Source organism: Acidovorax sp. GW835-FHT14B10 (assembly GCF_058793725.1).
This window is the reverse complement of sequence record NZ_JBXAGC010000001.1, coordinates 285,688-343,358: the sequence shown is the minus strand read 5'-3', so window position 1 is coordinate 343,358 and position 57,671 is coordinate 285,688. Positions and strand designations below refer to the sequence as shown.

The 57,671-nt window shown below is 64.7% G+C and carries 49 protein-coding genes and 2 pseudogenes (1 of these 51 running past the window's edge); 26 read left to right on the top strand and 25 right to left on the bottom strand.

From position 1 onward, the window contains the following. The 13 genes and pseudogenes from traC to AC1Q5S_RS01485 form a co-directional block, all read left to right on the top strand. Nucleotides 1-2,082 carry the 3' portion of a type IV secretion system protein TraC gene (gene traC / locus AC1Q5S_RS01545; protein ID WP_060983789.1) on the top strand. It extends 501 nt beyond the left edge of the window, so the window shows 2,082 of its 2,583 coding nt (coding positions 502-2,583); the start codon falls outside the window, past its left edge; the stop codon is at nt 2,080-2,082. Continuing rightward, the gene (locus AC1Q5S_RS01540; RefSeq protein WP_060983790.1) at nt 2,079-2,435 is read left to right on the top strand and encodes a hypothetical protein; all 357 of its coding nucleotides are present in this window, start codon (nt 2,079-2,081) and stop codon (nt 2,433-2,435) included. The genes traC and AC1Q5S_RS01540 overlap by 4 nt, the downstream gene beginning before the upstream one ends. Next, nucleotides 2,432-3,025, top strand: a complete 594-nt coding sequence (traF, locus tag AC1Q5S_RS01535) for a conjugative transfer signal peptidase TraF (RefSeq protein WP_060983791.1) — start codon at nt 2,432-2,434, stop codon at nt 3,023-3,025. Before AC1Q5S_RS01540 ends, traF (AC1Q5S_RS01535) begins: the two co-directional genes overlap by 4 nt. Before the next feature lie 11 nt (nt 3,026-3,036). Then, nucleotides 3,037-3,420, top strand: coding sequence for a hypothetical protein (locus AC1Q5S_RS01530; protein ID WP_060983792.1), 384 nt, complete (start codon nt 3,037-3,039; stop codon nt 3,418-3,420). Then, nucleotides 3,417-4,052, top strand: a complete 636-nt coding sequence (gene traW / locus AC1Q5S_RS01525) for a type-F conjugative transfer system protein TraW (RefSeq protein ID WP_060983793.1) — start codon at nt 3,417-3,419, stop codon at nt 4,050-4,052. The genes AC1Q5S_RS01530 and traW overlap by 4 nt, the downstream gene beginning before the upstream one ends. Next, nucleotides 4,049-5,074 (top strand): conjugal transfer pilus assembly protein TraU, encoded by a 1,026-nt coding sequence (gene traU, locus AC1Q5S_RS01520; RefSeq protein ID WP_060983794.1) that lies wholly within the window; start codon nt 4,049-4,051, stop codon nt 5,072-5,074. The genes traW and traU overlap by 4 nt, the downstream gene beginning before the upstream one ends. Beyond that, complete coding sequence (trbC, locus tag AC1Q5S_RS01515) at nt 5,061-5,825, top strand: type-F conjugative transfer system pilin assembly protein TrbC (protein WP_060983795.1); 765 nt, start codon at nt 5,061-5,063, stop codon at nt 5,823-5,825. Before traU ends, trbC begins: the two co-directional genes overlap by 14 nt. 9 nt (nt 5,826-5,834) lie before the next feature. Continuing rightward, the gene (traN, locus tag AC1Q5S_RS01510; RefSeq protein ID WP_060983796.1) at nt 5,835-8,252 is read left to right on the top strand and encodes a type-F conjugative transfer system mating-pair stabilization protein TraN; all 2,418 of its coding nucleotides are present in this window, start codon (nt 5,835-5,837) and stop codon (nt 8,250-8,252) included. Then, nucleotides 8,249-8,638: a hypothetical protein gene (locus tag AC1Q5S_RS01505; protein WP_060983797.1), complete on the top strand. Its 390-nt coding sequence runs from the start codon at nt 8,249-8,251 to the stop codon at nt 8,636-8,638. The genes traN and AC1Q5S_RS01505 overlap by 4 nt, the downstream gene beginning before the upstream one ends. Before the next feature lie 10 nt (nt 8,639-8,648). Further along, on the top strand, nt 8,649-9,524 hold the full coding sequence (gene traF / locus AC1Q5S_RS01500) for a conjugal transfer protein TraF (RefSeq protein WP_066787231.1): 876 nt from the start codon (nt 8,649-8,651) through the stop codon (nt 9,522-9,524). Nucleotides 9,525-9,533: 9 nt separating this feature from the next. Beyond that, the gene (locus AC1Q5S_RS01495) at nt 9,534-10,982 is read left to right on the top strand and encodes a conjugal transfer protein TraH (protein ID WP_060983957.1); all 1,449 of its coding nucleotides are present in this window, start codon (nt 9,534-9,536) and stop codon (nt 10,980-10,982) included. A 21-nt stretch (nt 10,983-11,003) separates the two neighbouring features. Then, complete coding sequence (locus AC1Q5S_RS01490; RefSeq protein WP_060983963.1) at nt 11,004-13,775, top strand: conjugal transfer protein TraG N-terminal domain-containing protein; 2,772 nt, start codon at nt 11,004-11,006, stop codon at nt 13,773-13,775. 69 nt (nt 13,776-13,844) lie between these two features. After that, nucleotides 13,845-14,343 (top strand): annotated as a pseudogene (locus tag AC1Q5S_RS01485) (IS4 family transposase); the annotation flags it as partial. Between the two features lie 12 nt (nt 14,344-14,355). Here the strand turns inward: AC1Q5S_RS01485 and AC1Q5S_RS01480 are convergent. From AC1Q5S_RS01480 to AC1Q5S_RS01390, 19 genes and pseudogenes are all read right to left on the bottom strand, one after another. Further along, nucleotides 14,356-14,691 carry a hypothetical protein gene (locus AC1Q5S_RS01480; RefSeq protein WP_060983956.1) on the bottom strand — a complete coding sequence of 112 codons (336 nt, stop codon included), beginning with the start codon at nt 14,689-14,691 and terminating at the stop codon, nt 14,356-14,358. 101 nt (nt 14,692-14,792) lie between these two features. Next, nucleotides 14,793-15,575, bottom strand: coding sequence for a site-specific integrase (locus AC1Q5S_RS01475; RefSeq protein ID WP_243721573.1), 783 nt, complete (start codon nt 15,573-15,575; stop codon nt 14,793-14,795). A gap of 300 nt (nt 15,576-15,875) precedes the next feature. Further along, a pseudogene (locus AC1Q5S_RS01470) lies at nt 15,876-16,514 on the bottom strand (IS3 family transposase); the annotation flags it as partial. A 197-nt stretch (nt 16,515-16,711) separates the two neighbouring features. Further along, nucleotides 16,712-17,098: an aspartate 1-decarboxylase gene (gene panD / locus AC1Q5S_RS01465; protein ID WP_060983955.1), complete on the bottom strand. Its 387-nt coding sequence runs from the start codon at nt 17,096-17,098 to the stop codon at nt 16,712-16,714. A gap of 25 nt (nt 17,099-17,123) precedes the next feature. Beyond that, nucleotides 17,124-18,131, bottom strand: coding sequence for a biotin synthase BioB (bioB, locus tag AC1Q5S_RS01460; protein WP_082753111.1), 1,008 nt, complete (start codon nt 18,129-18,131; stop codon nt 17,124-17,126). Nucleotides 18,132-18,175: 44 nt separating this feature from the next. Next, nucleotides 18,176-18,961 (bottom strand): citryl-CoA lyase, encoded by a 786-nt coding sequence (locus tag AC1Q5S_RS01455; protein ID WP_060983954.1) that lies wholly within the window; start codon nt 18,959-18,961, stop codon nt 18,176-18,178. 27 nt (nt 18,962-18,988) lie between these two features. Then, nucleotides 18,989-19,825 (bottom strand): HpcH/HpaI aldolase/citrate lyase family protein, encoded by an 837-nt coding sequence (locus AC1Q5S_RS01450; RefSeq protein WP_060983960.1) that lies wholly within the window; start codon nt 19,823-19,825, stop codon nt 18,989-18,991. Nucleotides 19,826-19,880: 55 nt separating this feature from the next. Beyond that, nucleotides 19,881-21,245: an MmgE/PrpD family protein gene (locus AC1Q5S_RS01445; RefSeq protein WP_060983953.1), complete on the bottom strand. Its 1,365-nt coding sequence runs from the start codon at nt 21,243-21,245 to the stop codon at nt 19,881-19,883. Between the two features lie 16 nt (nt 21,246-21,261). Beyond that, nucleotides 21,262-22,437 (bottom strand): CaiB/BaiF CoA transferase family protein, encoded by a 1,176-nt coding sequence (locus tag AC1Q5S_RS01440; protein WP_067512337.1) that lies wholly within the window; start codon nt 22,435-22,437, stop codon nt 21,262-21,264. Nucleotides 22,438-22,448: 11 nt separating this feature from the next. Further along, complete coding sequence (locus AC1Q5S_RS01435; protein WP_060983952.1) at nt 22,449-23,606, bottom strand: acyl-CoA dehydrogenase family protein; 1,158 nt, start codon at nt 23,604-23,606, stop codon at nt 22,449-22,451. A 27-nt stretch (nt 23,607-23,633) separates the two neighbouring features. After that, complete coding sequence (locus tag AC1Q5S_RS01430; RefSeq protein ID WP_060983951.1) at nt 23,634-24,416, bottom strand: enoyl-CoA hydratase-related protein; 783 nt, start codon at nt 24,414-24,416, stop codon at nt 23,634-23,636. Between the two features lie 46 nt (nt 24,417-24,462). Next, entirely contained in the window at nt 24,463-25,656 is a 1,194-nt protein-coding gene (locus tag AC1Q5S_RS01425) for a CaiB/BaiF CoA transferase family protein (protein ID WP_060983950.1), read from the bottom strand. A gap of 14 nt (nt 25,657-25,670) precedes the next feature. Further along, a complete protein-coding gene (locus tag AC1Q5S_RS01420; protein WP_060983949.1) occupies nt 25,671-26,462 on the bottom strand; it encodes an enoyl-CoA hydratase/isomerase family protein in 792 nt (263 codons plus the stop codon). 142 nt (nt 26,463-26,604) lie between these two features. After that, the gene (locus tag AC1Q5S_RS01415; RefSeq protein WP_060983948.1) at nt 26,605-27,582 is read right to left on the bottom strand and encodes an acyl-CoA dehydrogenase family protein; all 978 of its coding nucleotides are present in this window, start codon (nt 27,580-27,582) and stop codon (nt 26,605-26,607) included. Nucleotides 27,583-27,596: 14 nt separating this feature from the next. After that, the gene (locus tag AC1Q5S_RS01410; RefSeq protein WP_060983959.1) at nt 27,597-28,754 is read right to left on the bottom strand and encodes an acyl-CoA dehydrogenase family protein; all 1,158 of its coding nucleotides are present in this window, start codon (nt 28,752-28,754) and stop codon (nt 27,597-27,599) included. A gap of 90 nt (nt 28,755-28,844) precedes the next feature. Continuing rightward, the gene (locus AC1Q5S_RS01405; protein ID WP_060983947.1) at nt 28,845-29,783 is read right to left on the bottom strand and encodes an electron transfer flavoprotein subunit alpha/FixB family protein; all 939 of its coding nucleotides are present in this window, start codon (nt 29,781-29,783) and stop codon (nt 28,845-28,847) included. Beyond that, nucleotides 29,783-30,532, bottom strand: a complete 750-nt coding sequence (locus AC1Q5S_RS01400) for an electron transfer flavoprotein subunit beta/FixA family protein (protein WP_060983946.1) — start codon at nt 30,530-30,532, stop codon at nt 29,783-29,785. Before AC1Q5S_RS01400 ends, AC1Q5S_RS01405 begins: the two co-directional genes overlap by 1 nt. A gap of 65 nt (nt 30,533-30,597) precedes the next feature. Continuing rightward, nucleotides 30,598-32,196: a long-chain fatty acid--CoA ligase gene (locus tag AC1Q5S_RS01395; protein WP_492238231.1), complete on the bottom strand. Its 1,599-nt coding sequence runs from the start codon at nt 32,194-32,196 to the stop codon at nt 30,598-30,600. A gap of 83 nt (nt 32,197-32,279) precedes the next feature. After that, nucleotides 32,280-32,906, bottom strand: a complete 627-nt coding sequence (locus AC1Q5S_RS01390; RefSeq protein ID WP_060983944.1) for a TetR/AcrR family transcriptional regulator — start codon at nt 32,904-32,906, stop codon at nt 32,280-32,282. 145 nt (nt 32,907-33,051) lie between these two features. On the opposite strand from AC1Q5S_RS01390, the gene AC1Q5S_RS01385 reads away from it, so the two are divergent. The 13 genes from AC1Q5S_RS01385 (at nt 33,052) to AC1Q5S_RS01325 (ending at nt 50,575) form a co-directional block, all read left to right on the top strand. Then, nucleotides 33,052-34,188 carry an acyl-CoA dehydrogenase family protein gene (locus AC1Q5S_RS01385; protein WP_060983943.1) on the top strand — a complete coding sequence of 379 codons (1,137 nt, stop codon included), beginning with the start codon at nt 33,052-33,054 and terminating at the stop codon, nt 34,186-34,188. A 54-nt stretch (nt 34,189-34,242) separates the two neighbouring features. Further along, nucleotides 34,243-35,451 (top strand): acetyl-CoA C-acetyltransferase, encoded by a 1,209-nt coding sequence (locus AC1Q5S_RS01380; RefSeq protein WP_060983942.1) that lies wholly within the window; start codon nt 34,243-34,245, stop codon nt 35,449-35,451. A 54-nt stretch (nt 35,452-35,505) separates the two neighbouring features. Beyond that, complete coding sequence (locus AC1Q5S_RS01375) at nt 35,506-37,638, top strand: 3-hydroxyacyl-CoA dehydrogenase NAD-binding domain-containing protein (RefSeq protein ID WP_060983941.1); 2,133 nt, start codon at nt 35,506-35,508, stop codon at nt 37,636-37,638. 16 nt (nt 37,639-37,654) lie between these two features. After that, entirely contained in the window at nt 37,655-39,274 is a 1,620-nt protein-coding gene (locus AC1Q5S_RS01370) for an acyl-CoA carboxylase subunit beta (protein ID WP_060983940.1), read from the top strand. 8 nt (nt 39,275-39,282) lie between these two features. Then, nucleotides 39,283-41,244 (top strand): acetyl/propionyl/methylcrotonyl-CoA carboxylase subunit alpha, encoded by a 1,962-nt coding sequence (locus tag AC1Q5S_RS01365; RefSeq protein WP_060983939.1) that lies wholly within the window; start codon nt 39,283-39,285, stop codon nt 41,242-41,244. Between the two features lie 62 nt (nt 41,245-41,306). Further along, on the top strand, nt 41,307-42,467 hold the full coding sequence (locus tag AC1Q5S_RS01360) for an acyl-CoA dehydrogenase family protein (protein ID WP_060983938.1): 1,161 nt from the start codon (nt 41,307-41,309) through the stop codon (nt 42,465-42,467). A 69-nt stretch (nt 42,468-42,536) separates the two neighbouring features. After that, nucleotides 42,537-43,787, top strand: a complete 1,251-nt coding sequence (locus AC1Q5S_RS01355) for an acyl-CoA dehydrogenase family protein (protein WP_060983937.1) — start codon at nt 42,537-42,539, stop codon at nt 43,785-43,787. Further along, nucleotides 43,784-44,752, top strand: a complete 969-nt coding sequence (locus tag AC1Q5S_RS01350) for an AAA family ATPase (protein WP_060983936.1) — start codon at nt 43,784-43,786, stop codon at nt 44,750-44,752. The genes AC1Q5S_RS01355 and AC1Q5S_RS01350 overlap by 4 nt, the downstream gene beginning before the upstream one ends. Beyond that, nucleotides 44,736-46,154 carry a vWA domain-containing protein gene (locus AC1Q5S_RS01345; protein ID WP_066788344.1) on the top strand — a complete coding sequence of 473 codons (1,419 nt, stop codon included), beginning with the start codon at nt 44,736-44,738 and terminating at the stop codon, nt 46,152-46,154. The genes AC1Q5S_RS01350 and AC1Q5S_RS01345 overlap by 17 nt, the downstream gene beginning before the upstream one ends. A 43-nt stretch (nt 46,155-46,197) precedes the next feature. Beyond that, on the top strand, nt 46,198-46,704 hold the full coding sequence (locus AC1Q5S_RS01340) for a PaaI family thioesterase (protein ID WP_060985341.1): 507 nt from the start codon (nt 46,198-46,200) through the stop codon (nt 46,702-46,704). Nucleotides 46,705-46,761: 57 nt separating this feature from the next. Then, nucleotides 46,762-48,543 (top strand): acyclic terpene utilization AtuA family protein, encoded by a 1,782-nt coding sequence (locus AC1Q5S_RS01335; protein ID WP_133156819.1) that lies wholly within the window; start codon nt 46,762-46,764, stop codon nt 48,541-48,543. Between the two features lie 36 nt (nt 48,544-48,579). Further along, entirely contained in the window at nt 48,580-49,770 is a 1,191-nt protein-coding gene (locus AC1Q5S_RS01330) for an acyl-CoA dehydrogenase family protein (RefSeq protein WP_060983765.1), read from the top strand. A gap of 154 nt (nt 49,771-49,924) precedes the next feature. Further along, nucleotides 49,925-50,575, top strand: a complete 651-nt coding sequence (locus AC1Q5S_RS01325; protein WP_060983764.1) for a TetR/AcrR family transcriptional regulator — start codon at nt 49,925-49,927, stop codon at nt 50,573-50,575. 215 nt (nt 50,576-50,790) lie between these two features. Here the strand turns inward: AC1Q5S_RS01325 and AC1Q5S_RS01320 are convergent, their stop codons facing one another. The 6 genes from AC1Q5S_RS01320 to AC1Q5S_RS01295 form a co-directional block, all read right to left on the bottom strand. Further along, nucleotides 50,791-51,963, bottom strand: coding sequence for an ABC transporter substrate-binding protein (locus AC1Q5S_RS01320; RefSeq protein WP_060983763.1), 1,173 nt, complete (start codon nt 51,961-51,963; stop codon nt 50,791-50,793). 26 nt (nt 51,964-51,989) lie between these two features. Then, nucleotides 51,990-53,846, bottom strand: coding sequence for an AMP-dependent synthetase/ligase (locus AC1Q5S_RS01315; RefSeq protein WP_060983762.1), 1,857 nt, complete (start codon nt 53,844-53,846; stop codon nt 51,990-51,992). 114 nt (nt 53,847-53,960) lie between these two features. Further along, nucleotides 53,961-54,758, bottom strand: coding sequence for an ABC transporter ATP-binding protein (locus AC1Q5S_RS01310; protein ID WP_060983761.1), 798 nt, complete (start codon nt 54,756-54,758; stop codon nt 53,961-53,963). Beyond that, nucleotides 54,755-55,603: an ABC transporter ATP-binding protein gene (locus AC1Q5S_RS01305; protein ID WP_060983760.1), complete on the bottom strand. Its 849-nt coding sequence runs from the start codon at nt 55,601-55,603 to the stop codon at nt 54,755-54,757. The genes AC1Q5S_RS01310 and AC1Q5S_RS01305 overlap by 4 nt, the downstream gene beginning before the upstream one ends. Beyond that, nucleotides 55,600-56,676, bottom strand: a complete 1,077-nt coding sequence (locus AC1Q5S_RS01300; RefSeq protein WP_060983759.1) for a branched-chain amino acid ABC transporter permease — start codon at nt 56,674-56,676, stop codon at nt 55,600-55,602. The genes AC1Q5S_RS01305 and AC1Q5S_RS01300 overlap by 4 nt, the downstream gene beginning before the upstream one ends. 52 nt (nt 56,677-56,728) lie before the next feature. Beyond that, nucleotides 56,729-57,625 carry a branched-chain amino acid ABC transporter permease gene (locus AC1Q5S_RS01295; RefSeq protein ID WP_060983758.1) on the bottom strand — a complete coding sequence of 299 codons (897 nt, stop codon included), beginning with the start codon at nt 57,623-57,625 and terminating at the stop codon, nt 56,729-56,731. Nucleotides 57,626-57,671: the final 46 nt, after the last annotated feature.

Sequence of the window (57,671 nt, the reverse complement as noted above, 5' to 3'; positions counted from 1 at the left end):
ACGTTTCCGGGGAGCGCCGAGGATCTGAACCGGCGCGACGCGCTGCTGGCCCTTCGCGACTCGATGGCGGCCACGCTGCGCTCGGCCATGCTGCCAAACCGGGTCTGCGACGCGGCCGACCTGATCAACTGGTGCGCGCTATTCACCAACCCGGACCGCATCGCGCATTCGGATGCCGAGGACCTGAACTACGACGATGACCACCGGCTGCGCTACGACGACGGCCGCGAGATCCGCGACCAGATCGTGGACTTCGACACCATCCAGGATCCGCACCCTTCGGGAATCACGCTTTGGAAGGAAACCAGCGCCGAGGTGCTGGAGGCACGTTTTTATTCGATCAAGAGTTTCCCCGATCGCTTTGCCCTGTGGCAGATGGGCTCGCTGATCGGCGACCTGATGCAGCCAGCGCTGCAGTACAGCGCACCGTTCCTCATCACGCTGGGCGTGCACGTGCTGGACCCGAACGCCACCAAGTCCATCATCACGGCCAACCACGTGCGCGCCACGCAGAACGCCAAGTCCAAGATGGCCGACGTGATGCCGGATGTCCGGAAGAAGCTCGACGACTGGTCTGCCGCGGCCAACGCGATCGACACCGGCGGCAGCCTGGTGAGCCTGTACCACCAGCTAGCCATCTTCACGTCGCCGGGCAAGGCCGCCTCGGCGCACGAGGCTGCAAATGCCATCTGGCGGGCCCGGGGTTTCCAGCTCAACGCCGACGCTTACATGCACCGCCAGGCGCTGCTGGCCAGCCTGCCGATGACGCTGACCCCGAGGTTCCACAAGGACCTGGCCAAGATGCGCCGCGTCACGCGCAAGACCATGGCCAACGCCATCCACATGGCGCCGCTGATCGCCGAGTGGCGCGGCACGCGCAACCCGGCCTTGGTGTTCGGTGGCCGGCGCGGGCAGGTCATGACGCTGGACCTGTTCGACAACGACCTCGGCAACTACAACTTCGCGATCATCGGCGCACCCGGCTCGGGCAAGTCCGTGCTGATGAACGAGCTGGCGTGGTCGTACCGGGCCATCGGCGCCAAGGTCTGGATGTTGGACCTGGGTCGCAGCTTCGAGAAGCTGTGCCGCAAAGCCCAGGGCACCTATATCGAGTTCCGGCCGGACGTTGATATCTGCCTGAACCCGTTCACCATCGTGCACGACATCAACGAGGATATCGACATGCTGGTGCCGGGCATCAGCAAGATGTGCTCGATGCAGCATGCGCTGAATGAGGTCCAGTACAAGGCCATCTCGGCCATGATCCTCAAGCTGTGGCGCCAGTACGGCCAGGATCTCACGGTCACCGGGCTGCGCGATGCCTTCAAGACCGGCACGCTGGAGGAACTCGGTGCCGTCAATGACCAGCGCATCAAGGACTTGGCCATCATGCTCAACCCGTATGCCAGGGGTGGGCAGTACGAGCGCTTCTTCGAGGGCCGGGCCAATGTGGACTTCTCGAACGACTTCATCGTCATCGAGAACGAAGAGCTCAAGCGCCGGCCCGACCTGCACGCGGTGGTCAACATCCTGCTGCTGCACCAGATCACTGGCGAGATGTACCTGACGCGCAACCGGCGCAAGGTACTGTTCATCGACGAGCTCAAGCAGCAGCTCGGCGACATCGGTGCCGACGACCCGGTCAAGGCTGCCGTGGTCGAGGAAGCCGCCCGACGGGCTCGCAAGTACGGCGGCGCCCTGGGCACCGCCACCCAGAGCGCTGACGACTACTACGGCAGTGCGCAGATGGAGGCCGCCTTCAACTGCTCGGACTGGGTGTTCCTGCTGCGCCAGAAACCCGAATCCATCGAGATGCTGGACCGCAAAGGGCGCCTGGCCATGGACGAGCCCAAGAAACGGCTGCTCAATTCGCTACGCACCGAAGCCGGGGCATTCTCTGAGCTGTACATCTCCTCGCCCGTGGGCGAAGGCGTGGCACGCAACATCTTGGACCCGGCCACGCACCTGCTGTTCTCGAACAAGCTGGAGGACAACGCGCCCATCGATGCGCTGCGCGCCCAAGGCTTGTCGATCGACGAGGCGATTGCCGAACTGCTGCGGCAGCGGGGGCATGCGCTATGACCCGGCTGCTGCTGCTCAACGCTGTGGTCTCGGCGTTGCTGGTCGCGCTTGGCATCACGGCCTATGACCGCTGGGTGCTGCGCCCGGCATTGGTGGTCGGCGTGGTCGACCTGTCCGAGGTCTACCGCGCCAAGGAAGCCGAGTTCACCCGCCTGCTGACCCAGCCCGGCAGCGACGCGGACCGCGAGCGGGCGCTCGCGCTGGCGCGCAACTTTTCGCAGCGCCTGCCCGCGGCGCTGGACGAGCTGCCCCAGGAATGCGGGTGCCTGGTCGTCATCAAGAGCGCGATCGCTGGCACGCCCCATGGGCTGGACCTGACCGCGACCCTGCGCCGCAAGGTGGATCTGCCATGACCGCACACCTGGATTCCCTCGATGCACTGGACACCCAACCTCAAAGCTGGTCGCGGCGACGTGCCAATGCCCTGCTGGACTTTCTGCGCCATATGCGCCGACGCTGGTACCTTTACCTGCCGGTGTTCGCGATCTGGGGCTTTGCCTATGTGCGGCTCTTCATCGACCCGACGCCGCGTCTGCCCCTGTTGGTCAACTGGACGCCCAGCCTGCCCTACCGCCTGGCGCTGATGCAGTACCAGCACCCGGCAGTACAGCGCGGCGACCTCATCGTCTTCGCGTTTGCAGGCGAGGCCCAGGCCCATTACCCCGGCCTGCGCGGACAACCCTTCTTCAAGCGGGTGCGGGGAGTGCCTGGCGACGTCGTCACGGTGTCGGAGCGCGCGGTCTTCGTCAACGGCGAGGCCGTGGGCCTGGCCAAGGTCCGGGCTTTCGACGGACATCCGCTGGCACCCATCGCGCCGACGGTGATTCCACCCGGGCATTTTTACGTCCAGGGCATGGGCCCCCACAGCTTCGACTCGCGGTACGCCGAAAGCGGCCTGGTGCGTGCCGAACAGGTGGTGGGCATCGTGGTGCCGATCTTCTGAGGAGCCGGATCATGTTCAGAGTTTCCACCCTCGTCGCGTTCCTGTTGGGCCAGGCGTTAGCCGCTGGCATTTCGCTCGCGCAGACCAGCCCGGCGTTCGGGCCGTTGTCCGCGACGCCCAGCCAGGACGCCTCGGGCGACATGCCCCTCGCGGACTACCTGGGCCTGCTCAAGCAGATCGCGCCAGCCGTGGAAAACGGCGCACGCACCTACCTCGGCGCCCTGCAGCTGCGCTGCGGCCGCACGCTGACCACGGCCGAGCTGCGGCATGCAGTGTCCGAGGGCGAAGGCAATCCCGCCCTGATGGGGCTGATCCGCGCCGCCCACCAGAAGGACACCGCCGCTCGAGACCGGCTCGTCGCCCAGCTTCCCTGTCCACGCGGAGGAACGCAATGAACCCCCAAGCCCGCCTTGCCCTCGCGTTCGTTGTGCTTGCCTGTTCCAGCGCTGCCTCGCACGCCACCGACCTCGGCACCCTCGGCCCCACCTACGAGATCGCCGAGCCGCATCTGCTGCAGATGATCGAGCAGCGCCTGCGCGAGAAGGAACGCAGCGGCGAGTTGGCCCGGATCGAGCAGGATGCACGCGCCCGCGGCACGGAGGCAGTGCGCAGCCCGGTGCCTGTTGCGGGTGTGCAGACCACGGCCAAGCCCCGCACCTTCTACTTCGACCCGACCTACACGCTGGACCGCAACATCCTGGGTGAAAAGGGTGAATTGATGTTCGCCGCCGGGACCAAGGCCAATCCGTTGGACGTGGTGTCACTGTCGCGGCATCTGCTGTTCTTCGACGCCCGCGACAGCCGCCAGGTCCGCCAGGCGCGCGACCTGATGGCGCGTTACCAGGGCAAGGTCAAGCCGATCCTCACGGGCGGCTCTTACCTGGACCTGATGCAGTCCTGGCGCACCCCGGTCTACTACGACCAGCAGGGACTGCTGACGCGCCGGCTCGGCATCGCGCAAGTGCCGGCCCTGGTCTCACAGGAGGGCAAGCGGCTGCGCATCGACGAGATGGAGGTGCCGCGATGACCCGCATCCTCCGCGCGCTGGCGTCAACGTTGCTGGCCGTGCTGCTCCTGGCCACGGCAACGGCGGCAGGCGCTGCGGGCGCGGCCACCTGCACGGGCAAGTTTCCGAATCCGATTACGGACATCTGCTGGAGCTGCATCCTGCCGCTGAGCATCGGCGGCGCGCGCATTGGCAACTTCGGCGACCAGGAGGACATCGACAACCCCTCGAGCCCGCTGTGCACCTGCGGCGTGAATCCCATCATCGGCCTGTCGATCGGATTCTGGGAGCCCGCGCGCCACGTCGAGGCCGTGCGCAAGCCCTTCTGCCTGGCGTCCCTGGGCGGCATCGACCTCGATCCCGGCATCCCGGCGCCCGAGGCGGCGCGCTTCACCCGCCCTGAGGGGGATGGCGATGGCGGGAGCTTCTACCAGGCCCACTTCTACGTGAACCCGGTCCTCTATTACCTGGAGGTGGTGACCGATTTCCCGTGCCTGGAGAGGGGCTCGTTCGACCTGGCCTACCTGACCGAGGTCGATCCGCTGTGGGCCGACGACGAACTCACCCTGATCATCAATCCGGACGCGGCGCTGTTCGCCAATCCGGTGGCGATCGCCGCGTGCGCCGCCGACTGCGTGGCCGCCTCGGTGGGCTTCGGGATCCGGGAGATGTTCTGGTGCGCTGGTTGCCAGGGCGGCCTGTACCCGATGAACGGCCATGTCCCGTACCACATGGGCGGCGTGCGCACCGCGGCCCTGATGGCTCAGCGGCTGACGGCCAAGATGCACCGCGAGCTGATCGCGTGGGCCTGGCACGGCCAGGCCGGCCTGTGCGGGCCCTACTTCGCGCCGGTCATGGACAAGACCGCCTACAAGACCCAGCTCACCCATCCCATCCCGAACACCGCGAAGGAAGCCGGGAAGTGCTGCCAGCCCTTCGGCCGCACGACCGTGACCTGGGGCGCCGGGAAGGAGTACCCGGTGCGCGGCGAGGACTTCGCCTTCATGTTGTTCAGGAAAAGGAACTGCTGTGTCGGCTACTGACCGCTCCCACCTCCCCAGCCTCCTGCGGCGCGCGCTCACCTGCCTGCTGGCCGCGGGCGCGCTGCCAGCGGTCTGGGCCGCCGGCTCAGCGATCACCGAGGCCGATATCGAGCGAGCGCGCCGCGCCCAGCCCACGGTCACCGAGCAGGACATCGAACAGGCGCGGCGCAAGCACAGTTTGCCCCCGATGGACATCCCGGCGAGCGCCCCCGCGACCATTGCCCCTTCCATCGACGCCCTACCGCAGCCCGTGACGCGCACGCCGATCGACCTCGAAGCGCTGGCGCGCGGCTATGCATCGCAGGCGGACGCGATGGAAGCCGCCCAGGGCCTGGCAAAAGGTCCCGGCCTGTTCATCTTCGTCAGCCTCGCGATGCCCCGGTCTACCCTGCAACGCCTGATCGACCAAGCTGCTCGCGCGCGGGCCTCAGTCATCCTGCGCGGCCTGGCCAACGGTTCGCTGCGCCAGACCGTGGCCCAGGTGCAGCCACTGATCGGCCAACGCCAGGTCGCGGTGCAGATCGACCCGCAGGCCTTCGACCGCTTCGCGATCGTGCGGGTGCCCAGCTTCGTGCTGGTGCGCGACGGCACCCGGCCAGTCTCCTGCGCCTCCGGCAGTTGCGCGCCGCCCGAGGCCTTCTTGCGCACGGCCGGAGACGTGAGCCTGGACTACGCCCTCGAGCATATGCAGCGCGCCGCCCCTGCCTTCCGCGCCGATGCGGCCCCGTTCCTCGCACGGTTGCGGAACTAGGAGACCTGCATGCCTACCGCTCTTGCACTGCTGCTGCGCCAGATCGTCGTCGGCTTCACGCTGGCCAGCTTCCTTGCGACACAAACGGCGGCCGTGGCCGGCCCGCACGAGGAAGGTACGGCCGCAGGGCAGGCGGCCAACCCGGTGGCCCGGGAAACGATCACGACGCCCAGCGCTACGTCCGTGGTGCCGGGCTACACGGCGGCACCGCCCGAGCGCCTCTACTACGGCCAGCCCAATCTCTCAGGCCAGACCAGTGCCCAGCTCGCCGCCTGCGCGCTCACGCCCAACGACCCCGTGTGCCAGGCGCTGCTGGGCGCCCGGGCTTCAGCCAACACGCCGCGAGAGCCGGTCTCGCCCTACGACCCAGCCGTGCTGGGCGCCCGGCGCATCGCGGCCAACCCGTCGACGCAGTTGGAGGACATCGCGAGCTACTACAGCGGCTGCCAGGTCGATACCGTGGCCACGCCGGCAACGGAGACCCGCGTGTGCCGTCAGTACAGCGGCGCCACGGCGCAATCCTGCGCGCGCACCCTGTCGGTGTCGATCTCGCGCACGAGCAGCTGCTCGCCTGGCGATTGGTTCGCCCAGGCGGCCTCGGGAAGAATCGCGCTGGCCGTGCAGTGCAAACCGGATCTGCCGGCCTCGGCCCAGCATTTCCGGGTCACGAGCAACGGCGTGCCGCTGGCCTTCTTCGATGTGAACATGAGCGCCGCGTACGTGTTCCCGCAGATGGTCGCTCAAGTGCCAGGTGGCAACTGGTGGGGCGGCGGCGCCAACGGTGTCTGGGTCGCCAACAACCGATGCAACGGCGACGACTGCCGCCTGATCGGCTTCATCACGCAGCAGTACCGGCAGATCTGCACCGGCAGCGGCGGGGACGCTGGTGATATGACCTGCACCACCGAGCGGCCCTTCCTGGAGGTCTACGCCGCCTGCCCCGCCGGAACGCAAAGCGGCGACCACATCGCGTACACCACCGGTGGCGGCGGTGACGGCGGCTCCGGCCAGACGACCTACCTGGACAAGGCAACCTGCTACGCGCCGACGCAGGGGCCCTCGGACTACCCCGGCTCCGACGACACGGGCGCGGTCTCGGGCAGCTACTGGACGGTGCAATCGAGCCGCCCCGTCGTTGGATTCCAGTTGAACCCGGCCTACGGCCCGATCCCGCAAATGACGCTAGCCTATGAGCGGCCGCACACCACGGTCACGGAATCGGACCAGTGGGACGATCAATGTCCCAACCTCCAGGGCGACGGTCGTTGCTCGATTTCCGGTGCGGCGCGCTGCGTGGACGGGCCGGCGACCCGGCAGATCGACGGCGCGCCGGTCACACGGGCTTGCTGGCGCTACGAGACCGCGATGTCGTGCCAGTACGGCGCACCCACCGACGAATGCGCGCCGCTGGCTGCAGCCGGCTGCACACCGGCGGGCACCAGCTGCAGGCAGACCAACCCGGCCACCGGCGCGTGCGAGATCACCGAGAACCGCTACACCTGCCCGGTGGCGCCGGGCTCGACGGTGGCGGCCAGCAACTGCCCAGCCAACGTCTTCTGCATCGCGGGCAACTGCTTCAACACGGCCTACACGAACGATGCCGACTTCGCCCGGTCCATGTCCTTCCTGGAAGCCGGGCGCCAAGCTGGTGTCTACCTCGACACCGACAACCTGCAGGTCTTTAAGGGAGAGGCCAACAGCTGCCGCGACCGCCTGCTCAAGAACTGCTGCTACGCCGACTCGGCCGGCTCGGGCATGAGCAACCAGAGCGTCTACGGCGTCGGCTCACGCCTGGTCTACGACACGCTCATGAACGCCGGCAACCGCGAGTTCGTCTACCAGGGGCTTTCGGCTCTGCTGACCGGCGGAGGGTTCTCCGGCAGCTTCACGAGCTATGGCGTCACCGTAGCGGTCAACGGCACGGCCCTGCCGGCAGGGTCGGCGGTCCTCTATTCCGGCGAGAGCTTGGTCATTGCCTTCGACCCCTGGAGCCTGGTGATCGCGGTCGTCATCTACATCGTGATGTCGATGATGTCCTGCAACGAGGATGAGGGAAAGCTTGCCATGAAGGAAGGCGCGAAGCTGTGCCACACGGTCGGCACCTACTGCTCTTCCTGCCTGCGGATCCTGGGCAAGTGCGTGTCCTGCATCGAGCACACGACCACGAAGTGCTGCTTCAACTCGGTACTGGCCCGGATCATCAACGAGCAGGGCCGGCTCCAAATCATGAAATGGTGGGGCACGGCAGAGATGCCGGACTGCTCGGGCTTCACGATCGCCCAGTTGCAGGCGCTGGACTTCTCGCGCATGGACCTGACCGAGTTCTACGCCTCCATCGTGCCCAAGCTGCCCAACGTCGGCGCAATCCAGGGCGGCAACGCTGGCCGCGCGAGCAACTGCTATTACGCGGAAGGGAGATGCCAATGAACATCCGCGCACGCATCGTCGCTGCCGCTGCATCGGCATCCATGTGCCTGCTTTGCGCAGCGGCACACGCCGAGCCGGTGCGCACTCCCGTTCCCGACGCTCGCCCCGTCATGCTGGCCGCGTTGCAATCCGCCGACGGCACGGCCCATGGTGTCTTGGCTGGAGAAATCGCGGACGCCATCACAAAGCGTTTCGAGGCGACGTCGCCGATCTACATCGACGTCTCCACCGAGCGGCGCTACCGCGAGCCAGGCTGCAGCCGGCTGAAGGTGCTCTTCTGGCAGGAAGGCGTGCGCCTGCCCGAGGCCAAGGCGCCACGCAAGCAGACGATCGAGTTCGGCATCAACTACTGCGCCACGGGCCTTCCGCCCAAGTCGCTGCTCTGAGGGGATCTCCATGTACGCACGTCTGCCTTCGATCCTGGCCACCGCCGTGCTCTCTGGGGCCACCATGGTGGTCGGCATTGCCTCTGCGCAGGGCGTTGCTCCGCCGACGCCCCTGGGTGAATCCCACCGCCCCTACTGGTCCGACGGCTGGCGCGGCTGGCACTTCTACGAGGATCCCCCCCAGGAAGAACTCGTGCCCACCGCCCGGCCCGCGCTGGCCATCCCGTCCCAGCCCACCGCGCCACCGCGCCCGCCTGAGCTGGTGGAGTTCGAGCGCCTGCAGAAGACCCTGGAGAACCTGCGCAACATCGCGATCATGCGGCCGACCGAGGGCAATGTGCGGCGCTACATGCAGCTGGAGATGCAGGTGGTGAACCGGGCCTCCTATTTCGCGGACGTGGCGCAGCGCGTGGCGTGGGCCACGCCGGAGCTCGACCCTACCCTGCAAGGTCGTCCGGTCAATGCCCAGGCGCTGGAGGTCTTCGATCAGCAGCAGCGCGCAAGCCGCTCCACCTCCGTTGAATCACTGGGCCGCGACCATGTGCTGTTCTTCTTCTACCGCAGCGACTGCCCCTACTGCCACGCGTTCGCGCCAACCCTGCAGGCCTTCGAATCCCGTCATGGCATCCAGGTAGTGGCCGTGAGCGTGGACGGAGGTCCGATGCCGGGATTCCCGAGGGCGCGCCCCGACAACGGCATTGCCACCGCCTTGAAGGTGACCCAGGTGCCGGCCGTCTTCCTGGCCCAGCCCTATACCGGAAAGATCAGCCCGATCGGCTTCGGCGTGCTGTCCGAATCGCAATTGCTCGAGCGGATCGCCACCGTCTCATCGCCCAACGGCGAGGCCATGCTGCCGAGCGCCACCCAGCGCCTGGCTCTTCCGTAGGAGGTCTCCATGCCCATCCGTTCCTGCACCGTTCATGCGCGCAAGGCCACCGCTGCGGCCATCGCCCTATCGCTTCTGTGCACCGCGACACCCAGTCGCGCCGATCTCAACAGCGAGGTCAACGACATGTTCAACAACCTCGGCGCCATCGGCAACTACACCGCGCCGGGTGCGTTTCGCGGTCAGACCTACAACACCTACACCGGCGGCAACCTGATGATGCGATCGCCGAACAAGGTGTACCAGCTCGCGGCCATCCAGTTCCCAAGCGCGAAGGCCGGCTGCGGCGGTATCGACGTGTTCGGCGGCAGCTTCAGCCACATCTCCGCGCAGGAGTTCAAGAACATGCTGCGGAACATCACCGCGGCTTTGCCGGGGATCGCCTTCCAGCTCGCGCTGGAGGCGGTCTCGCCGCTGCTCGGCGGACTCACCAAATGGGCCAAGGGTCTGGAGACCTGGATCAACAACGCCCGTATCAATTCCTGCGAAACGGCGAAAGCCATCGTCAGTACGGCAGCCGAGGCCGTGGGCTACAGCTCGCAGGAGACCTGCGCCGATCTCGCGATCGACATGGGCCTGGAGAGCGACCGGGACTCTGCGCGCAAACGCTGCGGCACCGACCGGCCCAACATCCTGTCGTCGGCGCGCTCGTCGGCCGATGCCAATGTGCGCAACAAGGCGCCGTTCGTCGGCAACCTCACCTGGAAAGCACTGCAGTACACCGGCACCTATCTGGACGACGCTGAGCGCGAGCTCATCATGAGCATGGTCGGCACCATCATCTACTACCCCGAGGAATCGAAGCGCGATCCGGAGCCCATCGCCCCCACGTTGACTTCCATCAGCCAGTTGCTCTACGGCCAGGCCGCAGGCTCCGGTACGAACGTCGTCCAGCACCTGCTGCGCTGCAACGACTACACGAACTGCGACGTGGTCTCACTCAACACCAACTACAGCCACGTCCCGTTCACGGCGAAGGTCGAAACCATGATGCGCTCGATCGCGGACAAGATCGCGACGCGCACGCCGATTCCCAACAACTCGGCGGAAGTGGGCTTCGTGAACCAGACCACCGAACCCGTCTACAAGATGCTCTCGGTGGGCACCAGCATCCCGGGTTCAGGCCTGGCCGACAGCCTGATCGGCCAGTACCGCGACGTGATCGCGGCCGACTATGCGTACGTCTTCCTCGAACGCAACCTGCGCCTGGGCATGGCGGCGCTGTCCAAGGACTACACGCTGCAGCAGACCCAGCGCGACCAGGCCAACCAGGTACGGCAACGCGCGCAGGCCATGCTGCTGCAGATCTCGCAGGAGAAGAACCTGCTGTACCAGAAGGTCGGCTCATTCCGGGCCGTAGCCAGCCACCTGGAGCAATTGGAACGGCAACTGCGCTCCAGCATGCCGCAGCACGTGGTGGACATGCTGGGCCAGCAGGCGGCCTACCTGTCGCGCTGACACCGATGGATGGGCTCGGCCATGTGGGAGATCTACGCTTACCAGAATGCCGACAGCCTGTTCGGCGTGTTCAACGCGGCCGCGGCCATCCATGCCTCCAGCGACTATGCCTCGGCCGTCGCAGCCGTCGCCTTTTGCGGCTTCGTCGCGGCCCTGATCGCTTACGCTTTTGCCCCGGAGAAGCTGCAGGGGTGGAAGTGGCTGGGCTCGGTGATGTTGATTTTCAGCATCCTGATCGTGCCCAAGGTAACCGTGGGGGTGGTCGACAAGACCGGTGGCTCTGCGGTCAAGGTGGTGGACAACGTGCCCTTCGGCGTGACGCTGCTGGGGAGCCTCACCAGCAACATCGGCCATACGCTGACCGGCCTGTTCGAGACGGCCTTCCAGGCGATCCCCGGCGCCGGCGCGCTGCCAATTGAGCTGTCTTACCAACGCAACGGCCTGATGTTCGGCAACCGGTTGATCCGCGAGACCGGCAATGTGGTGTTCCAGGACCCGGGGTTCAGGACCGACCTGGTGAACTTCATCCACAACTGCACGACCTACGACCTGGTCGACGGCACGCTGGATCCGGCGGCGTATTCTGCGTCGGACGACGTCTGGCCGCTGATGAGCTCGCCCAATCCGGCCCGGTTCAGTACCTTGACGGGAGCCGGCGGCACCGTAGGAGTGGATACCTGCCCAAATGTGTACCGGAACCTGAACGGGCGGTTGCCGGCGCAACTGCAGCGCATCCAGGGGCGGCTGGCCTTCCAGCTGAACCCGACGTTGCCGGGCACGGCTGCTGCTGCGACCGTAGCTGGCCAAATCCAGCAGGCCTATCTGAAGAACGGCATCGCCAATGCCTCGGCGACCACCGCCGACATCATCCGCCAGAACGCCATGCTCAATGCACTGGAGGACACAGGCAAGATCGTGGGACAGAAGGTCAATGACCCGGCGGCCATGGTGCTGGCCGTGGGACGCGCCCAGGCCGTGGCCCAGATGAATGCCTCGTGGCTGAACTACGGCAAGGTGGCCGAACAGGCGCTGCCGGTGTTCCGCAATGTGATCGAGGCGGTGACATACGCCCTCTTCCCGCTGTTCGTGCTCTTGCTATTGTTGACCAGCGGCCGCGATACCATGCTGGCCTTCAAGGGCTATGCGGCCATCCTGATCTGGATCCAGCTATGGCCTCCGCTCTATGCGATCCTGAACTACATGGCCTCGATCTATGCCGCCTACGACCTGGCGGCCGCCGCCGACCTGGGTACCGGCGGCAAGGCCCTGGCCCTGCAGACCGCCTCGGTGATCTACTCCCGGGCGCTGTCGGGAGAGGCTATCGTCGGGTATCTTGCCATCAGCATCCCTTTCATCGCCTGGGCCGCGCTCAAACGCATGGAGAACTTTGGCACGGCCCTCGTGGGTGGGCTGTCGGGCCTGCAGGCCATGCTCTCTGGCTCGACGGCGGCGTCCACCGTGGGCAATACCGCGCTGGGCAATGTCTCCATGGACCAGATGCAGCTCGCGCCGAACCGAACCTCGGCCTTCATGGGCAGTTGGCAGAACGACCTGAGCGGCAACACCTTTACCGGCAATGCGCTGACGGGGCGCACGGCCGTGAACCTGCTGCGCAACCAGGGCTTTGCGTCGCGGGTGGTGTCGATGCGGGTGTCTGAGCAGGACGTGCAGGATGCAAGCCGGCAGGTGGATGCTGCGCGCAGCGAGGCGGTGGCTGCCAGCAGCGAGCGCTCGGCGATTCTGGCAGAGGCATTTTCCAAGGGCATCGCCAAGCTGCACTCATCGCGCAACAGCACCGGCACCACATCGAGCGGCTTCGAGCAGTTTGGCGAAACGGTCAACCGTCTGGACCAGATCAGCAAGAGTGTGGCTGATACGACGGGGCTCACGCAATCTCAGGTAGCACGAATTGCCTTGGGCGCCACGGGTCAAGTGGGAATCAATACACCCATTGCGGGGCTAGGAGCAAACGCATCTGGCGACAAGAGCTATTTGACTGGGCTTTCTGCCGCAGAGCAAAAGGTATTGACCTCCATAAACAGCGAGCAACTGGCCGAGTTCAAGCAGTTCGGCGACCGGGTATCTAGGGACAAGAGCTTCATCAGCATGGTCACCAGCGACAGCCGCGAAGCCTTGGATCTGTCTGCCCGGCTGACATCGACCACTGCGCGGATAGAGCGCGCCGACGCCAGCTTGAACGAGCGGAGCGCCTTTGCTGAGCGCGTCTCGACGGCCTATGAGCGCGGCGAAACCATCTCGATCGATATCGCCCAGGATCCCTATAATCTCGCGATGTTCACCCGCTACGCCGAGCAGTATGGTGGCAACAGCGCGTCGGCGCGCGTGCTGATGGAAGCGGAGCTGGCCAGGCAGTCGCTGCAGCCCAACCGCGTGTTCTCGGACGGTATTGCAGTACCGTCCGCCTTTGGAGACCTTTCCGCGCAGCACCTGCAAGACTCGAGCAGTCCGTCGTTGGATCAGGATCTTGGAGGCCAGCACCGCGCCAACCAGGGCAGCGTGAGCGGCTCTGGCGGTGGGCCCAGGCCCGGGTCTCCGGGTGAATCCCCGTCAGCCATGCGCAGCGATGTCCAGGCAGAGGGCCTGCGTATTCGTGCAAGCTCCTCTGCGGATCAGGCCACCTTCGAGCGCAAAGCGCAGATCACCAAAACACCGGATGGAACGTTGGCATCCGAACGTTCCTTGATGAAGCAATCCGTCAATCAGGTGAAGGGAGACGCCGCACCCATCGTCGAGGACGCCAAGCAGGCTATCAAGGATGCCCTGAAGAAATAGAAGCGATAGCAGGCTGTTGAAAAACCAAAACAGCGGTTTCGTTCGGAGATGACCGACGCGGCAGAACGCTCCAATCTGCCAGCGTGCATTGACGCGGCCACCATCGCGCAGCTGTACCGCAAACGCTGGCGCATCGAGGGCCTGTCCGGACGGCTCGAATCGGTGTGCTGCAAAGCGAGATCCGGAGCTTGGGCCACCCGCGCGCGGTACTGCTGGGGTTTGCTGTGGCAGTGCTGGCGCTGCTCAAGCACTGCGTGGAGCAGGCGCACAGCGAGCGAGCCCCCGATCTGAATGTCTCGACCTACCACCTGGGCGTACATGTAGCCAGTGACTATCTATCAGGGCATGCTGATTGCGCTGCCCTCAGAGGTGTGGCGGCCGTGGTCAGAAGCGCCAGCGGGGGATGTTGTGCAGTACCTGCTGCGCCTGGCGGGCAACGTCAGCCCGGGTAGTGTGAAGCGCGGCCCCAAGAAGGAAAAGCCAAGGGGGGTACGTCGCTGGCGCTGTGGCTCGCAAGCAGTTGTCCACAGCTCGTGTCCTCAAGCAGGCCGCGGGGGCAAGACCTTGAAAGGGGTGCCTGCTAGAGGTTTTTGTCGGCATCGAGCATACGATTGCCGTACTCAGGGTGCGGTGGCTTCATGAACTGCGGATGCCCCTCGTCACGCCAATAATTCGCCGCCAGATCGCGACTGGAGGTACCCATTCCGGAGATCGGATTGAGTTCTTCTTCTGTCGGAACAGGCCGAAGCTTGTGGCGCTGCTTGCCGATCTGCGACAGCCCGCCTCCGATCGCCCCGCCGAACAGCGCTCCCATGGCCATCATCCCAACCCGCAGGCCCCAGTCGTCATGGCGTGCTGACAGGTAGCCGAGACCGATGCCCAGCAGCAGGAAGAAGAGGAAGACAGCTTTTCGCATCGAAATACCCTAGCACCATGCCGCTGCAAGTCAAGCCGTTTAGCGAACGTGATTCTGTGCGTGCCCGAGTCGCCGTGGTGCTACGGGAGCCGCACCGAGTGCTAGATCAAGTCCTTCGTGAGCTCTTCCAGGGTCGGCTGCCGACGAGGAAATCGCTCTCGGACGGCGCTGCGGTCCGCGATGCCCAGTAACAGCCCGACTTGCGCCTCGTCGGCACCGCGTGAGTACAGGCGGTCCGCTAGCGTCTGCCGCGCGGCTAGCGCCGTGAGGCCGGAGAATCCGGCGTAGCGTAACAGCTTGCGGTAAGCCTCCTGGATTCCCCTGCAGAGGAAGCGTCGCTGCCCCTTTTCCTCGTACGACGTGATCGCGAAGCCTTGGCCGCTGGGCGAGAGGAACAGGGGGCATCGCGGGTCGAGTCCGCGATAGTACGAGTCACCACCGATCCTGTCGCCGCGCCTGCCCCTGTTCCCGAGGTAATCCGCCATCACCTCGTCCAGGCGGGCACTCAGGAAATACAGGGGACGAGTCCTGCCGTTGATGGCGACCTCCGGCCGTATGAAGGAGATCCGACTAACGTCGCCTGACGCCTCAAGGTAATCCTGCACCTCCAGGCGAGCAATCTCCAGTGGCCGCGCACCTATCGCAAACAGGATGTAGTAAAGCGCCAGGTCCTCGGTTGGCTGATGACTGTGTGCCATGATGAGCTTCGCCCCGAGGGAGATCTCGGTAACGCTCAGGATACGCCTGACCTCCAGCGCGGACTCGATCGCCCCCTCATCCGGCTCAAAGCCTTCAAATGCGCTGCCCTCATCGTTTGAGACGGGCGAAAGGTCGCGTCCTCCGTCTCGTGCCGGCTCATTTGGCACCGCTGTGCTTGCAGTCATGGAACAAGAGCTCCTTCGGCGACCGGTTCCGCGGAGCGTCACCACGCAACGGACCTGTTGTTGCTTTCGACATCGGCCGCTGACGTTCCGCAGCCACTACAGGAGCTTTCACCCCATTACATGCCTTCCTTCGATGCAGCTATTCAGACGCATGCTGAGGTGGAAGGGTCGGCGGGGCAGCTGCGCCCGCTATGCGCCAGCCCTGAACGCCGCCTCCACTGCCCCTCGATTAACCTTTAGACCACCACGTACTTGCCGACGAGGGGCATGGGCTTGCCATCCTTCTTCAGGCTGATCGCAGTCGGTGGTCACGACGAACTTGCGTTTCGTCCTGGCCTTGATGCCGTGCTGCTGCATGAGTTTGCGAACTCGGTCTTTGCCCACACGGATGCCTCGGGCCAGCAGTTCCTTGTGCATGCGTGGCCAGCCGTATTCGCCCTTGACCTGGACATGGATGGCGCGGATGTGGGCCAGCACAGCCTCGTCGCTGTGACGCCCGCCGGGTCTGCCAGCCAGGTCTTGTTGTGGGCGGATCAGCCAGTTGAAGTAGCCGCTGGCGCTGACCTCCAGCACGCCACACGAGATGCTCACCGGGTACTGGCGCCTCATTTGGTGAATCCAGGCGTACCTCGCAGCGTGTCCTGCGCGAAGTACGCCGCGGCTTTTTTTTGCGATGTCACGCTCCATGCGAAGCCGGGCAACCTCAGCGCGCAAGCGCGCTATCTCCATCTGCTCGGGCGAGACCCGCGCGGCCTTGTCAGCATCACCGGCGCCACTCAATGGACCCTTGGCCGCCAACCTCACCCAGTTGCCTAAACTGGCCTTGGGAATGCCCAGCACCTTGGCCACCACCGCAATGGCCTGGCCCGCGCGCACCTGACGCATCGCCTCCAGTTTGAATTCCTGCGTGTACTGCGCACGCACCTGCTTTGCTGTCATCTCTTGACTCCTTGTCGGTATTTTCAACAAGGCCAAGAACTCCACTTTTCAGGGGCAAGGTCACGTGATGTACTGGACAGACGCACTGCAGTCCGGATTGCCCGACTGTACGGGCTTCTGCAGTAAGCGTGTCTCCCCCGCATTTTTTGGTGGATCTCGTACCTGCTCAAACTACAGGCGAAAAAGCGCTCGATCTCTCAGTTCTTTGCGCCCTGGACCGGAATCGTCGTCCTCAGTTCGCGTATACGGTTGTCGGCATCCATAAAGACCAGACGGGGCTGGACGCTGTCGAGATCGGTCTCTGCTACCAGCCCGAATGCGGCAATGATGACCAGATCGCCCACAGCTGCGCGGCGCGCGGCCGAGCCGTTGAGCGAAATTGTTCCGCTGCCACGTTCGGCACGAATCGCATAGGTGATGAACCTCTCGCCATTGGCGATGTTCCAGATGTGGACTTGCTCGTTCTCCCGCAGATCGGCGGCGTCCAGCAAATCTTCGTCGATCGCGCAGGAGCCTTCGTAATGCAGCTCACACGCGGTCACCGTCGCGCGGTGTATCTTGGACTTGAGCAAGGTACGGTACATGGTTTCACCTTCAATGCAATAAAGTTCAGCGCGCCACCAGCCCCAGCGTGTCGAACAGGCGTCGGTCACTGGCCCAGTCAGGGTTGCCCGTAGTGAGCAACTTGTCGCCGTAGAAGATCGAGTTGGCACCGGCCAGGAAGCACAGCGCCTGCACCGCCTCGCCCATCTGCTGGCGTCCGGCGGACAGGCGTACCCGCGCATTCGGCATCGTGATCCGCGCCGCAGCGATGGTGCGCACGAACTCGAACGGCTCGAGCGCATCGATGCCGTGCAGCGGTGTGCCTTCCACCTGCACAAGGTTGTTGATCGGCACCGACTCAGGGTATGGATCGAGATTGGCGAGCTGAGCGATCAGCCCTGCGCGCTCGCGCCGCGATTCCCCCATGCCGACGATGCCACCACTGCACACGTGAATGCCGGCTTCTCGCACATAGCCGAGCGTGTCGATCCGGTCCTGATAATCGCGCGTGGTGATGATCCGGCCGTAGGCTTCGGGCGCGGTGTCGAGGTTGTGGTTGTAGTAGTCGAGCCCAGCGTCCTTGAGCGTGCGCGCCTGCGTGTTGCTCAGCATGCCGAGCGTGCAGCAGGCCTCCAGTCCATGCGACTTCACGACCCGCACCAGCTCGGCAACCTTCTCGATGTCGCGATCCTTCGGCGCACGCCAGGCGGCGCCCATGCAGAATCGGCTGGCCCCCTCCTCGCGTGCCGCCTGGGCGGCCTCGGAGACGGCTGCGGCGTCGAGCAACTTGCCCGCCTCGACTCCGGTGTCGTAGTGGACCGATTGCGGACAATACGCGCAGTCTTCCGGGCAGCCACCGGTCTTGATCGACAGCAACGTCGACAACTGGACTTCGTTGGGGTCGAAATGCTCACGGTGCACCTGCTGGGCCCGGAATAACAGGTCGTTGAACGGCAGCTCTAACAGCGCCAGTACCTCGGCCGCCGGCCAGGGGGCCTCGGCAGCATCGAGCGCAGGGGCCGCAAGGCGGCGGGTGAATTGGATCGGCTGGGCGGGCGTCTCGAAGGTGTTCATGGTGGTCGTTTTGTGCAGGTGGATTGTTATCAAGGATTCTCGGTTCAGGCACCGGGGCGGATGTGCGCCGTCGCCTCGTCTTCCACGCGCTGCCAGATCTCCACCGCCATCGGCGTCTGGCTCTCCTCGAGGATGTGACCAACCAGCCCGATTGCGCGTGCGAGCACGCCGATGCCGCGCACGATCTTCCACGGCAGCCCGAGTTCGCAGCTGATGGCACCGATGGCGCCGGTCGCATTGACGGGAAGCGACTTGCCCGCGGCGCGTTCGGCCTCGGCGCAAATCAGTTGTTCGAGCCGGATGTAATCACCGGAGAAGCCATTGTCCGCGGCGATCTGAAACAGCCGCGGCGCGCGCGGATCGACCGGCTTGTGCAACGGATGGCCGAGCCCGGGAATGATCTGGCCGCGTTCGCGGAAAGCCGCCACGGTCTCGCGCGCGATGCGCTCCAGGTTGGCGCCTTGCGTGCCCGGCGGCAGCGCCTCGTACAGCATCCTGGCGGTACCTTCAGTCGAACCGACGAACACGCTGCCCAGGCCGCACAGGCCTGCCGCCACCGCCGCCTGCAGCGATTCGGGCGCACCGGCGTAGGTCAGCCGCGCGACCAGCGCGCTCGGCGTGATGCCGTGCTCGACCAGCGTCACCGCAATGGCATTGAACACGTTCGATTCCTGCGGCGTCGGCATGCGCCCGACGATCTGCAAGAAGGCCATGTCGCCCAGGTTGACGCGGCCGAGGATTTCGTCGGGCAGGCTTTTGCCGTGCACTTCGATGCGGTCGGGGGTGCTCCAGGCAATGTCGGAGCGGATGGGTTTGTTTTTGCGGGCCATGGGGGCATCTCCAGTGGGTTCAGAAAATCAGGCTTCCAGGCCGGCGCTGCGCAGGACGGCAAGCGCACGCTGGTAGATCGGGCTGTCGACCATTCGACCGTCCAACATGACGGCGGCGCCACCAGCGGCAACGAAGACATCGCGCACGCTGCGCGCCCAGTCGAGTTGCGCGGCGCTGGGAGTGAACACCGCCTGGATGGCGGCGATCTGCTTGGGGTGGATGCACAGCTTGGCGCCGAAGCCCTGGCGCCTGGCGCGCTGGGCATCGGCATGCAGCCGGTCGAAGTCATCGATCACGAGACTGACGCCGTCGATCGGCGCGTCCAGCCCGGCCAGGCGCGAAGCGAGCACGAGCTGCGAGCGGAAGCACTGCAACTCGATTTCACCCCCGTCGGGCGCGCAGTCCATGCCCAGATCCAGTGCCAGGTCGACGCTGCCAAAGGCCAGGCGCACGACGCCTGGCACGCGGGCGATGGCGCGCACCGCTTCGACACCGCGCGCCGATTCGATGATCGGCAGCACATCCTTGTAGGTGGCCTCGACCACCGCGCAGATGGTTTCGATGCCCTCGGCCTTGGGCAGCATGACGGCCGCCACGCCGGGATGGCGGCACAGCTCGATGTCCTCGTCGAACCACGGTGTACCGGCAGCGTTGACGCGCACGATGAGCGGCGCGGCCTCGTCGAGTGCGACCGCCAGCGCAGCGCGGGCACGCGGTTTGGACTCCGGCGCGACCGCGTCCTCCAGATCGACGATCACCATGTCGGCACCGGCGGCGCGCGCCTTGGCAAAGCGCTCGGGGCGGTCCCCGGGAACGAAGAGGTAGGACCGCGGCAGCCGCGTCAGGACCGGCGGCGTGCTCATGGGTTGACCTTCGCCCTGCGGGCCGCGGTATTCGCCTTTGGAACTGCCGGGCGGCTCATGCCGCCAGCCATCGTTCAACGCGCGGCGCCTCGGCAACGGACCAGATACGGGCCATCAGATCGGCCATCTCTGCCGGGGTGGCGCCCCTGCCGTAGGCCGCCAGTCGCCGCGCCTTGTCCTCCAGTTCGGCGCGCGTGAGGCTGTTGCCCGGGTCCCCCTTGGGTTCGTCGACGCGCGCCGAGAATGTTTTGCCGTCGCGCGTGCTGGCTGTCACCTTGCCGATCCAGCGCTGTGGATAAGCGCCGTCAACCTCCTCGTCGAGCTGCATTGTGACCCGGTCGCGCAAGGCCGCCACGCGCGGCGCAAGGTAGTGTTGCTCGAATTCGTCAAGCCCGGCGTACCCGTACTCGGCCACCAGCGCGAGCACGGTACCCATCGAGAACTTGGCCTGGTGCACGGTGGATGGCACGGTGACCCGTCCGAGCACATCGATCGCGCCCTGGTGCACATGGGTCGTCACCTGGACCAAATCATCCGCAACGAGCCGGTGCGTTTGCATCAACGCCAGCAGCGCGTCTGCGCTGGGGTGCGTATGACGGCACGAGGCGTGGTATTTGAACGAGGTTTCAGCCGTGGCCCAACGCTGCCCCAGACGGTCGGTAAGCCGCGCCGGGTCGGCGTCGCTGGACATGCCTGCGGCCAGACCCTGCGGCCCTTCCAGAATCTGGCGCGCGCCGGTCAGGCCCTCGCGCGCCAGGTAAGCCGAAGCCAGTCCGCTGGACGCCGCGTGCGCGGTGTGCAGTTGCTTGGAGTCGGCCGCGTCGCGCAGGAACTCCCACAGTCCGGCGGCTTGCGTGCCGGCGCTGCCGAAGGCATGCAGCATGGTCGGCGCATCCAGCTTGAGCAGCCGCCCGGCCGCTGCAGCGGCGGCCAGCGTGCCTGCGGTGGCGGTGGTGTGGAAGACACGATAGTGTGAGCGTCCGAGAAATTCACCGACGCGGATGCCGACTTCGTAGCCAGCCACCACCGCGGCCAGAAACTCGCGGCCACTCGCGCCGATGTCTTGTGCCATGGCCAGCGCCGCCGGGAACACAACGGCCCCAGGGTGGAACACCGAGCCGTTGTGCACATCGTCCTGTTCAGCAAAATGCGACGCCGCGGCATTGACCATTGCGGCGAAATGGGGTGAGGTGGTGCGGCGCGAGATCAGCACCTCGGCGCGGCCCGAGGCCGGCCCCATCGCGCAGGCATAGGCCTCGATGGCCTCGACCGGCCGCGCGCCCTTGCCGGCCAGCGCCGAGGCGTACCAGTCGAGAAACAGATCCTCGGTGCGGCGAAGCACCGGCGCCGGAATCGTGTCGAATGACAGGCCAGCCGCAAAGGCGGCCAGCGTCGCGCTCGGGTTTTTATCCAGGGTCATGGCATCACACTTTCAGTCAGATCGCTTTTTCCGCACGCAGCCGGGCAATCTCCGGCGCACCGTAGCCCAGCTCGGCGAGAATGGATTCGGTGTGCTCACCCAAAGCAGGCACCGGCCCCATCGGTGGCGGCTCGCTGCCACTGAGGTGATGCGGCGGGTACAGCGCCGGCAGTGGGCCGCTGGGCGAGCCGATATCGGTCCAGCGCCCACGCGCCGCCAACTGCGGATGACGCCACAGAGCGGCCATCTCGTTGAGCTGGGCATTGGCGATTTGCGCCGCATCCAGGCGCTCGACCAATTGCTCGGCAGTCAATGTCGAGCACACGCCTTCGATGACAGCGCGCAACTGTTCGCGCTGGGCCAGCCGGTTGGCATTGCCCAGATACGTCTTGGCCAGTTCCGGCTGAAGCAGCACCTGATCGCAAAAAATGGCCCACTCCCGGTCATGCTGCACCGCCAGCACCACCTGCTTGCCGTCGCCGCAGGTAAACGGGCCGTAGGGGTAAATCGCCGCGTGCGAGGCACCCGCGCGCGGCGGCGGCGGCTGGCCGTCCAGCGTGTAGTAGAGCGGAAAGCCCATCCACTCGGACATCGCTTCGAGCATCGAGATTTCGAGCCGCTGACCGCGCCCAGTGCGACCGCGTTGAAGCAGCGCGGCCAGCACGCTGCTGTAGGCGTACATGCCAGCGGCGATGTCGGCAATCGACAGCCCGGCCTTGGACGGCTGCTCGGGGGTGCCGGTCACCGATACAAAACCGGCCTCGCTCTGGATCAGCAGATCGTAGGCCTTCTTCTCGGTGTAGGGACCGCCTTCGCCGTAACCGGAGATGTCGCACACGACGATACCGGCATTGACAGGCGCCAGGCTCGCGTGGTCCAGCCCCATGCGCGCCGCCGCGCCAGGCGCGAGGTTTTGCACCAGCACATCGCAGCGCTCCACCAGCTTTTGCAGCACAGCGCGCGCGGCCGGCTGCTTGAGGTCCAGCGTCAGGCTCTCCTTGGAGCGGTTGCACCAGACGAAGTGCGAAGCCAGGCCATGCGCGCGGGCGTCGTAGGCGCGGGCGAAATCGCCCTCGCCCGGGCGCTCGACCTTGATGACGCGCGCACCCAGGTCAGCGAGCTGACGGGTGCAAAACGGCGCAGCGATCGCATGCTCCAGCGTGACGACCAACAATCCTTCCAATGGACGCATGGCAGCTTCTTTCAGAAAGAGCGTGGCAACCCGAGCACGTGCTCGGCCACGTAGCTCAGGATCAGGTTGGTCGAGATCGGCGCCACCTGGTACAGCCGGGTTTCACGAAACTTGCGCTCGACATCGTATTCACAGGCAAAGCCGAAGCCGCCGTGCGTCTGGATCGCGGTGTTCGCGGCCTCCCACGAGGCTTTCGCCGCAAGGTACTTGGCCATGTTGGCTTCGGCGCCGCAGGGCTGGTGCGCGTCGAACAGCTCGCAGGCGCGCCAGCGCATGAGGTCGGCGGCTTCGGTTTCGATGTGCGCCTCGGCAATCGGGAATTGCACGCCCTGGTTCTGACCGATCGGGCGGTCGAACACGCGGCGCTCGCGCGCATAGCGCGCGCTGCGCTCGACGAACCAGCGGGCGTCGCCTATGCACTCGGCGGCGATCAGCGTGCGCTCGGCGTTCAGGCCGTCAAGGATGTACTTGAAGCCCTGCCCCTCGTGGCCGATGAGGTTTTCTTCGGGAATTTCGAGGTTGTCGAAAAAGAGCTCGTTGGTCTCGTGGTTGACCATGTTGCGGATCGGCTTCACGGTGAGGCCCTTGCCGATCGCCTGGTGCAAGTCGACGATGAAGATCGACATGCCTTCGGACTTGCGCTTCACGTCCTTGAGCGGCGTGGTGCGCGCCAGCAAAATCATCAGGTCGGAGTGCTGGATGCGCGAGATCCACACCTTCTGGCCATTGACGACATACCGGTCCCCCTGCTTGGTCGCCGTGGTCTTGATCTTGGTGGTGTCGGTACCGGTGGTGGGCTCGGTCACGCCCATGGACTGCAGGCGCAGCGCGCCACTCGCGATTTGGGGCAGGTAGCGGCGCTTTTGCTCGGGTGAGCCGTGGCGCAGCAAGGTACCCATGTTGTACATCTGGCCATGGCAGGCGCCGGCGTTGCCGCCGCAACGGTTGACTTCTTCCATCACCACCGAGGCCTCTGCCAGGCCCAGCCCGGCGCCGCCGTATTCCTGCGGAATCATCACGGCGAGCCAGCCGGCCAGCGTGAGCGCATCGACGAATTCCTCGGGGTAGCCGCGGGCCTCGTCGACTTTGCGGAAGTATGCGTCCGGGAAGCGCTTGAAGAGATCGCGCAGCGCGGCGCGCAACTCCGGATAACGTTCTTGGTTCATCATGCTCGGTTTTTGGAAAATCCGTGACACTCAGCGGAACGGGCTGAAATCGGGCTTGCGTTTTTCGAGGAAGGCGCTGGCGCCTTCCTGTTGTTCGCCGGTGTTGAAGTAGTTGGGCGCCACTTCCTGGATCAGGTCGTTCATGTCGCGGCCCATGATCGGCGCCATGTGATGATAAAAAGAACGTTTGACGATCTTCAGGCAGGTCGGCGAGAGCGACAGCAACTCGTCGCAATACTTGCGCACCTCCTCGTCGAGCTTGGCCATCGGCACCACGGAATTGGCCAGCCCCCAGTCGAAGGCCTGCTGCGCGGTGTAGCGGCGGCACAGCATCCACAGCTCGCGTGCGCGCTTGTGGCCCAGCACATTGGCTGCGTGCGAGACGATGTAGCCCCCTGCGGGGGAGCCCACGCGCGGCCCGTTCTGGCCGAAGATCGCGTGCTCTGCAGCGATGGTGAAGTCGCAAAAGTAGGCGATATGGTGACCAGCGCCAATCGCGTAGCCGTTGACGCGCGCGATCACCGGCTTCGGGCACTCGGCGATTTGCCGGTTGAAATTGAACTCCAGGTCCTGCAGGCCGCTCTTGCCACCTTCTCCCTTTTCCCAGTTGACGTCGCCGCCGACGCAGAAGGCGCGCTCGCCCACACCTGTGAGCACGATCACGCCGACTTTCGGGTCGCTGCCGGCCTGGGCCAACAGGCTTTCCATTTCCTTGATCGTGTCGCCGGTGAACGCGTTCAGCGTCTTGGGCCGGTTGATCGTGATGGTGGCGACGAAGTCTTTGACCTCGTAAATGACTTCTTTGTCCGACATAACTGAATCTCCTGTTGAAGTTTGGGGATCGATGGATGACAAGGGTTCAACTCGTGTGCAGTTTCAGCACGCCGTCTCGTACGAGTTGAGTGACTTCGGCCGGGCTGTAGCCCAGCTCGCCGAGAATGGCCGCGCTGTGTTCACCGAGCTTGGGCGGCGGCGGCATGGCGTCGGGCCGGCGCATGCCCTCGGCCAACTGCGCGGGAAACGGGATCAGCGGCAGACCCGGTAGCGCCGGATGCTCGACGAAGCGGTCGGCCAGCACCGGGTCAGACATGGCCCCGGACACCGTGTTCACCGGCCCGCAGGGAATGTCCGCAGCCTCGAACGCGGCCACCCACTCGGCAGCCGGGCGTGTGACAAAGATCGCCGCCAGTTCGGCCAGCAGCGCGGGCCGGTTGGCGATGCGCGCGGCGTTTCGGTCGTAGCGCGGATCGGTCAGCCAGGCGGGCTGCTTGACAACGCCACAAAAGCGCCTGAACGCGCCTTCATTGACCACCGACACGCTGAACCAGGCACCGTCGGAACCCTGGAAGTGGCGGCTGGGCACGGCGATCGGCAAGTTCACCGAGCGAACCGGCTCGCGCTGCTCGACGGCGTGCTCGCCCACCTTGGCTGCCATGAAGTTGAAGATGGTGTCGGCCAGCGCCAACTCGACGCGCTGCCCGCGGCCGGTCTGCTGCCAGTGCATGACCGCGGCCAGCACACCCAAGGCGCCGCACATCCCAGACGCCACATCGATGATCGGCAAGCCGATGCGAACCGGCGGATCACCTTCCTCGCCGCTGGCGTAAAAAGCCCCGGCCATGCCCTGCACCACACTGTCAACGGATGGGCGCAAGCGGTACGCGCTGTCTTCGCCAAAGGCCGACACCATGGTGTAGATGATTTCCGGGTTGACCTGTCGCACGGCCTCGTAGGTCAGCGCATTTTTCTCGGCGAAATCGGGGCGAAAGTTGTGCACCAGCACCTGCGACTGGGCGATCAGTCGGCCCAGCACCTCGCGCCCTGCGTCCGTGCGGAAGTCCAGTGCCAGCGACTCCTTGCCACGGTTGCAGGTCATGAACGCAACGCTTGTATCGCCGTAGAACGGCGGGCCGAAATGCCGCCCCTCCTCACCGCTCAACGCCTCGACCTTGATGACGCGCGCACCGAGGTCTGCCAGCACCATGGCCGTGTACGGACCGGCGATCAAGCGCGACAGGTCGACGACCGTGATGCCCTGGAGGATGCCAGCCACGCCTTCGCCTCGTCTTACTTCTTGGCGCCGCGCATCCGGCTGCGGAACGCGGCGATGCCGTCCCGGTGCTCCGGCGTGTCCTCGAGGACCGCCATGTGCGAAGAAACCATGTCCAGGTGGGTGGCCAGCGCCATCGTCTGGCTCTGGTAAACCGCGCGGCGAAAGAAGCGCACTGCCTGCTGCGGTTTGGCCGCGATAGTGCGCGCCAGCGCGTAAGTGGTCGCCATCAGCTCTTCATCGGGCACCACCCGGTTGACCATGCCGATGCGTTCGGCCTCCTGCGCATCGACGGTGCGGCCGGTCCAGAACAATTCCAGGGCGCGCGCCGTGCCGATCAGCCGCGGCAGGAACCAGGCGCCCGCATCGCCGGCCATCAGCCCGATGTCGATGTAGCTCTCGGCCAGCGTGGCCGAACTGGCCATCACCCGCAGGTCGCACATCAGCGCCATGTCGCAGCCGGCGCCCCGCGCGGCGCCGTTGATGGCCGCGATGACCGGCTTTTCCATGCGCTCAAGCGTCAGCGCGATGCGATGCACGTGGCGGTACAGGAAGTTCTTGCGGCCCAGGCTGTCGAGTTCGCTGAACTTGGCCATTTCGTCGAAATCGCCCCCGGCGCAAAAGGCACGGCCGGTGCCCGTCACCACGATGACCCGCACCCGATCGTCGGCCTCGGCCGACTCCAGCGCAGCCCGCCAGGCGTCGATCATCGGCAGATCGAAGGCATTGAGTTGACCGGGACGATTGAGGGTCAGCGTGCCGATGCCGTCGGCATCGATCGTGAACAGAATGGGTGACTCAGCAGACATGAAAGCTTTCCTCTCTCTCGGTTGGGTAGCGCGAAACCTCAAGTCAAACACCGACCGGAGGATGGCATCATGGTAACATAACAGATGTTAGTTAGTTTTAATATTCCAGCAGCGCACACCTGCGCCGACGATGCGAAGGTTGTCAAACCGAGCGGACGAAATCAACGATCGATAGCGTGCCCGCGAGCACCTGTTCGCCGACCACCTTGTTCCAGCAGGCCTCCGAGCCATGGGTCATACGCCACTCGTGCAGGCGCCGGGTCAGCAACTGCAAATCGTATTCTTCAGTCACGCCGATCGCGCCATGCAAGGCATGGGCAATTGAAGCGACCAAGCCGGCCGCCTCGCTGGTGCGCGACTTGGCCATGGCGGCCGCCAGCAGGGACGGCGCTTTTCCGGCACCCTGAAAAGCTGCCTCAGCGGCCATGGATGCGGCTGCGGTGTGCTCGGCCATGACGCTCAATTGATGCTGCACCGCCTGGAACTTGCCGAGGGACTTGCCGAATTGCATGCGGTCGTTGCAGTATTGCAGCGTCATCTCGAACACCCGGCTCATGGCACCGCTGAGCAGGGCCGCATGCAGTGCGGCCCCGAAGGCGGGCAACAGTGCACCACCACGGGGCGCGCGGGCTGCGCTGCTGGCATCGGGCCAGGTGAGCGTTGCCGTCAGGCTGCGGTTCACACCCGTGGCCTGACGCCGGGCCGCCGCGCAAGGCAGCAGCAGCAAAGCATCACCGTCGCAGGCCAGCACGAAGTCCGCCAGCAGGCCATAAGGTGTGAACGCGCAAGTGATGCCTCCGCCGGTTTCACGCCGAAACGCGGAGGCCAGTGTGATCATGCCCTCGGGCATGATCATCTGCGAGGCCAGCAGCGCGCGCGCCACGATGGTTTGCGCCACGGGCATCGGTACCGTGTAGTGTCCAAAATGGCTCAGGACTGGAAACAGCTCGGCCAGGCTCAGGTCGGCTCCGCCCTCGGATTCAGGCGCCAGCAAGGCCAGAAATCCGGCACCCGCCACCGCATCCCACAAGGCTGCGGCTGAGCCACCCGCGTCGATGGCCCGCACCACAGCCGGAGTGCACTGGTCTTTGAGAATGTCTTCTACGGCTTCTGCAAACACGGCTTTGTTCTTTCTCAACGCAAGCCCAGCCCGCGCGCGATCATGCCGCGCAGGATCTCGCGCGTACCGCCGCGCAGGGAATAGGTAGGGGCCATCTGGCTCACGTAGGCCAGCGTACGGTACAGGTCGGCATCCACCGGCGCGTCCGGGTTCATGGCGATGGCCGCCTCGATGACGGCTGGAATGCTTTGCTCAAATTCTGTACCGATGTCCTTGACCAACGCGGCCTCGACGATCGGGCTGTCTCCGTTGACCAGTTTGCTGGTGACGGCGATGGACATATGGCGCAGCGTGGCCAGATGCGTGGTGAAGCGCCCAATGGTGGCGGCGTGGACAGCGGCGTCCTGCGTGTGGCGCAGGCAGGCGATCCAGTGCTCCAGCAAAACGATGCTTGAATAGATGCGTTCCGGGCCGCTGCGCTCGAAGGCCAGTTCGGCATTGACCTGTGCCCAGCCGCTGCCCTCCTGGCCGACCAGGGCGTCATCGGCCAGCAGCACATCGTCGAAAAAGACCTCTGAAAAATGTGCATCACCGGTCAGATCATGAATCGGACGCACCGTCACGCCGGGCAAGGACAGGTCGACAATAAACTGCGACAAACCCGTTTGCCGGTCCTGCGGCTCACCCGAGGAGCGCACCAGGGCGATCATGTAGTGGCAATGCTGCGCATTGGTGGTCCATATCTTGCGGCCGTTCAAACGCCAGCCACCTTCGCAGCGTGTCGCCCGGGTGCCGACACTGGCGAGGTCGGAGCCGGCATTGGGCTCGCTCATGCCGATGCAAAAGAAGGCCTCGGCGGCGCAGATTTTCGGCAGATAGAACTGGCGTTGCGCTTCAGTGCCAAACTTCAGGATGAGTGGCCCGCTCTGACGGTCGGCGATCCAGTGCGCCGACACAGGTGCGCCGGCGGCGAGCAATTCTTCCACGAGGACAAAGCGCGAGAAGGCATCAAGGCTGGCGCCGCCGTATGCGGCGGGCAAGGTCACGCCGACCCAGCCACGCGCGGCCAGCTTTTGGCTGAAAGCGGCATCGAAGCCCATCCATGACCGCGCCCGAATGTCCGGCGGCCCGGGTTCGAAGCTGGACTGGAGAAAGGCTTTCACCTCGGCGCGAAACGGGTTTGTCGCCGCGGGAAGCTTGGCGAGCCGGAAAGCCGATAGCAGATTGCTCAAGGGCAATATCTCCGTGAATTGGTCATCGCTGAAAGGGGGGAACACCACACCGATACCGTCTTCGCCCTAGCAGGCAGTGTTCCAGGATCGCTACAGCGCAGCCACCAGTTCCGGCACCGCGGCGAACAGGTCCCCCACCAGACCGTAATCCGCGACCTGGAAGATCGGCGCTTCTGCATCCTTGTTGATGGCGACGATGACCTTGCTGTCCTTCATGCCGGCCAGATGCTGGATGGCACCCGAGATGCCGACCGCCACATACAGCTGTGGCGCGACGATCTTGCCGGTCTGTCCGACCTGGTAGTCATTGGGGGCGTAACCGGCATCGACGGCGGCGCGCGAGGCGCCGAGCGCGGCGCCAAGCTTGTCGGCCAGCGGCTCCAGCACGGCATGAAACTTCTCGGCGGCACCCAGTCCGCGTCCGCCCGACACAATGATCGAAGCAGCGCTGAGCTCCGGACGCTCGAGCTTCACCACCTCACGCCCGACGAGTCGGCTCAAGCCCAGATCAGCCGCGGCGGCCAGCGTCTCGATCACTGCCGTGCCGCCCGCGCCCACCGGGTCGAAGGCGGTGGTGCGAATGCTCAGCACCTTGATGGCATCCTTCGATTGCACGCGCGCCAGTGCATTGCCGGCATAAAACGGGCGAACGAAGGTGTCCGCGGACTCGATGGCGATCACGTCCGACACCTGAGAGGCGTCCAGCAGTGCGGCCACGCGCGGCAGCACGTTCTTGCCAAAGGCGGTGGCCGGTGCCAGCACATGGGTGTAGGCTGCATCGGAGCGCACCCGTGACCGCACCAGCTCGGCCAGATTCTCGGCCAGGTGGGCTTCATAGTGGGCTGCATCGGCGTGCAGCACCCGGGCCACGCCCGCGACCGCCGCAGCGGCCTGGGCCACGGCAGCGCAGTTACCACCGGCCACCAGCACGTGCATGTCGCCGCCCAGCCGTTTGGCGGCGGCGATCGTGTTCAGCGTTGACGCCTTGAGTGCGGTGTTGTCGTGTTCCGCAATGATCAGTGTCGTCATCAGATCACCTTCGCTTCTTCTTTGAGTCGTTTGACGAGTTCGGCCGTATCGGCCACCTTGATGCCGGCTTTGCGCACCGCCGGCTCGCTGACGCGAAGGGCAACGGTGCGCGGCGCGATGTCGATGCCGAGATCGGCCGCTTTGATCATCTCCAACGGCTTCTTCTTCGCCTTCATGATGTTGGGCAGCGTGACGTACCGCGGCTCATTGAGCCGCAGGTCGGTCGTGATCACCGCCGGCAGCTTCAACTCGAGGGTTTCCAGTCCGCCATCGATTTCGCGCGCCACGACGGCCCGCTCGCCCGCGATCTGAACCTTCGAGGCGAAGGTCGCCTGCGGCCAACCCATCAGCGCGGCGAACATCTGCCCCGCCTGCCCCGCGTCGTCGTCGATCGCCTGCTTGCCGAAGATGGCCAGTTGCACACCCTCCTTCGTGGCGACATGGCTCATCAGCTTGGCCACCGCCAGTGGTTCGAGTCCGACGTCGGTTTCAATCAGCACGCCGCGATCGGCGCCGATGGCCATCGCGCTGCGCAGCGTCTCCTGGCAAGCGCTCGGGCCGCAGGACACGACGATCACTTCCGAAGCGACACCGGCCTCCCTGAGGCGCACCGCCTCTTCGCAGGCGATCTCGTCGAACGGGTTCATGGACAACTTCTGGTTCGCGAGATCGACTCCCGAACCGTCGGACTTGACGCGGGCCTTGACGTTGTAGTCCAGCACCCGCTTGACAGCGACCAATATCTTCACTTTATCTCCAGAGGTTCAAATGATTTGCACATACGGGCCTGGGTACAGCCCACTCACCAGCACTCTCACTCCCACTTCCAATCCTTGTACATCTCGCGCAGCTTGGTCTTGAGGAATTTGCCGGTCGAGGTGCGCGGGATTTCGTTCACAAACGCAAAGCCTTCGGGCAACTGCCACTTGGCGAAGGTCTTGGCCAGATGGTCCCGAATCTCTTCACCGGTGGCACGCATACCTGGGCGCAACACCACCACCGCCAACGGCCGCTCTGCCCAGCGCGGGTGCGGCACTGCGATCACCGATGCCTCCAGCACCGCCGGGTGGCCCATCACAGCATTTTCCAGATCGACCGAGCTGATCCATTCGCCGCCCGACTTGATCAGGTCCTTGGTGCGGTCTGTCAAACGCAGGAATCCTTCCGAGTCGATGCATCCCACGTCGCCGGTACGCAACCATCCATCGGCGGTGAAGCTGCTCTCGTTGAGCGGCAGATCATGGTAGCCGCCGGTGACCCACGGACCACGGACCTGGATTTCGCCGACCGAACTGCCGTCCCACGGCACCTCACCCTCGTCGCCGATCAGGCGGATGTCGACCAGCGGCGCGGCCATGCCCTGCTTGGTGCGGAAGCCATACTGCTCTTCCTTGGACAGCGAGCGCATCTGCGGCTTGAGCACCGAAACCGTGCCCAGCGGGGAAGTCTCGGTCATACCCCAGGCGGTCGCGACCTCGAGATTGAACTCGTCAAAACCACGGAACAGCGACTCCGGCGCCGCCGAACCGCCGACCAGCATGCGCATGCCGGGCACCAAATCGTACTTGGCCGGGTTGGCACGCAGCGTCTGCAGCAACGACAGCCAGATCGTCGGCACCCCGCCGGTCACAGTGACGCGCTCACGCTGGTACAAGTCGAGCAGCGATTCCGAATCGAGATGCGGTCCGGGAAACACCTGCTTGGCGCCGACAAAGGTGGACATGAACGGCAGGCCCCAGGCGTTGGCGTGGAACATCGGCACCACTGGCAGCACAGTGTCCGTGCCAGAAACATTGATGCCGCCCGGGAGAGCCGCCACGAGCGTATGCAGCACGGTCGAGCGGTGCGAATAGACGACCCCCTTGGGGTTCCCGGTAGTGCCCGAGGTGTAGCACATGCCACAGGGCGCGTTTTCGTCGACCTCGACACAATTGAAATCGCCGGTCGCCTTGCCGATAAAGGCTTCGTAGTCCTCGTGTCCCTGTTCCACTGGTTTGCCGGTCAGCGGAACCACGATAATGCGCTCGAAGTTGACATCCTTGGCAAACTGCGCCAGCAAAGGCAGCAGTACATCGTCGACGATCAGGAAACGGTCCTTGGCGTGGTTGACGATAAACGCGATGTCGTGCGGAAACAGGCGCAGGTTGAGGTTGTGCATCACTGCGCCTGCCGCCGGTATGCCAAAGTAGCATTCCAGGTGGGCGTAGTGGTTCCACATCAGGGTGGCAACCCGATCGCCGGGCTTGATGCCGGCCGTGACCAGCGCCTCGGCCAGACCCTTGGCCCGGCGGTGGAAGTCGGCGTAGGTATGGCGATGCAGTGACTTGTCAGGCATCCGCGAAACGATTTCCACCTTCGGGTGGTACAGCCTGGCCCGCTCCAGGAAATGATTGAGCGACAGCGGCACTGGCATCATGGTCGATTGCATACGCATGGTTCAACTCCAAAAAATTGTCATTGCAGACCCAACTAAAAACTCAACTAAAAACTCAAAAGTCAGTTCCCCCTACCCGATAGGGTAGAGGTTGACTTCGCGCCCGATGCGGCCGCCACGCGAGGAAACAGCATCGCGTACATGCTCTGCGCCAGCGCATCGACATCCAGACGCCCCTCGGGCCGGTACCACTGCGCCGTCCAGTTGAGGGCACCGAGCACCGTCTGCCGCACCAGCACGGCATCGGATTCGACCAGGCCCAACACCACAGCCTCATTGATCGGCTCCATCCACAAGGCCTCGTAGGCATCGCGCAATGCCAGCACCCGGGACTGGGCGGCGGGCGACAGGCTGCGCCATTCATACAGCAGCACCGTCATCGCGTCGAGTCTCGGGCCCAGCAAAGCCTTCAGATGGCTGCGCACCATCGACAGCAGCCGCTCGGGCAAGCGGGTCTCACCGGCCAGCCCGTCGCGCACCGACTGCATGATGTCGCGAACACCGCCCTCCATCACCGCCACCAGCAATTCCTCTTTGGTGGCGAAGTGATAGAAGAGCGAGCCCGAGGTCATTCCCAGCGCCTCGGCGATATCGCGCACCGAGGTGCGCTCGAAACCGCGACGCCGGAACTGGCCCGCCGCAATGGCCAAAATCGCATCCTTTCGCCCGTTGTCACGCACTTTTGTCATGCCATATACTATATCATCTAACAAGCGTTTGATAGATTTCAGATCGCGGACTCGACACTTCCGGCGCATTCCGCATGGATGAATCAAAGCCATCGCAGCTGTCGACCGTGCCAGATTTAAACCACCTCAAAGGACAGACCCAGACATGCTGACACGCACCATCTTCGGCGAAGAACACGAACTCTTCCGCGACCAGGCCCGTCGCTTCCTGGAGCAGGAAGTCATTCCCCATCACGCCGGCTGGGAAGCTGATGGCATCGTGCCGCGTGAGGTCTGGCGCAAGGCAGGCGCTGCGGGTCTGCTGTGTCCGGCCATCCCCGAAGCCTACGGCGGCGGCGGTGGTATGCGTCTGCACAGCGCCGTGCTGATCGAGGAAGTCGCGCGCGCCGGCACGAGCGGGATCGGCTTCGGACTGCACTCGGACATCGTCGCCCCCTACATCCTGGCCTACGGCACCGAGGAGCAAAAGCTCGCCTGGCTGCCGCGCATGGCCACCGGCGAGGTCATTGGCGCCATTGCCATGACCGAGCCGGGCGCGGGCAGCGACCTGCAAAACGTGCGCACCTGCGCGGTCCGCGACGGCAATGAATGGGTCATCAATGGCCAGAAGACCTTCATCACCAATGGCCAAAACGCCGACCTGGTGATCGTGGTCGCCAAGACCGACCCGACGCAAGGCGCCAAGGGCACCTCACTGCTTCTGGTCGAGACTGGGCGCCCCGGTTTCACGCGCGGGCGCAACCTCGAAAAGATCGGCATGAAGGCGCAGGACACCTCCGAGCTGTTCTTCGACAACGTACGGGTGCCAGCGGGCAACATTCTCGGCGGCGAGGGCAAGGGCTTCTTCCTGCTGATGCAGGAGCTCGCCTGGGAGCGCATGCAGATCGCCATCGGCGCGGTGGCAGGCGCCGAGGCGGCGCTCGAATGGACGCTGGCCTACACCAAGGATCGCAAGGCCTTCGGCCAGCGCGTGATCGACTTCCAGCACAACCGCTTCAAACTTGCCGAGATGAAGACCGAGATCCAGGTCGCACAGGTCTTTGTCGACCGCCTGCTCGGCCTGCTGATGGACGGCCAGCTTGATGCTGCCACCGCCGCGATGGCCAAGTACTGGACCACCGACCTGCACTGCAAAGTGGTTGACCAATGCCTGCAGATGTTCGGCGGCTTTGGCTACATGTGGGAGTACCCGATTGCCCGCGCCTATGCGGATGCACGCGTCGCGCGCATCTACGGCGGCACCAACGAGATCATGAAGGAAATCATCAGCCGCACGCTGTAGAACGCGCCGTCCGCCGTTTTTTCGCCTCCACCGATTCAAAAAAGGAAACCCACCATGACCGATGCATTCATTTACGACGCCGTACGCACGCCGCGCGGCAAGGGCCGCAGCTCAGGTGCTCTGCACGGCACCACGCCCATCAGCCTGGCCATCACGGCGTTGCAGGCGCTGCGCGACCGCAACGCCCTGGACACCGCCTTCGTGGACGACATCATCCTCGGCTGTGTCGAGCCCGCCGGTGAGCAAGGCGCCAACATCGCCCGCGTGGCGGCCATCGCCGCCGGCTATCACGAGTCCGCTCCCGGCGTGCAGATCAACCGCTTCTGCGCCTCCGGGCTCGAAGCCTGCAACATGGCAGCCGCCAAGGTGATGTCGGGCCAGTCGCCCCTGGTCATCGGCGGCGGCGTGGAGAGCATGAGCCGCGTGCCGATGGGCACCAGCGGCGGCGCCTGGGCGGCCGATCCGGCGGTGGCGATTCCGACCTATTTCGTGCCGCAGGGCATTTCGGCCGACCTGATTGCCACCCTGTACGGTCACAGCCGCAAGGACGTGGACAGCTACGCCGTCGAGAGCCAGCGTCGCGCCGCGCAAGCCTGGGCCGAGGCACGCTTCGCCCGCTCGATCGTGCCCGTGAAAGACGTGAACGGCTGCGTCGTGCTCGAGCGCGATGAACACATGCGCGCCGACACCACCCTGGAGTCGGTGGCCAAGCTGGAGCCTGCGTTCAAGGTGCAGGGCGAGAAATACGGCTTCGACGCGGTCGCCCTCCAGCGCTATCCGGAACTCGAGTGCATGACGCACGTGCACCACGCCGGCAACTCGTCGGGCATTGTGGACGGCGCGTCCGCGGTGCTGATCGGCAACGCCGAGGTCGGCAAACGGCTCGGCCTGAAAGCCCGTGCCCGCATCCGCTCGTTCGCATCGATCGGCAGCGAGCCCACCATCATGCTGACCGGCCCCTCCTACTCGGCGGAAAAAGCGCTCAAGCTGGCGGGTATGAAGGCGGCAGACATCGATCTCTACGAGTTGAACGAAGCCTTCGCCTCGGTCGTGCTGCGCTTCATGGAGGTGATGAACGTCCCACACGACAAGATGAACGTCAACGGCGGGGCCATCGCGATGGGGCACCCGCTCGGCGCCACCGGCGCCATGATTCTGGGCACCCTGCTCGACGAACTCGAGCGCCGCAACCTGGCCACCGGCCTGGCCACGCTGTGCGTGGGCGCCGGCATGGGCACGGCCACCATCATCGAGCGCGTCTGACCCGGCTGCCCCCGGGAACGCGCAGGTTTCACCCCATTTATCAGGACTCTCACCATGACGATCGACTACAAGGTGGATGCCGAAGGCATCGCCACCATCACCTGGGCCATGCAGGACGTGCCGATGAACGTCCTCAACGAGCAATCCATCCCCGCGTTCAGCGAGGCCGTGCGCAAGGCCGTGACAGACGCCGCCGTCAAGGGCGTGATCATCGCCTCGGCCAAGCCCGATTTCATCGCAGGCGCCGACCTGAACATGATGCTCGCGATCACCGAGGTGCAAGGCCTGATGGACTTCGTCGCGCGCCTGCACACTTTGCTGCGCGGCATCGAAAAAAGCGGCAAGCCCTTCGTCGCCGCGCTCAACGGCACCACGCTGGGCGGCGGCTATGAGGTCGCGCTGGCCTGCCACCGCCGCATCGCGGCCGACAACCCCAAGGCCCAGATCGGCCTGCCCGAAGTGGCCATCGGCCTGCTGCCGGGGGGCGGCGGCACGCAGCGCCTGCCGCGCCTGATCGGGCTGCGCGGCGCCCTGCCCTTGCTGCTCGAAGGCAAAAAGTTGCCTCCCGAGAAAGCCCTCGAAGCCGGCCTGGTCGATGAGGTCGTGCCGGCCGACCAGTTGCTCGCGCGCGCCAGGCAATGGCTGCTGGCCGAGGGCGTCAAGCATGTCGTCAAGCCGTGGGATCAGAAAGGTTTCAAGCTGCCCGGCGGCGCGGTGCAAAGCCCCGCCGGCTACGAAACCTTCACGGCCGGCAACGCCATGCTGCGCGCCAAGACCTTTGGCAACTACCCTGCGCCAGAGGCCATTCTGAGCGCCGTCTATAACGGCTGTCAGGTGGACATCGACACAGGCTGCAAGGTCGAAGGGCGGGAATTCGTCAAGCTCGCGACCGGCAAGGTCTCGAAGAACATGATCCGCTCGCTGTTCTTCGGCATCGGCGACGCGAACAAGCTCGCCTCGCGCCCCAAGGATGTGCCCAAAGCCAGCTACCGCAAGGTCGGCGTCCTGGGCGCGGGCATGATGGGCGCGGGCATTGCCTATGCGTGCGCCGAAGTCGGCATGCAGGTGGTGCTGCTCGACTCCAGCCTCGAGGCCGCGAACAAAGGTAAAGGCTACAGTGAAGCGCTGTGGGGCAAACGCGTGGCCGCCAAGCGCATGGGCGAGGCCGAGCGCGACGCCAAGCTCGCGCTGATCCAGCCCACGACCGATTTTGCGGCGCTTGACGGTTGCGACATCGTGATCGAAGCCGTGTTCGAAGACCGCGCCATCAAGGCAGATGTCACGCGCAAAGCCGAAGCCCAGCTTGCGCCCGGCGCCGTCTTTGCATCCAACACCAGCACCTTGCCCATCACCGGCCTGGCCGAAGCCTCGGCGCGCCCGGCGAACTTCATCGGCCTGCACTTCTTCTCGCCCGTGGACAAAATGCCGCTGGTCGAGATCATCCGCGGCAAGGCGACGAGCGACGAGTGCCTCGCGCGTGCCATGGACTTCGTCAAGGCCATCCGCAAGACGCCCATCGTCGTCAACGACAGCCGCGGTTTTTACACCAGCCGCGTGTTTTCGACCTACGTCGGCGAAGGCCTGGCGTTGCTTGCCGAAGGTGTGGCGCCGGCGCTGATCGAAAACGCCGGCCGCATGTGCGGCATGCCCCTTGGGCCGCTCGCGCTGGCCGACGAGGTATCGCTCGAACTCATGGCGCGCATCCGCAAACAGACCGCCGCCGATCTCGGCGCGGCCTACCAGCGCAGCGCCATCGACGATGTCTGCGACCGCATGGTGGACAAGCTCGGGCGCCTGGGCAAGAAAATCGGCAAGGGCTTTTACGACTATCCGCAAGGCGCGCCCAAACACCTCTGGAGCGGCCTCGCACAGGAGTTTGCGCAGGCGGCAACGCAGCCCAGCGTGGAAGACGTCAAGCAACGCCTGATGTTCATCCAGTCCGTCGAGACCGCGCGCTGCCTCGAAGAAAAGGTGCTGCTCGCGCCCGTCGATGCCGACGTGGGTGCCATTTTGGGCTGGGGTTTCCCGCCCTGCCTCGGTGGCCCGATCGGCCAGATCGACACCGTGGGCGTGGCCGAATTCGTCCAGACCTGCGAAGCCCTGGCGCAGCGCGTCGGCCCGCGTTTCGCCCCACCCCAGCTGCTGCGCGACATGGCCCAGCGCGGTGCCGCCTTCTATCCCCGTTGAGCGAGGGATAGCCCCCATGCCCGCCATTCAGAGCCAGGTTGACCCGCAGTCGGAGAGTTTCTTGCGCGAGCGCGAGCAGATGCTCGCCTTGATCGACAGCTTTCGCACGCTGGAAGACCGCGTGCGCAACACCTCCAACAGCCAGGAAGCGAAGTTCCGCGCGCGCAAGCAGCTGCTGCCGCGTGAGCGCATCGCGCTGCTGCTCGACCGCGGCTCTGAATGGCTGGAGTTTTCCACGCTCGCGGGCCTGCGCATGCACGACGACGATGGTGACAAAAACGTGCTCGGCGGCGGCATCATCACCGGCGTCGGCACGGTGTCGGGCGTGCGCTGCGTGGTGATCGCGTCCGACAGTGCGATCAAGGGCGGCACCATCACGCCCATGGGCATGCGCAAGAGCCTGCGTGCCGAAGCCATCGCGATGGAAAACAAGCTGCCCGTGATCCGCCTCGTCGAGTCGGGCGGCGCCAACCTCATGCACGTGGGCGAGGTCTTCATCGAAGGCGGGCGTGGCTTTGCCAACCAGGCGCGGCTGTCGGCCAAGGGCATTCCGCAGATCTGCGTGATGCACGGGCATTCGACGGCCGGCGGCGCCTACCTGCCCGGCATGTCCGACTACGTGATCATGGTGCGCGGCCGTGCCAAGGCGTTTCTCGCAGGCCCGCCGCTGCTCAAGGCCGCGACGGGCGAAATCGCCACCGACGAGGAACTGGGCGGTGCCGAAATGCACTGCACCACCTCGGGCGTGGCCGAATACCTGGCCGAAGACGACGCCGACGGCATCCGCATTGCGCGCGACATCGTGGCGCGTCTGCCCTGGAACGACAAGCTGCCGCTGCGCCCCTCCAGGACCTGGAAGGAGCCGCGCTATGCCATCGACGAGATCGTGGGCACCGTGCCCGTCGATTTTCGCCACCCCTACGACATGCGCGAGGTGCTCGCACGCATCATCGACGACTCCGACTTCCTCGAGTTCAAGGCCCTGTACGGCAGCGCCACGGTGTGCGGCATGGGCGCCATCGAAGGGCAGCCCTGCGGCTTTCTGGGCAACAACGGTCCGATCGATCCGCAGGGCGCGACCAAGGCCGCGCAATTCATCCAGCTGTGCAGCCAGTCGGGCACGCCGCTCGTCTTTTTGCAGAACACCACGGGCTTTCTCGTGGGCAAGGACGTGGAGCAGGTCGGCATCATCAAGCACGGCGCGAAGATGATCCAGGCCGTCACCAACGCCACCGTGCCGCGCATCACGCTGATGATCGGCGCCTCTTTCGGCGCCGGCAACTATGGCATGTGCGGCCGCGCCTACGACCCCCGTTTTGTCTTTGCCTGGCCCAACTCGCGCGTGGCCGTGATGGGTGGCGAGCAAGCTGCGACGGTGATGCGCATCGTCACCGAAGAAAAATTTGCCCGCACGGGCAAGACGCCGCCGACCGACGCCATGCAAGCCATGCGCGCGGAAATCCTGCAGCGCTTCGACATGGAATCGCACGCCTTCTTCGCCACGGCGCGTCTCTGGGACGACGGCATCATCGACCCGCGCGACACCCGCCGCGTGCTCGCCACCACCCTGGCCGTGTGCCGCGACGCAGAAGCCCGTCAACTGAACCCCAACACCTTCGGTGTCGGCCGGATGTGAGAAAGCCCATGCGTTTCACCAAGATCCTGATCGCCAACCGTGGCGAAATCGCCTGCCGCGTGATCCGCACGGCCAAAGCCCTGGGCTACCGCACCGTGGCCGTTCATAGCGAGGCCGACGCCCAGGCCCTGCACGCCGCCCTGGCCGATGAGGCCGTGTGCATAGGCCCGCCGCCCGTGCGCGAGAGCTACCTGAACACCCAGGCGCTGCTGCGCGCTGCGGCCAGCACAGGGGCCGATGCCGTGCACCCGGGCTATGGCTTTCTGTCCGAAAACGAAGCCTTCGCGCAAGCCTGCCAGGACGCCGGGCTGGTCTTCATCGGGCCAGACCCCGAGGCCATCCTGCACATGGGCAACAAAGCCGGCGCCAAGCGCCTGATGCTCGCTGCGGGCGTGCCCTGCGTGCCCGGCTACCAGGGCGCCGACCAGTCCGACGCCACGCTGATCGCGCAAGCACGCGAAATTGGCTTTCCCATCATGGTCAAGGCCGCAGCCGGCGGCGGCGGTCGTGGCATGCGCCTCGTCGCCAAGCCCGAAGACCTGCCCAACGCACTCGCCAGCGCACGCTCCGAAGCCCAAAACGCCTTCGGCAGCGACGAGCTGATCCTCGAGCGCGCCGTGATCGAGCCGCGCCACGTCGAAGTCCAGGTGTTCGGCGACCGGCACGGCAACATCATCCACCTCGGCGAGCGCGACTGCTCGATCCAGCGCCGCCACCAGAAAGTGTTCGAAGAAGCGCCCTCGCCCGCCGTCTCGCCCGAGCTGCGCGCGCGCATGGGCGCCGCCGCCGTGGCCGCGGCCCGCGCCGTGAACTACGTGGGCGCAGGCACGGTGGAGTTTCTGCTCGACCGCGACGGCAAGTTCTACTTCCTCGAAATGAACACGCGCCTGCAGGTCGAGCACCCCGTGACCGAATGCATCACCGGTCTGGACCTCGTCGCCTGGCAGATTGCCGTGGCGCGCGGCGAGGCGCTGCCGCTGACGCAGGAACAGGTGCAGCTCGCGGGCCACGCGATCGAAGTGCGCCTGTACGCCGAAGACCCGTACGCCGACTTTCTGCCGCAAAGCGGCGACGTGCTCGTGTGGCAGGCGCCCAGCGGGCCCGGCGTGCGCGTGGACCATGGCCTGATCGCAGGCCAGGCCGTGAGCCCGCACTACGACCCGATGATCGCCAAGATCATCACCTGCGGCGCGACGCGCGAAGAAGCGCGCCGGCGCTTGATCGGCGCGCTGCAAAACACGCAGTTGCTGGGGCTGGCGAACAACCGCTCCTTCCTCGAAGCCGTGGCCGGGCATCCGGTGTTCGCCGCAGGCAAGGCCACCACGGCCTTCATCGCGCAGAACTTCGACGCTGCGCAGTGGGTGCGTCCACAGCCCGACTCGCTCGCGCTCGCACTTGCGGGCGTGCTCTGGTTCGATGCCACCACGCCCGCAGGCGCGCGCCCGTGGCGCACCACGGGGCCGGCGCGCTGGCCCATGACGCTGGGCGAAAACGGGCACCGCCACCTCATCTTCGTCACCGCGCTGGACAGGCACGACTACCGCATCGAATGGGGTGCGCAGGTGCACCAGATCCGGGTGCTCGAACGCAGCGGCGCGAAGCTCAGCCTGCTCGCCGACGGCGTGCGCCAGCAGGCCCTTGCGGTGTTCCACAACGGCTCCTTGCATCTGGAATTCAAGACGCTGAGCGCCTGTTTCGAAGACCTGACCTACGCGCCACCCGCCGGCGCCGAAGGCAGCGCCGAGGCGCGCATCGTTGCGCCCATGAACGGCAAGGTGCTGGGCGTGTTCGTGCAGCCCGGCGAGCGCGTCGAAAAGGGCCAGCGCGTGGCCGTGCTCGAAGCCATGAAGATGGAACACCAACTGCTCGCGCGCCGCGACGGCATGATCGATCAGGTGTTCGTGCGCGTGGGCGACCAGGTACCGTCCAAGGCCGTGCTGGTGTCGCTGGTGCAAGAAGAAAGCGCTTGATCGGCCGCCCGCCCCGCTCGCACACCCCTCACCACCGAAGCGAAGATCACAGGAGCCCCCCCATGTCCACCACCGCCCAGGGAGCTAGTCCTTTTTACACGGCCGAGCACGCGGCTTTTCGTGACCTCATGCGCCGCTTCGTTACAAAGGAAATCACGCCCTTCGTCGATGAATGGGACGACGTGGGCAGCTTTCCGCGCGAGCTCTATCGCAAGGCCGCCGAAGTCGGCCTGCTGGGCCTGGGCTTTCCCGAGGCCTATGGCGGCAACGACGGCGACCTGTTCATGACCATCATCGCCTCGCAAGAACTCGCGCGCTGCGGCGCGGGCGGCGTGCTGGCCAGCCTGCTGTCGCACACCATAGGCTGCCCGCCCATCGTCAACGTGGGCAGCGAGGCGCTCAAGCAGCGCGTGCTGCCGCCCGTGCTGCGCGGCGAAAAGATCAGCGCGCTGGGCATCACCGAGCCCTCGGGCGGCTCGGACGTGGCCAATCTCAAAACCACGGCGCGGCGCGAGGGCGAGCACTACGTCGTCAACGGCTCCAAGACCTTCATCACCTCGGGCATACGCGCGGACTTTTACACCGTGGCCGTGCGCACCGGCGGCCCCGGACCCGGCGGCGTCTCGCTGCTGCTGGTTGAAAAAGGCACGCCCGGCTTCACGCAAACGCCGCTGAAAAAAATGGGCTGGTGGTGCTCGGACACCGCCGCGCTGTACTTCGACAACTGCCGCGTGCCCGTGACAAACCTGGTCGGCCAGGAAAACCAGGGTTTCAAGGCCATCATGAAGAACTTCAACCGCGAGCGCATCTTCCTCGCTGCGGGCAGCAACGGTTTTGCGCGCGTGTGCCTCGACGAGGCGCTCGCCTGGGCCAAGCAGCGCGAGATGTTCGGCGGCAAGCTCATCGACATGCAGGTCACGCGCCACAAGCTCGCCGACATGGCCATGCGCATCGAGGCCACGCAGGCCATGCTCGAGCTGCTGGCCTGGCGCGTCGAACAGGGCGAGCATCCCGTGGGTGAAATTTGTCTGCTCAAGAACCAGGCCACGCAGACCATGGCTTTTTGCGCCAGCGAGGCCGTGCAGATCCACGGCGGCGCCGGCTTCATCCGCGGTGTCACCGTCGAGCGCATCTACCGCGAGGTCAAGGTCAACGCGATCGGCGGCGGCGCCGAAGAAGTCATGCGCGACCTGGCCTCGCGCCAGCTCGGTTTCCATGCATGAAATCGGTCTCCAGTGCACGAATTTCCTGCATAAGCAGCTGCATATAAGGTAGCAACAGGTTTACCCAAGATGCCCTCCACCCTTGCCACCGCAGCCGCTACCGGCGCCATGCCGCAAGACCTGCACCGTGCCCTGCGCGAGGCATTGCAGACGGCGCCTGGCATAGACGGCAGCGGCGGCTTTCCACGCGACTGGTGGGCCCACCTGGGCCGCGGCGGCATGCTGGGGCTGGGGTTTTCGGCCGATGGGCGCCCTCCTGTGGCCGACGCCGTGCAGGTCAGTGCGCTCGCGGGGCAAATCACGCACGCCACGGGCAGCCTGGGGCTGGGCATGGCCTGGATGATGCAACAGATGCTCGGGCGCTACGTGCTCGGCCCGCTCTTGCAGCAAGGCGCATCGGGCACATTGAGCGCATCGCACGCACTGCTCACACAGCTGCTGGCGTCCATGGCTGCGGGTGAATGCCTGCTCGCGCTCGCCATTTCCGAGCCCGGCGTGGGCGCACAGCCCAAGCACTTGCGCACACGCGCCGTGCTGGACCGTGATGGCGAGCACTGGATACTGGACGGCCACAAGGCCTTCGTCAGCAATGGCCCTGCCGCCGATGCCATCATCGTGCTCGCCGTGAGCGCCGAGCACGAGGGGCACAAGCGCTTCGACGCCTTCTTGCTCGACACCCAAACGCCCGGCCTCGCGCGCGAAGCGAACGCGGGCGTGCAAGGTCTGGCGCCGCTGGGGCATTGCGACCTGTTACTCGCATCTTGCCGTGCTTCTGCGAGCCGGCGTATAGGCGCGCCTGGGCAAGCCTTTGAAACCATCGCACGACCCGTGCGTGCCGTCGAGGACGCGCTGCTGCTCGGCCCGCTGCTCGGCGCCATGCAATGCGAACTCGAAGCGCTGGCGCGTGCGCTCGGCATGGCGGCCGCAACGTCGGGCGATACCAGCGTCTCCAATACAGCCGCCACCGACGCCGTGCGCGAACTCGGTGCGCTGCAGCTCGAATGGCAGGCGCTGCATGCCGTGCGCGACGCCGTCGCCCGCCAGCTCGAAACGCAGGGCTACGAGGAAGCGCTGGCCTACTCCACCGTAGGCGCGCGCCGCCTGCTCGAACGCTGGCAGACCGCGTATGAAAGGGCCTGCGAAGCGGCGTCGCAAGCCGTGTCTCTCGCACCGCTCTTTGCCGAAAACAGCGCACAAGCCGGCGCAGCGCCGCTTTCTCTCGCCCGTGATCTGCGTCTGGTGCTGGGCATCGCGCGCGGCGTCGCGCAATCTCGTCAACGCCAAACGGGGCAGCAGTTGCTCCACTCCATCTCCTCATGAAAACAGAGCATTCCGACCATTTCGCATCCATAGACCGCGTCGCCCAGAGCTTCGCTGCCGCCAACTACATCGCGAGCCCCGCGATCGCCACCTCGGTCTATCTGGGCTTTCAGCTCGAAAAGCCCATCCTGATCGAAGGCCCGGCCGGCGTGGGCAAGACCGAGCTCGCCAAGAGCATGGCCGAAGTCCTCGACGTGCCGCTGATCCGCATGCAGTGCTACGAAGGCCTGGACGAATCCAAGGCGCTGTACGAATGGAAATACGGCAAGCAGCTGCTCTACACCCAACTGCTCAAGGACAAGCTCGGCGAGATGATGCAGGGCGCCCAGGGCCTGGCCGAATCCATGGACAGGCTGCACGCGCACGACGACCTGTTTTTCAGCGAACATTTTCTGGAGCCGCGCCCGCTGTACCAAGCCCTGCACCAAGAAAAAGGCTGCGTGCTGCTGATCGACGAAATCGACAAGTCCGACCCCGAGTTCGAGGCCTTCCTGCTCGAAGTGCTGTCGGACTTCCAGGTCTCGGTACCCGAACTCGGCACCATCAAGGCCAAGGTCAAGCCCATCGTCTTCCTGACCAGCAACAACACGCGCGAGATGAGCGATGCGCTCAAACGCCGCTGCCTGCACCTGCACATCAGCTTCCCCGAGCCGGCGCTCGAGCGCCGCATCCTCGAGCGGCGCGTGCCGGGCCTGTCCGGCACGCTCAACCGCGAGCTGGTCGCCTTCATCCAGGCGGTGCGCCAGCTCGATCTCAAAAAGCTCCCCTCGGTCAGCGAAACCATAGACTGGGCCAAGACGCTGCTGCTGCTCAATGCCGAACACCTGAGCCTGGACCTGGTGCGCGACACGCTCAACGTGTTCCTGAAGTTCGAGCAGGACATTGCCACGGCGAATGAGCAGATGGGGAATCTGTTGCAACAAGCCCGCAAGGACGCGGAGCTGTCCCATGCAAGCCACGCTTGAAGACTTTTTCAAGGCGCTGCGCGGCAGCGACCTCGAAGTGCACCTGAACGCGCAGGTCGATGCGGCGCGCGCCGTCGAGCTCGTCGGCTGGAGCGACCGCACGCTGCTGAAAAACGCGCTCGGCACCACGCTGGCCAAGACCACGGCAGACCGCGTGCTGTTCGACGAGACCTTCGACCGCTTCTTTCGCTGCGATGCGTTCCAAAAACCGACGGGCAGCGCATCCGGCGCAGGCCAAGCCGTCCCGCAAGGCGCGGATCAAAGCAACCCTGACCAGCCCAAGGACGAACCACCCCAAACGGGCTCGGGAAGCCCCGGCGGCTGCCAGGGCAGCGGCGGGCAGGCGCTGTCGCAGCTGCTGCTCTCGGGCGACTCGGCGGCACTCGCCAAGCGCATGCAGGAGGCCGCGCGCGAAGTCGGCCTGACCGACATCTGGTTCTTCACGCAAAAAGGCTACTACACGCAAAAAATCCAGCAGGCCATGGGGCTGGAGCTGCTCGACCGCGAAATCGCCGACGCCAAGCGCCAGACCATGGTGCCCGAGCGCGCCAAAGAGCTCGAACTTGCGCGCAAGCGCCTGTTCAACGAGGTGCGCAACTTCGTCGAGCGCAAGCTCGCGCTCTACGGCACCGCGCCCACGCGCCAGCTGCACGACGATTTTCTGCAGACGCAAAAGCTCTCGAACATCGAAAAACGCGACTTCGAGCGCATGCACATCATCGTGCGCAAAATGGCCAAGCGCCTGGCCGAGCGCCACGCGCGGCGCAAAAAGCAGCGCGTGCGCGGCCAGCTCGACTTCCGCAAGACGCTGCGCAAAAACGCGGCCTACGGCGGCATCCTTTTCGAGACCTTCTGGCGCACCAAGGTGGTGGATAGACCGCGCGTGATCGCCATCTGCGACGTGAGCGGCTCGGTACGCCAGTACGCGCGCTTTTTGCTCTTGTTCCTATACAGCCTGGACGAGCAATTGAGCGGCGTGCACAGCTATGCGTTCACCAACCATCTGGTCGATGTCAGCGACACCTTCACGCAGTTGCCGGTCGAGCAGGCCGTGGACAAGGTCATCCAGGCCGTGGGCGGCTCGGGCACTGACTATGGCCAGACCTTGCTCGACATCGAAGAGCAACTGCTCGACCAGATCGACCGCCGCACCACCATCCTGTTCCTCGGCGACGCGCGCAACAACCGCGGCGAGGCGCACACCGAGGTCATGCGCCTGCTCTACGAGCGCGCGCGCCGCGTGATCTGGCTCAACCCCGAGCCCACCTCGTTCTGGGGCCTGGGCGATTCGGAGATGAAGCGCTACGCGCCCTATTGCCACATCGCGCGAGAGTGCAACTCGCTCGTGCAGCTCGAAGGCACGCTCGACGCGCTGCTGCGCACGCACGCGGCCAGCGCCTGAGACGCATCCCCACGCAACCCCGTTTTTCACAGAGGAGAATTTCTTGAGTACCCCCGCCTGCCCGCAAGATCGCATCACCGCCTGGAAGCAAAAGTGGAACGAGAGCCCGTTCCTCAAAGCCCAGGGCCTCGAAGTCAAAGAAACCGGCGTGGGCCGCGTCACCGTGCGCCTGCCGCAAGTGCAGCCGACCCAGCTCGGCGGCGGCGGCACCGACAACGAGCTCAACAGCGGTGTGCTCAATGGCGGCGTCATTTCCTACATGTTCGACGGCGCGCTCGGCTGGGCCATCATGTCGGCGCTCATGGACCTTCCCGAAGCGAAAGAAATCAACCCCACCGACCTGCGCCAGTTCACCATCAATCTCGACATCACCTTCCTCGACGCCGCTATGGGCTCGCACTTCGAGGCGCATGGCCGCATCGTGCGCGTGAGCAAGTCCACCGCCTTTGCCGAGGGCGACTTCGTCGATGCCAACGGCAAGGTCTGCGCGACGGCCAAAGGCATCTGGCGCGTCTTCTGGCCGCGCAACAAGATTGTCGCAGCCCGTTGATACCAGACGGCCGCCAGCCCCTGTCCCACCACTTCACCCAACCCACCGGAGACAAACATGACCAAGACCACCCTGCGCATAGGCAGTGCCTCGGGCTTCTGGGGCGACACAGAATTCGCCGCCGCCCAATTGGTGCAGCAAGGCAACATCGATGTCCTGGTGTTCGACTATCTGGCCGAGATCACCATGTCGCTGCTCAGCCGCGCCAAGGCCAAAGACCCGGCGCAGGGCTACGCACCGGATTTCGTGGCCACCCTCCAGCCCCTGATGAAGGAGCTGAAGTCGCGCGGCATCAAGGTCATTGCCAACGCGGGCGGCGTCAACCCGTCCGCCTGCCGCGCCGCGCTGGTTGCGGCGGCCCAGGCCGAGGGCGTCGACCTGGCGATCGCCGCCGTGCTGGGCGACGACCTGATGCCGCAGGTGGAGGCACTGCGGGCCGCCGGCACCCAGGAAATGTTCTCCGGTGCGCCGTTCCCGCAGAAGGTGATGAGCGCCAACGCCTATCTGGGCGCCTTCCCGATTGCGGCTGCGCTGCAAGCCGGCGCCGACATCGTCGTCACCGGACGCTGTGTCGACAGCGCGGTGACGCTGGCGCCGCTGATCCATGCCTTTGGCTGGACCGCCGACGAATACGACCGCCTGGCGCTTGGCAGCCTGGCCGGACACCTGATCGAGTGCGGCACGCAGGCCACCGGCGGCAACTACACCGACTGGGACACGGTGCCGGGCTGGGACGACATGGGCTTTCCGATCGCCGAGTGCCGCGCCGACGGCAGCTTCATCATCACCAAGCCCGAAGGCACCGGCGGGCTGGTCTGCCCCTCGACCGTGGGCGAGCAGATGCTCTACGAGATCGGCGACCCGCGCGCCTACATCCTGCCCGACGTGGTGTGCGACTTCACCGGCGTAACGCTCACGCAGATCGGCCCCGACCGCGTCGAAGTCAAGGGCGCGCGCGGCCGCGCACCGACCGACCAGGCCAAGGTCAGCGTCACCTACGCCGACGGCTTTCGCGCCATGAGCCTGTTCATGATCGGCGGCATCGATGCCGGCGCCAAGGCGCAGCGCGTCGGCGCGGCCATGCTGGCGCGCATGCGCCGCCACTATGCGCAGCGCGGCTGGCCCGACTTCACAGAAACCTGTGTCGAAGCCATCGGCGCCGAAGACACCTACGGCCCGCATGCACGGCCTGATGCGCGTGAAGTCATGCTCAAGGTCGGTGTGCGCCACCCACTCAAGGACGCGCTCGAACTGTTTTCGCGCGAAGTGGCGCCGCTGGCCCTGATGTCGGCCCCGGCCATCACCGGCTTCACGGGCGGCAGGCCCAAGGTGCAGCCGGTGGTGCGCTTGTTCTCCTGCCTCGTTCCCAAGAAACAGGTGGCCGCGAGCATCGACATGGGCGGCCAGGCCGTCGCGCCGCCGCCGTGGCACGGCCAGCCCTTCGATCCGGCGGCCCTGCCCCCGGTCGGCGGCCCCCTGCCCCCCGCAGACGCCTTTGCGCGTGGCACCCGCACCGTGCCGCTGGTGCGGCTGGCGTGGGGACGCAGTGGCGACAAGGGCGACGCCGCCAACATCGGCATCCTGGCGCGCAAGCCCGACTACCTGCCCTTCATCCGCGCCGCACTGACGGAACAGGCGGTGGCGGCCTGGTTTGCCCACCTCGTCAAGGGCAGCGTGCAACGCTTTGACCTGCCCGGCACGCACGCGCTGAACTTTCTGATGCACGAAGCCCTGGGCGGCGGCGGCATCGCTTCGGTCCGAATGGACTCGCAAGGCAAAGCGTTTGCGCAGATGCTGCTCGATTTTCCGGTACCCATCCCGGCCGACATGGCACTTTGACAGACCCCACGACCCAACAACACGGAGACCAACACCATGACCACTTCCTCTACCCCCACCGGCAACAACACCGCCGCCGCTCTGCGCGCGCGCATCCGCGACGTGCAGGAAGCCGCGCGCGGCGTCACCGCGCTGTACCCACGCAGCTACATCCTCCAGTGCATCAAGGAAGACCGCTTCCCTGACGAACTGTGGCAAAAGCTGGGCGAGTTCGGCCTGCTCGGCCTGTCGATCCCCGAAGAATACGGCGGCTCCGGCGGCGGCGTGCTGGAGATCACCGCGCTCAACGAGGCGCTCGCGCTGGCCGGCGTGCCCACGCTGTTTCTGGTCGTCACCGGACTGGCCCGGGTGCCGATCGCGCGCCATGGCACGCCCGAGCAGATCCGCAAGTTCGTCACGCCGACCTGCACCGGCGAGACGAAGATGTGTTTTGCCATCACCGAACCGAATGCCGGCACCAACAGCTTCGCGATGAGCACACTGGCCACGCCTGACGGCGACGGCTGGGTGCTGAACGGCCAGAAGGTGTTCATCTCCGGGGCACGCGATGCCGACCACATGCTCGTGGTGGCGCGCACCACACGCGCCGCCGAGGTCAAAAACCGCACCGAAGGCATGTCGCTGTTCGTGCTGGACATGAAGACGCCCGGCATCCAGCTGACGCAACTCAACATCCAAGTCGAGACCGCCGAGCGCCAGTACATGGTGTTCTTCGACAACGTCAAGCTGCCCGCCGACGCGCTGATCGGCGAGGCCGGCAAGGGCGCCAAGCTGATGTTCGAGGGCCTGAACTCCGAGCGCCTCCTGGCCGCTGGCGCCGCCATCGGCCTGGGTGACTATGCGCTGGCCAAGGCGGTGGCCTATGCGAAGGATCGCAAGCCCTTCGGCAAGCCGATCGGCTCGTATCAGGCGCTGCAGCACCGCATGGCGCAGGCCAAGGCCCAGATCGAGGCGGCGCGCCTGATGACCTACAACGCCGCCGAACGCTTCGACGCTGGCGAAGATGCCGGCGCGCACGCCAACATGGCCAAGCTGCTGGGCTCGCAGGCTGCCGTGGCCGCCGTCGAGGCTGCGCTGCAAACCCACGGCGGTTACGGTTTTGACCGCGACTACGACATCGTGACGCTTTGGCCGATGGTGCGTCTGCTGGAGATCGCGCCGATCAACAACGAAATGCTGCTCAACTACATCGGCGAACACGTGCTGGGTTTGCCAAAGTCGTATTGAACCTGGAAACCCCAGTTGACCGGATGAACGCCATCCCCGGCATCAGGCTCCCGAACCGGGACTCGCGGCACTGCGGCTGTCGGTCGCAATTTTCAGAAATTCACGTGTTTGTGCACCGCTGCTATTGGCAGGTGCAGCCACCTGCTCTCTGAACATGTGCTCCACTCGCTCCCGACCCGCTTCCGCAGCGGCCAAGCGACCGCGAGGCCGACCGCGCAAGACACCAGACCAGCGCGACGACGGCAACCGCCGACAAGACCTCATCCAGGCCGCGGCGAATTTGTTTCGGCGTCATGGCTTCAACGGTACAAGCACACGTCACATCGCCTCTGCCGCCGGCATGCATTCCGGGTCGCTCTTTTGTCACTTCAAGAGCAAGGAGGCGCTGTTGTACGAGGTGATGCAGAAAGGCATGCGCAGCGCTCTGGCGCGCCAGACGATTGTCCTGCGTGGGAAACACGACTCTGCGGCCACGCTGCGGCAGCTGATCCGTTTGCATTTCGAAACGCTACTGGAATCGAACAGCGACTTCATGTGGGCAGTACTCTACGAGTCGCGCGCACTCAACACTCGGCAGCTCCGTCTCATCGAAGAGCTTCAAGGCAACTACGAAGCAGCATGGACGCCCGTGCTCCATGAACTCGCATCAACCGGCTGTCTGCGGGCCGAGGTACCCTTGGCGCGCCATTTGATCTTCGGCTCACTGAACTGGTCATTACAGTGGTTCGACGCAAAGAATGGAGCTTCGCTGGATGACCTGACCGACGCGATGGTGGCGCTGGTGATGCACGACACGTCGCGATAGCATATGGCGACTGACGAACCTGACACAGTTTGACTCGACCTGCCTGCTGCCAGTTTGCAACTTACCCTGGGTTGTCGGATTCTCATGGCCACAGCTTTTTGTAGTTGCCCAGTATTTTTACTGCCCGTCTGCTCCCACCGAAACAAGATAGCCAACAGAGGAGTCAGGCTCGATTCCTAGACACCCCCCTCGGAGGGCATTTGCGGGCCGACCGCTTACTTGTTGTAGTCGGCAACCACCTTCCACTTGCCATCGACAATTTGCGACAGGCGCGACGCATCGCTGCCAAGCCGCTTGGTCGGTGAAAAGATCATCTGCGGGCCGCCAAAGATGTCAGGCGGGAAGGTCATCGCATCCATCGCCTTGATGAAGCTGTCGGTCGTCAGATTCTGGCCAGCTTTTTGAGCCGCCTTGCCAAAGATGTCAATGGTGTTGTAACCATAGACCGAGAACACCCCCGGGTCTTCGTTGAACTTGGTCTTGTATTTGTTGGCCCAGAAGCGGATCGGCTGCGAATCGTCGTCCAGATAAGGGTTTTGCACCGTCATGGTCGCGTACAGCCCGTCCATGGCTTTGCCGCCGAGTTTGTGGATCAGGTCGGCGTAGGTCGCCGTGGAACCGATAAACGTTGGGTTGTAGCCAAGCTTACGAGCCGTCGCAATGCCGCCAATGGTTTCACGAATGACGGTGCCCAGCACCACCAGATCACATTCGGATGCCTTGAGCTTGGCGACCTGCGACGAAAAATCCGTGGCGCCGCGCTTGAACGTGGTCTTCTCGACCATGGTCATGCCAATGGCTTTGAGGCCTTCGTCCGCGCCGCGCTGCACTTCCAGTCCGTACTCATCGTCCTGGTACATCGAGCAAACTTTTTTGGCATTCTTCTCCTTGACGAGCCTGGGCAGGGAGAGTCTCATCCCGTCGTAGTAAGAGGCCAATTGGGAGTACTTGAGTCTGTGAAACGGCTCATACATTTCACGGGCCGCAGTCAAGGGAAAGAAGTTGATCACGTTTTTGTCAAACTGCACCGGCATGGCGGCCAGGTTTTGCGCCGTTCCGATATGGCCCATCATCATGAAAATTTTGTCTTGGTTGACCAGCTTCTGCGCGGCCAGCACGGCTTTTTTGGGGTCATAAGCCGAGTCTTCCACAATGAGTTTGAGCTTGCGGCCATTGATGCCACCCTGCTCATTGATTTCATCCACCCGCAGCATCATGCCAAGACGGGCCTGCTTTCCAGCACTCGCCAGCGGACCCGAGAGATCCTGAATCGAGCCCAGGGTGATCTCGGTCTTGCTGACGCCCTGACTTTGGGCCTGGGCAAGTGTCGCCGACAAACCAGTGGCCAGTGCCAGGGCGGCAAGCGTCATTGTCGATTTAGGTTTCATCACTTATCTCCATAAAAATCAAAAAATTACCGGTACATCGCCTCAATTTGGCAAGCGTACTTCTTTTCCACCAACTTGCGTTTTAGCTTCATCGTCGGAGTCAGTTCTTCGTCTTCTGCCGTCAGTTGCGTGTCGAGCAGGAAAAACTTCTTGATCTGTTCTACTCTGGCAAATTTCTTGTTGACCCGTTCAATCTCGGACTGGATTAATCCCAGTACTTCGGTGGTGCGCGTCAAGCTGGCGTAATTGCTGAAGGGTATGTCCCCATCCTGGGCAAACTTTTCGACGTTTTCCTGATCGATCATGATGATGGCTGTCAGGTAGGGGCGCTTGTCGCCAATGATCACGGCATCGGTGATGTAGGGCGAAAACTTCAGCTCGTTTTCGAGCTCGCTCGGCGTGACGTTTTTGCCGCCGGCCGTGATGATGATGTCTTTCATCCGGTCGGTGATGCGGAAAAATCCGTCTTCGTCCATGAGGCCGACGTCGCCGGTGTGCAGCCAGCCCTCAGCGTCAATTGCCTCGGCGGTTTTTTCGGGCTGGTTCAGGTAACCCATGAACACATTGGTGCCACGCACGAGGATTTCCCCGGTGGTGGGGTCTAGTTTGACTTCGTTGTAACTGGCCGCCGGGCCGATGGAGCCGGGTTTGATGCGGCTGGCCGGCACGCCGGTCGAGGCGCCGCCGGTTTCCGTCATGCCCCAGACCTCCAGCATGGGCACGCCCAGCGCCATGTACCACTTGACCAGTTCGGGCGAGATCGGGGCGGCACCGGTCACGCAAAAGCGCGCGCGGTGTATGCCTATCAGCTTGCGCGCATTGTCCAGCGCGATCCAGCTGGCGATCATGAACTGCAGTTTGAGCCAACGGCTGATCGGCTGACCCGCCATGACCTTGTCGGCGATCCGGCTGCCCACGCCGATGCTCCAAGCGTAGGCGGCCTGCTGCAGCCGGCTGGATTCTTTCAGGGCGATCATCACACCGGAGTAGAACTTTTCCCAGACGCGGGGCACCGCCAGAAATACGGTCGGTGCGATCTCGCGCACGTTTTCTGGAATGGTCTCGGGGTTTTCGACAAAGTTGAGTTTGGCGCCCGTATAGAGCGCAAGGTATTCCCCTCCCATGCGCTCAGCAATATGGCACAGAGGCAGAAAACACATGCGCTCATCGTGCTCGTCCTGCGCCATCAGCGTGTTGAAGCCGCGCGCCGTGAACACCAAGCCCTTGTGGCTGTGCATGGCACCCTTGGGCTTGCCGGTGGTGCCCGAGGTGTAGACCAGGATGGCCAGGTCCTCGGGCCGGCAGGCCCGGCCGCGCGCCTCGACCGCGCCCGGATGCTGGGCGAGGTACCCGCGCCCGAGCTCGCGCAGATCGGCGAGACTGATGACATCGGGCTCGTCCAGATCGCGCAGGCCTTCCATGTCAAACACCACGATCTTGCGCAGGCCGGCAAGCGCGCTGCGCACTTCGAGGGCCTTGTCGAGCTGTTCATCATCCTCGACAAACAGTATGGCGGTTCGGGAGTCTTCGCAGAGGTAATGCACCTGCGACGCAGCGTCGGTGGGGTAAATGCCGTTGGCCACGCCGCCGCAGCTCAGCACGGCCAGATCGGCCAGCACCCATTCGATCACGGTGTTCGACAGGATGGACGCGCATTGCCCCGGCGCAAAACCCAGGCTCAGCAGGCCGCCGGCGATCTCGCGCACGGCCTCGCCGGTCTGGTTCCAGCTCCAGCTGCGCCAGATGCCGAGTTTTTTCTGCCGCAGCCAGATTTTGTCCCGGCGCTGTTCGACCGCGTTCCAGAACATCGCCGGAATGGTCTCACCCTCAAGCACCACGCGGGTTTCGGGCTGGACGTGGGAGAGATCCCAAAGATTAGACATAGAGCCCCCACGCTTGCCACTGCGTGTGCTGCGCTGCCCCTCGAGGGGGCGCAGCGCCTGCGGACTGGCAAAGCCTGATCCGCGGCTCCGGCTTGGCGAATTCTTCGGTCATCTTCATCTCCATGTTTTTTTCTTCTTCCAGCGCCGCTCGCTGCGCACGCCGTCTTCCTTCATGCCCAGATAGAACTCCTTGATGTCTTCCTTTTCCCGTAGCCGGGCACAGGTGTCTTCCATCACGATGCGCCCGTTTTCCAGCACGTAGCCGTAGTCGGAAGCGTTCAGGGCCATGTTGGCGTTTTGTTCGACCAGCAAGATGGTGGTACCGCGCTCGCGGTTGATGCGCACCACGATCTCGAAGATTTCCTTGGTCAGCTTGGGCGACAGGCCCAGGCTGGGCTCGTCGAGCAGGATCAGGTCCGGATTGGCCATCAGCGCCCGGGAAATGGCCAGCATCTGCTGCTGTCCGCCCGAGAGCAGGCCTGCATCCTGCATGGCGCGCTCCTTGAGGATGGGGAAGTACCGGTACACCGTTTCCATGTCGCGCGCCACGCCGTCGCGGTCCCTGCGTGTGTAGGCGCCCATGAGCAGGTTGTCATGCACGCTCAGCAGTGGAAACACCTCGCGGCCCTCCGGCACATGACTCAGGCCCTGCTGGACGATGTAGACCGGGTCCTGCGCCGTGATGTTGCCGCCCTTGAACTCGATCGAGCCTTTGCGTGGATCGATGATGCCGGAGATGGTTTTCAGAATGGTGGTTTTGCCGGCGCCGTTGGAGCCCAGCACGGTGGCAATTTCGCCGCGGCGCACCTGCAGGCTGACGCCGCGTATGGCCTTGATCGGGCCGTAGGCACTCTCCACGTTGAGCAGCTTGAGCATGGGCTGGTCGTTGACGGGCGGCGTTGCGGCGCTCATTGGGCACCCCCGCGCAGATCAGGTGCCTGGTACGGTCGGCGCAGCGAGGACACATCGTCGATGGAGCCGAGGTAGGCCTCGATCACGCCAGGGTCGTTCTGCACTTCGCGCGGGGTGCCCATGGCCAGGACCTCGCCCTGGTTCATGGCCAGCACACGGTCGGAGACCTTGGAGACCAGCGTCATGTCGTGCTCCACCATCAGCACGGTGATGCCCAGTTCGTTCTTGATGTCCTGGATCCAGAAGGCCATGTCGTCGGTTTCCTCCACATTGAGCCCCGAGGACGGTTCGTCGAGCAGCAGCAGTCTGGGTTCGGTGCACAGTGCCCGGGCCAGCTCCACCACCTTGCGCACGCCGTAGGGGAGGCCGGCGACAAATGAATCGCGGTGGTGCTGCAGGTCCAGCAGGTCAATGACCTGCTCGGCTTTTTCGCGCGCCTGCAGCTCGGCTGCGCGGGTTTTCCCGGTGAAAAATATTTCGCTCCAGAGACCCGTCTGCCGGTGCGTGTGCCTGCCGATCAGCAGGTTGTGCAGCACCGTGGCATGTTCAAACAGTTCGATGTTCTGGAAGGTGCGCGCAATGCCCAGCGCCGCAATCTTGTGGGGCGGCTGATCCGTCAGCTTCACGCGCATGTAGTCGATCTCGCCGGAGGTCGGTGTGTAGATGCGGCTGATCAGGTTGAACAAGGTGGTTTTACCCGCGCCGTTGGGTCCGATCAGCGTGAACACCTCGCCCTGCTTCACGTCGAAGCTGACGTTGTTGACGGCCAGCACGCCACCGAAACGGACGCTGAGGTTTCGTGCCGATAGCAGGGGCTGGTCGGCAGTTTGTTGGGTGTCGGTCATTTCAAGCGATCCGATTTCTGGTAGGTTTTTTGACGCTTGAACATGCCTTTGCGGTAGAACGGAAAGGTCTGCAGGTAGGTGCGTATCTTCAACCAGCGTCCATACAGCCCCAGCGGTTCAAACAGAACGAAGGCAATCAGCACCATGCCGTACACCACGCCTTGCAGGCCCGGCGCCTGTCCGATGGCCGCGGGGAGGTAGTCCTTGACCAGCGCAATGGCCTGCGGCATGGAGATCAGGAAGATGGCGCCCAGAAAAGCGCCGTGCACCGAGCCCAGGCCGCCCACCACGATCATCAGCAGCAGGTCGATCGACTGCAGGAGGTTGAACTGATCGGGCGAGATAAACTGCAGCTTGTGGGCATACAGCGCGCCCGCAATGCCGGCCAGCGCGGCAGACAGCGCAAACGACAGCGTCTTGTAGCGGGCCAGGTGAATGCCCATGCTTTGTGCCGAGATTTCCGAATCGCGGATGGCCACAAAGGCGCGGCCGGTCGGCGAGCGCAGCAGATTGAGAATGGCCAGCGTCGCGCCGATGGCGATCACCAGGCAGAGAAAGTAAAAGGCTTCCCCGCTACCCAGTTTCCAGCCAAACAGGTCGGGCGCCTTGATGTGGATACCGGCATTGCCGCCGGTGACGGATTCCCAGCGCGCAAATACTTCTTCGACGATGAAGCCGAACGACAGTGTGGCCATCCCCAGGTAAATGCCTTTGACGCGCAGTGCCGGCAGCCCCACGATCAGCCCGACTGCGGCGGACAGGCCCGCAGCGCAGGCCAATGCGATCGGGAAGGGCAGGCCGGCGTTCGTCAGGACCGCCTGCGTGTAGGCACCGACGCCGAGAAAGGCCGCGTGGCCCAACGAAAACAGACCGGTAAACCCGACCGCCAGCATCAGTCCGAGTCCGGCGACGGCGTAGATCAGGATGAAAGTCAACTGGGCCAAGTAGTACTCGGCAAACAGCCACGGTGCTGCGAGCAGCAGCAGCAACAGGACGCTGTACCAGAACACATGGCCGCCATGCTTGGCAAGATTGATGTCCTGCCCGTAGTCGGTCTTGAAGATAAATCTCATGTCTTTTGTTTTTCTGGTTGCAGTGAGCGACACGAAGTGAAAGCGTGGGGGTTCATACTTTCTTACGGAGTTTTTCGCCGAACAGGCCGTTGGGTTTGACCATCAGCATGATCAGCACCACCACATAGGGAGCAATGTCCTTGAAGCCGTCGGGCAGGTAAAAACCCGACAGCGACTCGACGATGCCGATGATCAGGCCGCCCACAATCGCGCCGGGCAGGCTGCCAAAACCGCCGACCACCGCCGCCGGAAAAGCCTTCAGGCCGATGAAGCCCATGTTGGCGTGCACATAAGTAATCGGTGCCAGCAGCAGGCCGGCGATGGCCGCCACGGCAGCAGCCAAGCCCCACACCAGGCCGTTGAGCCGCTTGACCGGAATGCCCATGTAATACGCAGCCAGCTGGTTTTGCGACGAGGCCTGCATGGCGATGCCCAGTTTGCTGTACTTGAAAAGTGCAAACAGCATCAGGCACAGCACGGCGGTGCTGCCGATGACGGCCATCTGCTCGACGTTGAGGATCAACGCACCTTGCGCGTTTGCGTCCCCGCCGATTTTCCAGATCATGTCCTTGTACGGCACGGGCAGGGTGTGGGTTTCGGTGCCTATGCCCGGGATCATGGTGATCAGGCCGCGCGCCGTGTAGCCGACGCCGATGGTCAGCATCACAATCGAAAACGCCGGCTGGCCGAGGATGGGCCGGATCACCAGCCGCTCCAGCAGCACGCCAAACAGCGCCATGCCGGCGATAGAGCTGAGTACCGCCAGCCAGAACGGAAAACCGAGCAGGGCCATACTGGCAAGCCCGCCAAACGCGCCCAGCATCATCAGCTCGCCTTGCGCGAAGCTCACGGTTTCGGTGGCCTTGTAGATGAGAACGAAACCCAGGGCAATGAGCCCGTAAATGCAGCCTTGCGCGATGCCGCTGATGATCAGTTGGAGTAATTGCACTTTGTCTCCAGAATTTTCTTTCTAACTGTCATTTGTTTGACGAGGC

Coding starts and splice junctions, on each gene's coding strand:
- AC1Q5S_RS01380 (WP_060983942.1), top strand. CDS start 34,243: ATGACCGATGCATTCATTTACGACGCCGTACGCACGCCGCGCGGCAAG.
- AC1Q5S_RS01345 (WP_066788344.1), top strand. CDS start 44,736: ATGCAAGCCACGCTTGAAGACTTTTTCAAGGCGCTGCGCGGCAGCGAC.
- AC1Q5S_RS01315 (WP_060983762.1), bottom strand. CDS start 53,846: ATGTCTAATCTTTGGGATCTCTCCCACGTCCAGCCCGAAACCCGCGTG.
- panD (WP_060983955.1), bottom strand. CDS start 17,098: ATGTACCGTACCTTGCTCAAGTCCAAGATACACCGCGCGACGGTGACC.
- AC1Q5S_RS01495 (WP_060983957.1), top strand. CDS start 9,534: ATGCCCATCCGTTCCTGCACCGTTCATGCGCGCAAGGCCACCGCTGCG.
- traN (WP_060983796.1), top strand. CDS start 5,835: ATGCCTACCGCTCTTGCACTGCTGCTGCGCCAGATCGTCGTCGGCTTC.
- AC1Q5S_RS01305 (WP_060983760.1), bottom strand. CDS start 55,603: ATGACCGACACCCAACAAACTGCCGACCAGCCCCTGCTATCGGCACGA.
- AC1Q5S_RS01445 (WP_060983953.1), bottom strand. CDS start 21,245: ATGACCCTGGATAAAAACCCGAGCGCGACGCTGGCCGCCTTTGCGGCT.
- AC1Q5S_RS01435 (WP_060983952.1), bottom strand. CDS start 23,606: ATGATGAACCAAGAACGTTATCCGGAGTTGCGCGCCGCGCTGCGCGAT.
- traW (WP_060983793.1), top strand. CDS start 3,417: ATGAACCCCCAAGCCCGCCTTGCCCTCGCGTTCGTTGTGCTTGCCTGT.
- traU (WP_060983794.1), top strand. CDS start 4,049: ATGACCCGCATCCTCCGCGCGCTGGCGTCAACGTTGCTGGCCGTGCTG.
- AC1Q5S_RS01420 (WP_060983949.1), bottom strand. CDS start 26,462: ATGTCTGCTGAGTCACCCATTCTGTTCACGATCGATGCCGACGGCATC.
- AC1Q5S_RS01450 (WP_060983960.1), bottom strand. CDS start 19,825: ATGAGCACGCCGCCGGTCCTGACGCGGCTGCCGCGGTCCTACCTCTTC.
- AC1Q5S_RS01540 (WP_060983790.1), top strand. CDS start 2,079: ATGACCCGGCTGCTGCTGCTCAACGCTGTGGTCTCGGCGTTGCTGGTC.
- AC1Q5S_RS01440 (WP_067512337.1), bottom strand. CDS start 22,437: ATGCGTCCATTGGAAGGATTGTTGGTCGTCACGCTGGAGCATGCGATC.
- AC1Q5S_RS01395 (WP_492238231.1), bottom strand. CDS start 32,196: ATGCCAGTGCCGCTGTCGCTCAATCATTTCCTGGAGCGGGCCAGGCTG.
- AC1Q5S_RS01455 (WP_060983954.1), bottom strand. CDS start 18,961: ATGGCCCGCAAAAACAAACCCATCCGCTCCGACATTGCCTGGAGCACC.
- AC1Q5S_RS01430 (WP_060983951.1), bottom strand. CDS start 24,416: ATGTCGGACAAAGAAGTCATTTACGAGGTCAAAGACTTCGTCGCCACC.
- AC1Q5S_RS01300 (WP_060983759.1), bottom strand. CDS start 56,676: ATGAGATTTATCTTCAAGACCGACTACGGGCAGGACATCAATCTTGCC.
- AC1Q5S_RS01320 (WP_060983763.1), bottom strand. CDS start 51,963: ATGAAACCTAAATCGACAATGACGCTTGCCGCCCTGGCACTGGCCACT.
- AC1Q5S_RS01390 (WP_060983944.1), bottom strand. CDS start 32,906: ATGACAAAAGTGCGTGACAACGGGCGAAAGGATGCGATTTTGGCCATT.
- AC1Q5S_RS01375 (WP_060983941.1), top strand. CDS start 35,506: ATGACGATCGACTACAAGGTGGATGCCGAAGGCATCGCCACCATCACC.
- AC1Q5S_RS01360 (WP_060983938.1), top strand. CDS start 41,307: ATGTCCACCACCGCCCAGGGAGCTAGTCCTTTTTACACGGCCGAGCAC.
- AC1Q5S_RS01350 (WP_060983936.1), top strand. CDS start 43,784: ATGAAAACAGAGCATTCCGACCATTTCGCATCCATAGACCGCGTCGCC.
- AC1Q5S_RS01370 (WP_060983940.1), top strand. CDS start 37,655: ATGCCCGCCATTCAGAGCCAGGTTGACCCGCAGTCGGAGAGTTTCTTG.
- AC1Q5S_RS01330 (WP_060983765.1), top strand. CDS start 48,580: ATGACCACTTCCTCTACCCCCACCGGCAACAACACCGCCGCCGCTCTG.
- AC1Q5S_RS01490 (WP_060983963.1), top strand. CDS start 11,004: ATGTGGGAGATCTACGCTTACCAGAATGCCGACAGCCTGTTCGGCGTG.
- AC1Q5S_RS01310 (WP_060983761.1), bottom strand. CDS start 54,758: ATGAGCGCCGCAACGCCGCCCGTCAACGACCAGCCCATGCTCAAGCTG.
- bioB (WP_082753111.1), bottom strand. CDS start 18,131: ATGAACACCTTCGAGACGCCCGCCCAGCCGATCCAATTCACCCGCCGC.
- AC1Q5S_RS01475 (WP_243721573.1), bottom strand. CDS start 15,575: ATGACTGCAAGCACAGCGGTGCCAAATGAGCCGGCACGAGACGGAGGA.
- AC1Q5S_RS01325 (WP_060983764.1), top strand. CDS start 49,925: ATGTGCTCCACTCGCTCCCGACCCGCTTCCGCAGCGGCCAAGCGACCG.
- traF (WP_060983791.1), top strand. CDS start 2,432: ATGACCGCACACCTGGATTCCCTCGATGCACTGGACACCCAACCTCAA.
- AC1Q5S_RS01505 (WP_060983797.1), top strand. CDS start 8,249: ATGAACATCCGCGCACGCATCGTCGCTGCCGCTGCATCGGCATCCATG.
- AC1Q5S_RS01335 (WP_133156819.1), top strand. CDS start 46,762: ATGACCAAGACCACCCTGCGCATAGGCAGTGCCTCGGGCTTCTGGGGC.
- AC1Q5S_RS01355 (WP_060983937.1), top strand. CDS start 42,537: ATGCCCTCCACCCTTGCCACCGCAGCCGCTACCGGCGCCATGCCGCAA.
- AC1Q5S_RS01480 (WP_060983956.1), bottom strand. CDS start 14,691: ATGCGAAAAGCTGTCTTCCTCTTCTTCCTGCTGCTGGGCATCGGTCTC.
- AC1Q5S_RS01405 (WP_060983947.1), bottom strand. CDS start 29,783: ATGACGACACTGATCATTGCGGAACACGACAACACCGCACTCAAGGCG.
- AC1Q5S_RS01385 (WP_060983943.1), top strand. CDS start 33,052: ATGCTGACACGCACCATCTTCGGCGAAGAACACGAACTCTTCCGCGAC.
- AC1Q5S_RS01530 (WP_060983792.1), top strand. CDS start 3,037: ATGTTCAGAGTTTCCACCCTCGTCGCGTTCCTGTTGGGCCAGGCGTTA.
- AC1Q5S_RS01365 (WP_060983939.1), top strand. CDS start 39,283: ATGCGTTTCACCAAGATCCTGATCGCCAACCGTGGCGAAATCGCCTGC.
- traF (WP_066787231.1), top strand. CDS start 8,649: ATGTACGCACGTCTGCCTTCGATCCTGGCCACCGCCGTGCTCTCTGGG.